This window comes from Butyrivibrio proteoclasticus P6B7 (assembly GCF_000622085.1).
Taxonomy (GTDB): Bacteria; Bacillota; Clostridia; order Lachnospirales; family Lachnospiraceae; genus Butyrivibrio; species Butyrivibrio proteoclasticus_A.
This window is the reverse complement of sequence record NZ_JHWL01000004.1, coordinates 173,015-230,685: the sequence shown is the minus strand read 5'-3', so window position 1 is coordinate 230,685 and position 57,671 is coordinate 173,015. Positions and strand designations below refer to the sequence as shown.

Here is a 57,671-nt window from a genome sequence, read left to right as displayed (position 1 = left end):
TATGGAATAAGCGGATCAATACCAATTACAGCCATCTCAGCATACATAGGAGCTGTCACAGCTGCCCTCAGGGTCCTTGTGATACAAGGAAATTCAAGGCCGCCGGGAATCGGGTCACACACAAGGCCCATGTTAGCCTGAAGAGCCATGGAAGCAGCTCTTTCTACTGCAACGCCAACTTCAACCAATGGATCCTCATCAGGAGTTACAAGGTAAGCCACTGCGCCGGATGCCATGGCATTACATACGCCGGACTCACCTATACAGCCTCGTTCACCTGAGGCATTGGTGTGGGTATAGGCAAGAGCTCCTAAGGTTGCCGCAATAACAAGGGCTTCCAGCTCCTTCTGCCTTGAATAGCCTCTTTCCTCCCTCACTGCATCAAGGGCTGAATACAGATATCCTCCGCCGGTTCCCATTGGTCCTGGAACGATGATGACGCCCGGAACCTTGGCATTAGTGGCATAGGCATGGGTCAGGATATGTCTCGTAAGCTTATCCGTAATATACTGCTCCTTATCAAGGAAGGCCTTCCACTTCTTGCCGTAGACTGGAAGCATAGGGGTATCCTCAACGTCATAGTTCCTGTCCTCAAGACTGTGGATTTGCTTATCAAAGATATCTCTTATCCTCTCAAAGTATGCCCAGATCTTGTCCTCGCACCAGCCAGAGGAAGCCTTTTCGTACTCGATAGCCGCATCCAGGAAGGATATGCCATGGTCCTTGGCATAGGCTCTCCACTCCTCAACAGTAGAAAAGAGCTGTTTCTTTTTCTTATTGGTGGTAACCACCGGAAGAACTGCCGGTAAAAAGACAGCTCTTTTGCCATCTCCAAAAATGCTGCTGCCAGATGAAATCTTGTCATCTCCTGCAATATCAATATCAAGCTCCGCAAACACAGCCTTCTCTATAGCTACTCCATTTACCTGACTATTCTCAGTTAACGCAGCATCAGAGCCTGCTTTCGCCACTTCCCTAATATCAATGACGTGGTCTTCGTAGGATTTATTGATATTATCTATTATATCGGCAGCCTTTCCTTCTTTAATCCCATAAATAAGCACTCCATAGGTATCCGCCTGCCAGTTGATATAGTAACCATTGACCTCGTAGATTCTGACCATTCCGCCGCCTACAGAAGCTCCGATAAGCTGGCCATATTCATCACCCTCTCCAAAGACCTCTATCTTGACGCCTCGCTCATAGCCGTAGTTCTTATCATCAAGCCTAAACTCATAGGAAAGACCGCTTTCCCTTGCAAGTCTGTGGGCATCGAAGAGCCTTTTATCGTCTGGAAGAAACCCCTGTACACCTCCAAGAAAGCCTCTGTCAGTCATGAAGTTACCAAGGGATTGAAGGCTCCCTTCGTTGTCCTTTTGGAAAGAAAAGACAACTTTTTTAACCTCTCCTCCGATAAGATCTTTTGCTATGTTCCCTATTCTTGTAGGTCCTGCAAAGCCGCCTGATGAACCTGGCTGCATGATAGGACCAAACACGTCGTTAAAAAAATCTGGGTAAAATATTTTTGCCATACCTTTCGTCTCCTGCTTGCTAGTCTTATAAATCCAGTAGTATTGCCGTATTCACTCTAATTCTCAGCTAAGTGCCTGCAAAATATCATCCTTAAGATCTTCCACATCCTCAATGCCAACAGATAGCCTAAAGAGCCCATCTGATACTCCGGTGTGAAGCCTTTGCTCTAAAGGAATCGGACACTGAAGGGATGAATTTGGAAGATTTATAAGGGACTGTACCCCTCCAAGGCTTCCTGCCTGATAGATGGTCTTAAACTTTCCAAAGAACTCCGGGGCCCTGTCTTTGTCTTTTACCACAAAGGAAATCATGGCGCCAAAGCCGGTCTGCTGCCTCTTGGCAAGCTCATGTTCCGGATGCTCAGGGTCTCCTGGATAGATAACAAATTCTACCGCCGGGTGATTTTTTAGGAATTTTAACAGCTCTTTTGCATTGTCCTGCTGCCTTTGAAGCCTTACTGACAGGGTCTCGATTCCCCTTATGGTAAGCCAGGCATCATCAGGGGACAGAGCATTTCCTATGGACATCACATAGAAATACAGCTTTTCTCTAAGCTCCTTGGTGGCAGTTACAATAATCCCAGCCAGTACATCGTTGTGACCAGCAAGGTACTTGGTGGCGCTGTGAATCACTATATCTGCACCAAGATCAATTGGCTTTTGGAATAAGGGCGAAAGAAATGTGTTGTCCACTATAAGAAGCGCCCCTTCTTCTTTGGCTATTTCGGAAATAGCTCTGATATCGCTTATCCTGAGCATAGGATTCGAAGGTGTCTCTACGATGATACCCTTGATGCCACCTTTAGCCTTAGCCTTCACATCCTCAAGATCCCAGGTGTCTGCATATTCAAACACGATACCATACTTAGAATAAACCTCATTAAAGAGTCTGTAGCTTCCCCCATAGAGATCGCTGGATATAAGAACCCTGTCACCCTGTGAAAAGAGCTTCATAACTATATCAAGGGCAGCCAGGCCGCTGGTTACTGCCAGGGCATCTTCGCCGTGCTCTAGAGCTGCCACCTGCTTTTCAAGGGCTCTCCTTGTGGGTGTATCACATCTTGAGTAGTAATATGCATTTGGATCGTAGTCCAAGGTGTTATGTGTATAGGTGGCACTTCTGTAAACTGGAACCGAGATGGATCCGGTGCTGTCAAATACGCCCCCTCCCCTTGCTATCAAAGTATTTTCTCTGTATCTACAGCAATCATCAGCCATATGCTATTCCTCTATAATTCCGTAATAGGATGTTATCTTTCCTTTTTTATCAAATTTAAGTGAATTGTGGTCTGCATGCATTCCATCTGCCATGAAATAAAAGGGCTTAACCCTTTTTCCGTCAATTTCTATAACGGTCTTAAAGGCAGGCTCAATGCTCTCAATCTCTCCGCTTCTGTAAAAGGACGCTCCAATGTTGGTCCTTATCTGCCCATAATGGGTATTTAGAGTAAGAGTGTCACAATTGTAGATTGTGACACTCCTAAGCTCTCCAGTTTCATAGAAGTATAGGTTATGAGCTCTTACTTTAAGAAGCTGCTTTCCTGCAAATATGGTGATCTCTTTGGTGATTCTTGCTTCGTCATTTTCTGACCAGTAGGCACTGACCTGACCATATCTTGGAAAGACTCTCTTAATGGCGCCGCTTTCATAGAAGGTTACAAGCTCAGCCTCTATAGGGCCAAGACTTGTCTCTATGACAGTGGGCTCATTAAGATATACACTTCTTAGATTCCCACTTTTGTATAACCTTAGGCGCTCTCTTTCCTTGCGCCTAAAGTCCATTGGTGGCTCTTTGGTCTTTTCATAACCACGGAAGTCCTCTGCGGTTGTTATGAAGTTTGCTTCAATGTAAGTAGCTCTTTTACCCATCTTCTTGTCTTCTTAAATTCAAATTATTAGTTTGACTGCTGTGCATCATTGATTGCCCATGTATCGTAGCCATAGAACTGAACAGCCAGTTCAGAAAGCTTACCCTCTTCACGAAGTTCTCCAAGGGCCTTGTTGATATCCTCAGCAAGCTCATCCTCACCCTTAGCCACTACAGCATATGTGCTGATAGGAATGTACTCGTTGTAGTAAAGCTGATCAGCGTACTCGTGATAAGCACCATCTTCTGATGTTACAAGTGCATCGTAGTAGATTCCAGGGAATACGATACAGTCGTATCTACCCTCTGCCACGTAGGCAAGACCATTAGTGAAGGCGTTAGGATCATCAGAAATGTCGAAATCAAGCTGGTTGTCTGGATGCTCCTTGTTGTACTTCTGATAAAGATATGTGTTTCCATCTCCTGCAAGGTGAGGCGCTGCCTTATATCCGGCTGTTGCTGCATCCTCAAGGGTATTGATAACGCCCTTATCCTCCACTCTTACTACAAGACCTCCTGGTGAAGCACCAAGTGGATTCTCAGGTAAGATAAAGTTCTGTGCACGTTCCTCTGTGTAGAAGGCATTGCTAAGTACTACCTGATACTTTCCTGTAGAAAGACCTGTATAATTGGCATCCTGTGCACCCTCTGTAAGAACAAAGGTGTACTTGTCAGAAAGCTTCTCCTCCACAAGTCTGATGGCTTCTACGTCGTAGCCTGTAAGAGCATCATTGTCATCATGGTAGAACACTGGGTAGCTGTTCTGACCAACTGCGATATTGATGACTCTCTTTCCATCTGCGTCTGCAGCCTGTGCAGTAGATGCATCAGCACTCTTTGTACTTCCACAACCTGTAAGAAGCCCCGCAACTACAAGTGCTGCCACTGCTCTTTTTAGAATCTCTCTTTTCATTTTTCATTCCTCCTCGTTTGTTTTTTATTTGATATCCGATTAGCTCTTTTGCAAATCGGATTATCCGCTCATATCAGATTACATAGTCGTAATCCGCAAGGAACCTTGATAAGAACTGTCTTGTTCTCTCCTGCTTTGGTCTTGAGAAGATCTCAAGGCTTGTTCCCTGCTCCACGATAACTCCTTCATCCATGTAGATGACCTTTGTAGCCACATCCCTGGCAAAAGAGATCTCGTGGGTAACAATAACCATTGTGATACCGTTTTCTGCAAGCTTTTTGATGGTTTCAAGAACTTCTCCCACAAGTTCAGGGTCAAGAGCTGATGTGGGCTCGTCCATGAAGATCACATCCGGTTCAAAGGCTACCGCCCTTGCTATTCCTATTCTCTGCTGCTGACCACCTGACAGTTCGCTTGGATAGTAATCAAGTCTGTCTGAAAGACCTACCTTATCAAGGGCCTTTCTTGCAAGCTCGTCTGCTTTCTTTTTATCTACGCCATGGCCTTTAATGAGGCCAAGCTTAACGTTATCCAGGGCTGTCTTATTATTGAAAAGGTTGTAGTTCTGGAATACGAAGCCGGTATGTTGTCTAAACTGGTTAGCCACTGACTTATGGGCTCCCTTAAGATCTGTCTTTAATTCCCCAAGCTCTATCCTTCCATCATCTGCTTTTTCAAAGAACTCAAGACACCTAAGGAGTGTTGTCTTTCCTGACCCTGAGGATCCAAGGATTGCCACCACATCTCCCTTTTCCACATCAAAGGAGACTCCTTTAAGGACCTGGTTTTTTCCAAATGATTTATGTACGTTTTCTACTTTTAGCATGTTTAAAGTCCCCTTTTCGATTTAGTTCTTTTACCTGTGAGCTGTACCAAGCTTATAGGTACTTATCCTGCTCTCTATAATGGAGTTGATTATCTCCACAGCCTTTATAAGGAAAATGTAGATGATAAATACACACAGATAGCTTTCAAAGTATCTAAGGACCTCTCCTCCAAGGATCTTGGCCTGGGCTGTTATCTCCACAACTGACATCATGAAGGCCAGGGAGGTTGACTTAATTAAATCAACTAAGACATTTCCAAGTACCGGGAAGGCGTTGGTAAAGGCCTGCGGGAAAACCACATCAAAGAGTACTTTCCTTTCGCTAAGGCCTACAGAAAGACCTGCCTCAAACTGTCCCTTGTCTATACTAAGAAGTCCTGCTCTTATGGCCTCTGATGCAGATACTGTAGCTGCCAGAGAAAGGGCAAAGAACGCATACCAGATAGGATCTATGTTGTAGATATTTACGCCAATTCCAAGTGCATCAAAAAGTCCCTCAAGTAGCTTAGGTGTCACATTGTAGATAACGTAGATCTGAAGGATTATGGGTGTTCCTCTTATGATGGACATGTACACCCTTATTGCCTTGGAAGCCACCTTGACCTTTTTGTAATTCACATATGCAAAGATGGTTCCAAATACCAGCGCGATCACGAAGGAAACCACTGTAAGTAAAAGAGTTATAGGAATCTTATGCACTATGATGGGCAAAGAGTTTTTTATAAAATCAAAGTCTATATACATTGTTCTCTCCTATGCTGCTTTAACTTCCTTTGCTAATTCTGTTTCTTTTACCGTTTCAACATGTACGTACTGCATCTTCTCGCTAATAGTCTTAAAGAGCTTTTCAAGAAGCAGTGATATTGGCCAATAGATCAAAGTCAGTGCCACATACATTGAAAGCGCATGTACATTCATGGTTCTTCCTGACATAAAGTAGGCTCTTCCAAGAACGTCGTGAAGACCTATTGTGTAGGCAAGAGCACCTTCCTTAAACAGGAATATTATGGTGTTACCTATATTTGGAATTGCTGCCTTTACCATCTGAGGCAGGATAATACTTGCAAAGGTCTGAAACTCGTTCATTCCAACTGCCAGGCCTGCTTCCCTTTGTCCCTTGCTCACAACCTGGAAGGCTCCCCTTATCACCTCTGATATGGAGGCTCCTATGAAAATGGAATAGGTCACGATAACAAAAATGATGGTGGGCAAAGTGTTAAGCCACGCTCCAAAGCTTGTATCCCGCAGTAGCGCCGGTACTCCAAAATAAACAAGAAACAAAAGCACAATTGATGGTGTACATCTGACAATAGTTATGTAGAAGGACGCCAGGAAATTGGCGATTTTGCTTTTGCTCATCTTGGCCTTTGCAATAACCGACCCGATCACTGTTCCAAAGATCAGAGAAAAGAAAACGTACTGGGCAGTAACTGACAGGTATGGAAGCGATTCTTTTATGAAGTAAAACACCCATTCAAGTTCTATTTTTTTCATTTGCTTTTCTCCAAATATGCCTGAAGGCGGCCAAGGACCTCTGCTACTTCTCCCTGCTGTTCAAGGACGTTTATGCCATATCTTAGAAGAACTCTTCCCGGCTGTCCTCCAGTCTCTCCCACAATCAGGAACTTGCAACCTGTTAAAAGAGCTGCCACCTCATTTAAGAAGGGCTCGTTCTTTCCAGGACATCCGTTTCCCTCTGTGGTCTTAAAAAGAGAAGCATCAGGGATATCCAGCAGCTCTTTTTCTATGATCTCGTCTGGTTCGATCTCGTAGACCCTTACGTGGTCCATCTTGCCGAATCTGACAAAGGGTTTATCAAAATTATCAAATGCTATTGCTGCCTTAACCGCTTCTGCCATATATGCCTCCTTTAGATTTTGTCGTCTTCTCCGTGGGTTGTGTTGGTGATAACACCCTTGTTGAACAGGCCTGAATAGATATCCTCGATAAGCCTTAGTCCACCGTTATAGCCCACATAGGTTCTGTTAACCACCACTGTGTCTACCACTGGGTTATTCTGGTAAATAAGAATACTGTCGGTCTCTGCCGCAATTCCTTTTTCCCAGCTTGATCCCAGGATCAGAGCTTTGTTGTGTCTTTCCTTTATCTCATCTTTAATCTTATTTTTGATGATTGCTCCATCTGCCTCGAATACAGTCTTTTCAGAAAGACCTTCCTTGATATTTTCAAGGGCTTCGTTAACAATCTTCTGAGAAAGCTTTCCTGGATCTGACGTGTCATAAAACTTAACCACATTTATTCCCAGCTCATTTTCAAGGAAGCTTATACTGCCAAGTCCGTAGATGTCATCTCCTGAAACGTAGGCATCGTATGGAAGGTAAGCGGCAAGATCTGAAAAAAGATCTCCAATTGATACGAAGTACTTCTTGTATCTATCCTCTTCCTTCTTGATGAAGGCATTCACTCTGTCACTATCAAGAGATAGCTCTTTTCCCACTCTTCTAAGGAATGCACTGGTTGCCTTAAGTCCTACTGGAAGTACCGGCTCGTGAAGGTATGGAGTTTCGTATTTCCTCTGGGCCAGCTTAGCTGCTCCAAGACCAACCCATGGAGAAAGAACTATGTTAAGTTCTGCATTAGGAATCTTCTTCCACTCAGAAGCTCCTCTTGAGCCATATCCAAAGAGGATATTGACCTTAAGGCCGATGCCTTCAAGGATTCTCTTTATTTCCTCCAGATCACCTCTCCAGTTAACGTTCTGGTAAGGTATTACTGAAAAGACATTTACAAGCCCCTTTTCTACTTCAGGCTCATCATCTACATCTCCAACGAACTGTTCGATGATGCCCTCCACCACAAGGTTGTGACCCTTGTAGTTGTTGCCCCTGAATCCTGCTGTATCAACACCGATAACCTTTTTATCCTTAGTTGAATGATCTGATGCAACCTGGGCCACGTCATCACCGACGATTCCAGCTGTACATCCAGCAAGTACCACGTAAAGGTCACCATCCATAATGTCCAGTGTGGAATCTATCAGGGTTGCAAGTTTCTTTTCACCTCCAAATACAACCTCGCTCTGGGATGAATTGGTGCTGGGGATCTGACCTCCGCCGCAGTAGCCCTCACCCTGATAAGCGGCTCCGCCTCCCAGGAACTGGAACTGTCTTGCGCTGCAGCCTGGGCCTGCATGTATGATCGGAACTACTCTTGGAATGCCAAGTATGCTCTGCTGAGCTCCAAGAGCACATGAAAATCTGGCTGACTGTATTATCTGACTCATATCTCTACCACCTTAGTTAAATGTATAGTCTTTCATCTTCTAACCACTTCTGGGTATAAGGGAACTGGTTGTACTCCTTAAGAGTTGAAAGAAGTCCCTTTGCCTTTACAATGTCTCTTATTCTTCTGCCCATGATAAGGATTCCATCGTAGCCTGCTGAGATGTTGATCTCACCTTCAAGAAGACTTGGGATTCCAAGCTTACCTGCAAGGATTGTCATATTCATATGACGGGCGATGATCACGTCTGGGTTGGTGTCCTTAAGGACCTTGATGATCTCGTAAGGCTGCTTGTTGCAGACTGTGAATTTATCTATATCGCCGGCTACATTGATCATCTCCTGAAGTGTTGAATGATCTATGGTTTCGCCGTCTGTCCTCATATCATGATGAAGTGTTGTGATACCTACTATCTCAACTCCAAGGTCTGCCATAATGCTGCCCATGTTGTGAGCGTAGGAATCTCCTGCGTAGATATAAACCTTTATGCCCTTAAGCTCTTCTCTTAACTTCTCAAGCTCTGGCTGTATTCTTTCGTGTTCTGATTTGATCACGTTCTCTACGATGTCTGATTTACCAGTGATCTTAGCCAGTTCTCTGTACCAGGCATCAGTCCACTTGATTCCGTATGGTGCAGGTGCGTGAACCTTAGGTACACCGTATTCCTTTTCAAGGACATCTGTGATATAGGTTCCAAGGGTTTCACATATATGTGTTGAGCAGGCTGCTTCGGTCATCCTTGAGATAGTATCAACATCTGCAAGAGGTACCAGATAGTTTGGTCTAAGACCGATTTTTTTAAGGATTGGTGTGAACGTATCTGTTCCAAGGAAGTTGAAAATGTTTACAAGGTCCTCTTGCTTCTTCTCTGGCTTTTTAACTATTCTCTTAAGAATGCCATGGTAGCCTGCATCAAAACCTGATGACCAGATCTTGGACTTAAAGCCCTCGCAGTATACAGGAACAATGGGGATTCCAAGTTCTTCCTGCTTTTCATCTGCTACTGACTCGATGTCATCACCTACGATTCCTGCTGCACAGGAGGACTGGATGAAGATAGCTGTTGGATGGAAGCGGTTCTGTGCTTCGTCGATGGCTTCTCGTAGCTTTTTAAGTCCGCCGTAAATTGTCTCTTTTTCTGATATATTGCTGCAAATAAGCTGTGTATTGAAGGGCTTAACCTTTCTAGACTTAGCTGAGTTGTTGATTGCTTCCTGTGTTGAAGGAGTTGTAGCAAAGCATCCCATTGGGGCATGTACCACAACTGCGGCTCCTCTTACGTGATAGCAGATGGTCGCTGCGCACATCTGAGCACAATCTCCGCACTGGGTAAAGGTTCTTGCCTTATCAGGGGCTTTTAATTGTCTTGAAAACTCCTGAAGCTCACTGGCCTTTCCGCTAAATGACAGTATGGATTTAAGTCTCCTGTCTCTTACTTCTACTTCTGTGTTAAGCTGCGTCATAATTATCTCCGCCTTTCTTAAATCTGATAGTCATCTGCCATGAGGCCAAACTCTGAAAGGATTTCCTCAAGTCTCTCCTGCTTCATAGGAGTTGGAATTACAAAGTTCTCATTATTGATAATGGCTTCTGCCAGGTTTCTGTACTCCTGTGCCTGATTGGAATCTGGCTTGTACTGGATAACTGTCTGCTTGTTGATCTCAGCTCTCTGAACCACGTTGTCACGAGGAACAAAGTAGATAAGCTGTGTTCCCAGCTCTTTTGCAAAGGCTCTAAGAAGATCAAGCTCTCTGTCTACATTTCTTGAGTTACAGATGATTCCTCCAAGTCTTACTCCTCCGCTCTTAGCATATTTCTGAATACCCTTTGAGATGTTGTTAGCTGCATAAAGAGCCATCATCTCACCGGAAGCTACGATATAAATTTCCTGAGCCTTGCCCTCACGGATAGGCATTGCAAAGCCTCCGCAAACAACGTCTCCAAGTACGTCATAGAATACAAAGTCAAGGTCATCAGTGTAAGCTCCAAGGTTCTCAAGAAGTCCGATTGATGTGATGATTCCTCGTCCTGCACATCCAACGCCAGGCTCTGGTCCGCCGGACTCAACACATCTTGTTCCGCCGTAGCCTTCCTTAAGGATGTAATCAAGCTCTACGTCTTCACCCTCTTCTCTGATAGTGTCAAGAACTGTCTTCTGTGCCAGTCCTCCAAGAAGAAGTCTTGTGGAATCTGCCTTTGGATCACAGCCTACAACCATTACTTTTTTGCCGTGCTCTACAAGACCTGCTGTAAGATTCTGTGTTGTTGTTGATTTGCCAATTCCGCCTTTGCCATAGATGGCGATCTGTCTAAGTTCTCCCATTTTTCCATTCTCCTCTTTTTTTATTTTTCTCCTGTATTTTGGTTTGGAGTTGTTCATATCAGAATTTAGATATGAAAAAAGAGGCTTACACACTTTCGCCCTGTGGGGTGAAAGTGTATAAACCTCTGGTTGTCCAGTCGGCAATGATTATTTAACTTATGTGAATTCTAGCATAACCTTCACTTTAGTAAAATAAAGTATTGCTTATTGCTGGGTATAAGTATTTCTTTACCCTTCAATTTATCTAGATAGCTCTTTGTCTGCGATGGCAAAGACTCTGTTAAACTCGCAGATAAGATCTGCAATGCCCTCAAGTCCCACTGATAAGCGAAGGAGCCTTCCTGTAATACCGTTTCTTTCAAGCTGCTCTTTAGGCACATCTGCGTGGGTCTGGGTTATAGGATATGTAATAAGAGTCTCTGTTCCTCCAAGGCTTTCTGCAAAGTAGATAAGTTGTACATTGTTAAGGATGCTCTTTGCAAATTCCTCTGAATCCACTTCAAATGTAAGCATTGCTCCAAAGCCCCTGGCCTGCTTTTTCATGATCTCATACCCTGGATGATCAGGAAGCCCCGGGTAAATAACCTTTGTGACATGCTTTTGTCTCTTAAGGTAGTTGGCCAGTTTAAGGGCATTTTCCTGAGCTCTGTCAAGCCTTACTGCCAGGGTTCTGATACCTCTAAGTATTAACCAGCTGTCAAAGGGTGAAAGACCTGCTCCTGTTGTCTTATAGATAAAGCGGAGCCTTTCATCAAGCACTTCGTCCTTAACCACCACAAAACCTCCTATGGTATCGTGGTGACCTCCCAGGAACTTGGTTCCTGAATGGATTACTACGTCTGCCCCAAGGTCCAGTGGATTCTGGAAATAAGGTGAAAGGAAGGTGTTATCTACTATAAGAAGAATTTCCTTTTCCTTAGTTACCTGTGAAAGCTTTTCTATGTCTGTGACATTCATCATAGGGTTTGTTGGTGTTTCCAGGTAAACTGCCTTAGTATTAGGCTTAATATATGGTGTTATATCCTCAGTACTAAGGCTTATTGCTGTATATTCGAGACCATTCTTTTTACTGATCTCGTTAAATAATCTAATGCTACCCCCGTAGAGATCCTCATCCACAATGAAGTGGTCTCCTGGTGAAAAGAGCTCCATCACTGTTGCTATTGCTGCCATTCCGCTTGAAAAAGCCAGCGCATCCTTACCATTTTCAAGGTATGCAACTATCGATTCAAGCTGCTGCCTCGTTGGATTCTGCATTCGTGTATAGTCATAACCCGTGCTTCCCCCAAAGCCATCGTGGGCAAAGGTGGCCGTCTGATAAATCGGAAAGCTGATGGCTCCCCACTTATCCATAAGACTTCTATCCAGCTGCTGACACTTGGTGTCTATGCTGCAGTTTACTTCTGTACACTTGTTACAACCGCTACAATCCATAATTATTCATCTCCTCCAAGAGTTTAAGGTATTTATCTAATCTCTCAAGCACATCTCCAACTTCCCCGGTAAATTCAAAGGGATTTAGGTTGTGTTCTAGAAGCTCGTTGCAGGCCCCAGGGCCAATCTTGGCTGCCACCACTATGTTGCAATCAAGAAGTGCCTCAACTCCTCTTTTGAGAGCACTCTGATCATGGTGGCCGCCGCCACAGATGGGCGTTACAAAACGTTGTTCGATTTCTTCATAATTTCCCTCATCATCCACATCAACAATAAGAAAGCTTTCAGCCCTTCCAAAATGCTGATCCACGTGCCTGTTGTCGGTGGATGCCATTGCGACTCTGTACATCCGGTTCTCCTCATTTAATAACAATGATCCATGTCGCAGATTGAATAATCCACACATTAGCCATGAGAAAAGGTATTTCTCACATTGAGCCTGTTCTGATACACCAGCTTGCTGTACTCAGATATTCCTGGAACTCCCACCGCATCCGCTCTGCAGTGTGCACAGTGTCTAAATACCTTGATATACTTCTCCGCCTCTTCCCTGGCATCCTCAATCTGCTCACAGGTGGGCTTTGGTATATCTTTTAACTTATGCTGTGGTATCAAAGGAATGATGTTGTAGATGATAGCTCCCAGCTCGCTTACAGTCTTAGCTATGGTTCCGATGTGGTGATCGTTGATACCAGGTACCAGAACTGTGTTGATCTTAAGGGTGATTCCTGTATCAGCAGCCTTCTTAATTCCCTTAAGCTGATTCTCAATAAGGATCTTAGCTCCCTCTACGCCCTCAATCTTCTTACCGTGGTAGATGATGTAGTCGTTAAGCCTAGCCTCAATCTCTGGATCCACCGCATTAACCGTGACTGTCAGGGTATCGATTCCAACCTCTATAAGTTCATCTACTCTCTCATTAAGAAGAAGTCCATTGGTGCTCATGCACTTAAGAAGGTCTGGATGGGTCTTTCCTATCTTATGAAAGGTGTCTATAGCATAGTCCGTTGCCAGCGTATCTCCAGGTCCTGCAATTCCCGCTACCTTTATGGATGGCACCAGCTCCACCGCTCTTGAGATAAAAGAACTAGCCTCATCAGGTGAGATTACTTTACTGGTAACACCAGGTCTTTGCTCCACGTCATTAACTGATCTGTCGCAGAACCTGCAGGCTATGTTACAACCAGGGCTTACCGGTAAATGTATTCTTCCGGCATTGAATTTGCATCCTCCAAAGCAGGGGTGATTCTTTTCAAGTTCTTCAAATGATCTAGCCATGTCTTTTCCCCCTTAAAACCTTAATTTAGAGTTTGTCTCAACCTGTGTGATTCTGCCATCATGAACTATGATGTTTACACTGCCATATTTAAGACCCTCAACCTGTTCTTTGATCTTTTCCCATATACGTAGTAATTCATCTCTATCTTCCTGTGTGTTTGCCATTTCTCCTACCCTCCTGCCTGCTTGTTTTTATTGATATTACTAGGGCTGGAGGCTACGCGCAATTAAGGAAAACTTATAGTCATCGATACGAATTATTTATGCTCTTATTTATGTAAAGCGCTATAGAGCTGGTCCAGGGCCTGCTTTATTATGCTCCTTGGAGCTGCAATGTTGATTCTTTCAAAGAGTGCAGACTCTCTGCCAAAGATAATGCCTGGGTCAAGCCAGAGCTTTGCCTGGTTTACAATAATATCCTCAAGCTCCTTGTGATTATCTGTGACAGCACTAAAATCAAGCCATATTAGATATGTTCCTTCAGGTTCTATGAGCTTTATTTCAGGAAGCTTTTCCTTTAGATAGTCTCTGACAAAGTTAAGGTTCCCCTCCAGGTACTCTTTTAACTCATCAAGCCATTCTCCTCCCTTAGTGTAGACGCTCCTTGCAGCCACAAGGCCAAGAGCATTAGGCTGACTGTAGCCTGAGGCATCATTCTGGAATCTGAATTTATCCCTGGTGTCCTTATTAGGAATAATGATATTGGCAAGCTGAAGGCCAGCCAGATTAAAGATCTTACTTGGAGCTGTGCCAAGGATCAGCTTCTCCTTGTACTTACCCCCAAGGGTGATGAAGGAGGTATGCTTAAAGCCCCTGTACACAAAGTCAGAGTGAATCTCATCTGCAAAGACATAGACGTTATGCTTAAGACAAATGTCCGCAATTTTCGTTAGCTCTTTTTCTGTCCAGACTCTTCCTACGGGATTATGGGGACTACAGAGCAAAAAGAGCTTAACCTGGTTATCCACGATCTTCTTCTCGAAATCATCGAAGTCAATCTCGTAGTGGCCGTCCCTGTAGACCAGGTCGTTGCTGACAACCTTCCTCTTGTTAAGACGGATGGTCTCTGCAAATGGGTAATATACAGGGTTCTGGATCAGAACGCTGTCCCCCTCTTCTGAAAAGGCCTTTACCGCAACGGCAATTGAATAGACAACGCCTGGCTCAACTGTGATCCAGTCGCTTTCAGGCTCAAAGCCATGTCTTTCCCTAAACCAGGTCTTAACTGCGTCAAAGTACTTCTCATCAGGATCTGTATAGCCAAAGATTCCGTGATCCACCCTTTCCTTAATATCATCAAGAACCGCGTCAGGGAGCCTAAAGTCCATGTCTGCAACCCAAAGTGGCAGAAGGTCGTCACGGCCCTTTCTCTTAAGTCCAAAGTCGTATTTAAGACATGAGGTATTTCTTCGCTCTACTATTTCATCAAAATTGTACTTTCCCATGGTGTCTCCTTATTCTTGAGTATTAGGCGTAATAACTGTTTATATGTGTGGCAGGGATGCAACACCTATCCTTTGAATATGAATATTGCTCCGCAGCAAATGAGCTACAGAGCAACAAAAATGTTTTGGCAAAATTTGTTTTGGAAACCATGTATATGACACGATCTCTTTTTGGCATTTTATTTATGGATATTGAGTAATAAGCTATGCGCAGCTGGTGGCAAGTCCAGAGCGCTTTGTCTCTATAAATTAGTTAGCAAAGAGTGGAGTTGAAAGGTATCTGTCTCCTGAATCTGGAAGAAGAACTACAATGTTCTTACCCTTGTTCTCTTCGCGCTCTGCAAGGATAGTAGCTGCCTTAAGGGCTGCACCTGATGAGATACCAACAAGGATACCCTCAGAGATAGCGAATCTCTTACCCTCTGCAAATGCATCGTCGTTATCGATTGCGATTACTTCATCATAAACCTTTGTATTAAGAGTATCTGGAACGAATCCAGCACCAATACCCTGAATCTTGTGCGGTCCTGCTTCACCCTTTGAAAGAACTGGGCTTGTAGCTGGCTCAACAGCAACAACCTTAACATTAGGATTCTGCTCTTTTAAGTACTCACCAACACCTGTGATTGTTCCGCCTGTACCAACACCTGCTACGAAGATGTCTACCTTACCATCTGTCTGCTCCCAGATCTCTGGACCTGTTGTAGCCTTGTGAACTGCTGGGTTAGCTGGGTTAACGAACTGTCCAAGAATGATTGCTCCATCGATTTCCTTCTCAAGCTCTTCAGCCTTAGCGATGGCTCCCCTCATTCCCTTAGCGCCTTCTGTAAGTACGATCTCTGCGCCATATGCCTTAAGAAGATTTCTTCTCTCAACACTCATTGTATCTGGAAGTGTAAGGATTGCTCTGTATCCCTTAGCTGCTGCAACTGCTGCAAGTCCGATACCTGTGTTACCTGATGTAGGCTCGATGATTGTTGCTCCTGGCTTAAGCTTTCCGCTCTTCTCTGCATCCTCGATCATGCTAAGAGCAACTCTATCCTTAACCGATCCCGCTGGATTAAGGTATTCAAGCTTTGCAAGAAGTGTTGCTCCAGTTACACCAGCTTTCTTGCTATAACCGTTTAATTTAAGAAGTGGTGTTCCTCCAATAAGTTCAAGTGCGCTTTCTTTGATGTTTGCCATGTTCATATCCTCCCATAAAATATATTCAATATTTTTTAACTGATTATTATCTGCAGCTCTTTGTATTTTGTGTGCTGCTTTATTTGATAATCTGATTCTAGCACCACGCTTTTGTCTTGGGAATTAAACAAACTTTATCGGCTGATATAAAGAGAGCTTATATGTATCTAAACACTAAAGCAATAGTACAATCATTGATGTGTAAACACCACATATGCATTTCCCCTCAATTCTTTACACAAAAAACCTCTCGCTTTCGCAAGAGGTTTTACTATCACCATTATCATACTAAATAAAGAGGCAGGCGTCTCCGAAGGAGAAGAACCTGTAGCGCTCTTTGATTGCTTCGTCGTAGGCGGAAAGCACGTGCTCTCTGCCTGCAAAAGCAGATACCAGCATAACAAGTGTTGACTCTGGAAGGTGAAAGTTAGTGATAAGTCCGTCCATGAGCTTGAACTTGTAGCCTGGATAGATGAAGATGGAGGTGTCTCCGCTACATGTAGCAAGGGTTCCATCATCTGATGCTGCACTTTCGATGGTACGGCAGCTTGTGGTTCCAACGCAGATTACTCTGTGACCTGAAGCCTTAGCCTTGTTGATCTTATCAGCAGCTTCCTGGGTTACCTGATACCACTCAGTGTGCATGTGATGCTCTTTAACGTTAGTAACCTTAACTGGTCTGAAGGTTCCAAGTCCAACGTGAAGAGTTACAAATGCAGTATCTATGCCCTTTTCTCTGATCTTATCAAGAAGCTCATCTGTAAAGTGAAGACCAGCTGTTGGAGCAGCCGCAGAACCTTCATACTTGGCATAAACGGTCTGATACATGTTCTTATCCTGGAGCTTGTGGGTAATGTATGGAGGAAGTGGCATCTCACCAAGTCTGTCCAATACTTCTTCCCATATTCCATCGTAAAAGAACTTAACCAGACGATTTCCGTCATCTAAGACCTCCACGATCTCAGCCTTTAATATGCCGTCTCCAAAGGATACTCTGGCTCCGACTCTTAGCTTTTTACCTGGCTTAACAAGGGTCTCCCAAACATCTGCTTCTTTTCTTTTTAAAAGAAGTATCTCTACAGCGGCCCCTGTCTCCTCCTTGACTCCAAGGAGTCTTGCAGGAATAACCTTGGTATTATTCAGAACCAGGCAATCACCTGGCTCTAAATAATTAATTACTTCGCTAAATATATGGTGCTCAACCTTGCCTGTCTCCTTGTCCATGACAAGCATTCTGCACTCGTCCCTTTTCTGCATAGGGTCCTGTGCAATAAGCTCCTGAGGCAGATCAAAATAATAATCTGCAGTTGATAATCCAATTTCACTCATTTTTATTACTCGTTTCTAAGATCAATTTCCTGAAGGAATGTTACATAACCACGTTTTGCTTCGAAAAGGTCAGCCTTTGAAATAGCTTCCCATGGAGCATGCATGTTAAGAACTGCAACACCTGCATCGATAACGTTCATTCCGTAAAGTGCAAGGATGTAAGCGATTGTTCCGCCGCCGCCAACGTCTACCTTACCAAGCTCAGCTGTCTGATAGATGATGCCATCCTTATCAAAAGCTCTTCTGATTTCTGCAAGGAACTCAGCGTTAGCATCGTTAGAACCTGACTTACCTCTTGAACCTGTGAACTTACTAAATACAAGTCCCTGTCCAAGGAAGGAAGCGTTCTTCTTCTCAAAGCATGAAGCATATGTAGGATCAAAGCCTGCGTTAACGTCAGAAGAAAGCATGCAGGAATTTGCAAGACATCTTCTAAGTGAAAGGTCGTTGTAGCCTTCCTTAGTAAGGTTCATAAGCTCTGCTACTGCGTTCTCAAAGAACTTAGATCTCATACCTGTAGCACCAACGCTACCGATCTCTTCCTTATCAACAAGGATACAGCAAGCTGTTCTCTTTATGTTCTTAGCTTCTAAGATAGCGCGCATTGAAGGATATGCACATACTCTATCATCATGGCCATAGCCAAGAATCATAGATCTGTCAAAGCCAGCGTCTCTACTCTTACCAGCAGGAACGATCTCAAGCTCAGCTGAGATGAAATCCTCCTCTTCAATACCGTAAAGGTCATGCATGATAGCAAGTACGCCTCTGCGAACTGCTCCAGAAACCTTTCCGCTCTCTGCCTTCTCAGCCTTCTCAGCTTCAAGGGCATACTTCTCACCAGCTGAAAGCTTAGAGTTTGTCTTCTCAGCCTTCTCTTTTTCCTTACTCTCAACTACGAAAGGTCTGTTACCAATGATAAGGTCAAGGGCTTCACCTTCGATTACGTTAGAAGCCTTCTTGCCCATCTGATCCTGTGCAAGGTGGATAAGAAGATCTGATACGAAGAATACTGGATCATCCTCATCCTCACCTACGTTAAGCTGAACTGTTGTGCCGTCCTTCTTAACAAGTACGCCGTGAATAGCAAGAGGCATAGCAACGTACTGATACTTCTTGATTCCGCCGTAGTAGTGTGTATCAAGATAAGCAAAACCGCCATCCTCGTAAAGTGGATTCTGCTTAACATCAAGTCTTGGAGAATCGATGTGTGCTCCAAGAATGTTCATACCTGCCTCAAGTGGCTCAGAACCAAGCTGGAACATAACGATTGACTTGTTCATCCATACTGAATAAACCTTGTCACCCTTCTTAAGCTTAGTCTTACCACCGATTAAAGTGTTGAGCTCTTTGTAGCCTGCAGCCTCGATCTCGTTAACGATTGTATCGATTGCCTCTCTCTCTGTCTTAGACTCGTCAAGGAACTTCTTGTAATCTTCTGCGAACTTCTCACAAGCCTTAAGCTGAGTCGCATTATATGTTGTCCATACGTTCTTCTTGTTCATATATACTCCTTTCATATAAATCAGTTGTACCTGATTAAATAAAATCAATAATCATACATTACAGTTTTAACATATTCATATTAATAATGCTAGCAATTATATTATTCATTTCACAGAACAGGAAAACATAAGGCACATATGCAAATCCGATGCGATTTTGGGGCTGCAAAGCACCACGAGCAGCGGATTTGTACAGTGCCTTTGGTTTCCGTACGGTTATATTATCTATCCGTTATCAGGATCTGATCTCAATACCCATTGTGAAGGAGAGCTTTCTGAGCATCTTGTCAACGTAGCCGTTAACTGCTTCGAAGGTAAGCTCCTCATCCTTAGGTGTGAAGGTAATTGTAAATGCCATACTCTTCTTGGTTGGAGGAATTGGAAGTCCTTCGTAAACATCAAAGAGCTTAACGTCAGTTACATACTTGCAGGAACCGTAGATAGCTTCCTCAACCTCACCGCAGGTAACTGTCTTATCCATGATAAGAGCAAGATCACGCTTAACGATAGGGAACTTGGAAAGTGGCTCAAATGAAGGTGTCTTGCCATACCACTTCTCAAGAACTGAAAGGTCAAGCTCGCAGATATAAGCTGGAATTCTCATATCTGTCTCATCCTGGATCTCGTAAAGAATCTGTCCAAGGTAACCAACCTCTTCACCCTCGCAGGTAATCTTAGCTGTTCTGTAAGGATGTAAGAAAGTCTTGGTAGCAGGCTCATACTTAAAGCTTACGTGAAGTGCCTCAGCTACGTTATCTGAAAGGCCCTTAAGTGTAAAGATATCCTCGTCATCACCAAAGATACCGATACAGATAGTAGCCTTCTCATCAGGATACTCTGTAAGTGGAAGTGACTTAGGAACAAATCTGTTACCTACTTCAAATAATCTTCCCTCTAATGTACCCTTCTTCTGGTTCCTTGCGATTGCATGAATCATCTGGGCTGCCAGAGTTGTTCTCATAAGAGAAAGATCCTCGTTGATAGGGTTAAGGATTCTGATAGCCTTTCTCTCCTCTGCATCCTCTGGGAATCTGAGTAAATCCAGATCGCTTGGTGAGAAGAATGAATAGTGCATGCACTCGTATGCTCCCTGGGCACAAAGAGCTCTTTTTATCTTAAGCTCAGTCTTCTGAGTAAGGTTTCTGCCACCTGTTGTTACACTGGCATTCTTAAGGAATGTAGGAATAACGTGGTCGTAACCATACATACGGATAAGCTCTTCAGCGATATCAGGATAATCCTCCATATCCTCACGATAAGCTGGGATCTTGATTGTAAGCTCATCGCCGTTAATAACTGGCTCAAAGTTAAGGTTTGTGAGAATTCTCTTTATCTCATCCTCTGGAACTTCAATACCAAGAACGCCGTTAACCTTCTTGATAGAAGCCTTCATCTCTCTCTTCTCAAGGCTGTTGCCTGTGTTGATGTCCACATGAGTCTTGGATACCATACCAGCGTGAAGCTCCTCAATAAGGTGAAGGGCTCTCTTCATGGCGATAACTGTTGTATATTCGTAAACACCCTTAGCAAATGCTGCAGATGAGTCAGATGACTGACCAAGGGCTCTTGAGCTCTTACGAATATTGTCACGCATGAACTTAGCTGCCTCAAAGGTAACTGTAGTTGTTGTATCACGAATCTCAGAGTTGAGGCCACCCATGATACCAGCAAGAGCTACAGGCTTCTTGCCATCGCAGATTACAAGGTTATCTGTTGTAAGTTCGAACTCGTTCTCATCAAGAGTCACTATTCTTTCACCCTGCTTAGCACGTCTAACTACGATCTTGTTATCCTCAAGGAAGCTTCCGTCAAAGGCGTGCATTGGCTGACCAAGCTCTCTCATAATATAGTTTGTGATATCAACGATATTGTTAATTGAGTTGTTGCCTACAAGAGAAAGCCTTCTCTTCATCCAAAGAGGGCTCTCGCCAAGCTTAACATCATATACATAGTGACCAATGTATCTAGGGCAAAGATCTGGATCCTCAACTGTTACGCTAAAGCCCTCATTCTCTACATCTGTCTCTGTGTAGCTAAGATCAATCTCTTTTAATGGCTTATCAAGAGCAGCTGCAACCTCTCTTGCAAGACCGTAAATGCTCTGGCAGTCTGGTCTGTTAGCTGTGATTGATACATCAAAGATCCACTCATCAAGGCCAAGGAGTGGCTTAACATCAGCGCCAACCTCTGTATCCGCAGGGAATACTAAAAGTCCGTTGTATCCAGCACCTGGGTACATATCCTCTGTTACACCAAGCTCAACGCCTGAGCAAAGCATACCCTCTGAATCGTAGCCGCGAAGCTTACCCTTCTTGATAGTAGCAACGCCAACAACTGTAACGTGGTCCTTAGCAGTCTCAATAACTGTTGCGCCCACAAGAGCAAGTGGATATTTACCACCAGCCTGTACATTATCTGCACCGCAGCAAACCTGGAAGGTTCCGTGCTCACCAGCATTAACTGTGCAAACATGAAGGTGTGTCTCTGGAATAGGCTCGCAGGTAAGGACTTCACCTACTACTACATTAGAGATGTCTTTTCCCACTTCCCAGCACTCTTCTACTTCAAAACCGCAGTCAAAGAGCTTCTTCTCAAGTTCCTTTGGTTCAATATCTATATCTACAAAATCTTTAAGCCAACTTAAAGGTACTAACATTTTTCTTATCCTCCTAAGTTTATGAAATATGCGAATTATTCGTAGTGATCGATCTGCTTAAGAACGTCGATATCTGACTCATACAAAAGCTTGATGTTATTGATACCGTACTTAAGCATAGTTGCACGCTCGATACCAATACCAAAAGCAAATCCACTGTACTCTTCTGAATCAATTCCGCAGTTCTCCAAAACCTTCTTGTTAACTACGCCGGCACCAAGAACCTCGATCCAGCCAGTACCCTTACAAAGGTTACAGCCCTTACCACCGCAGGCAAAACAGCTGCAGTCAACTTCTACAGAAGGCTCTGTGAATGGAAAGTATGAAGGACGAAGTCTTGTGGTAGTTCCCTCTCCGAAGATCTTCTGAGCAAAGGTCTCAAGAGCGCCCTTAAGGTCGCAAAGTGTGATGTTCTTATCAACTACAAGGCCTTCCATCTGTGAGAACATAGGTGAATGTGTTGCATCATCATCTGAACGGAAAACCTTACCAGGTGAAAGAATCTTGATCGGAGGCTTCTTGTTCTCCATTACATGGATCTGACCTGATGAAGTCTGGGTTCTAAGAAGGAACTCAGGACTCAGGTAGAAGGTATCCTGCATATCTCTTGCAGGGTGATCCTTAGGAGTATTAAGAGCTGTGAAGTTGTAATAATCGTTCTCAATCTCTGTGCCTTCGTAGATTTCAAAGCCCATTCCGGCAAAGATGTCGATAAGAGTCTCTCTCATCTGTGTTACAGGGTGAAGATTACCTGTGTAACGAATCTTGGCAGGCATAGTAACATCCTGCTTCTCACTCTCATATCGAAGCTGAAGCTCTTTTTCCTTCATCTTCTTATCAAGCTCCTCGAAATGGTCAAGGGCCCACTGCTTAAGTTCATTGACACACTTACCGTACTCAGCACGCTCCTCTGCAGGGATGTTCTTCATCTCCTTCATAAGGGCACTGATCTTACCAGTCTTGTTGTCTAAAAAGCTCTTTCTAAGCTCGTAAACAAGTTTAGAACTGTCAAGCTTCTCAGCATTTGCCTTGATCTCTTCACGGATCGCTTCAAGTTTCTCATGTAATGCGCTGTTTTCCAATTTTCCTTCCTCCTAGATATTAAATGAATCTTCCGCTGCACTAAATTCGATAATACCTCATTAAGTGCACGGAAGTGGTTCGCACTAAGCTCGAAACTACCTCGCTAAGTGCTCTGCACAAAAAAATCCCTTGTACAGCCTAAGCTATACAAGGGACGAATAATTTCCGCGGTACCACCCATGTTCCCTTTAGATCAACTAAAGGGCTCTTAAGTATCTGCATCTGTTTGTTATCAAAAGATGCTCCACCTTATCTGTAACGTAGATCTACGTTCAAGGCTACTACTATTTCACCAAGACTACTCCAGTGCGAAATTTCCGTAATTGATAGTTCTTGGAGCTCTCAGCCGCTGACTCCAATTCTCTCAGGAACCTGATCAAAAACATCTTGGGGATATGCCCCACACCTTCATGGTATTTGATATTTTAAATTCAACATTTACATTCTATTGGGCATATAGAAAAATGTCAACCATCAAGTGGTATTTTTATCCTGTTTCTTTAGCACCAATATTCTTTTTTCATAATATTCCTCGTAAAAGAATTACTCCTCGTCTTCGTAAACAAGACCATCAAAGATCTCATTTACATCTTCACCATCAACGAAGACCTTGTCCTCTTCGAAGGTGAATTCAAATCTTACTACTGTGCCATCCTCAAGGAGACAGTCAACATAGTGCTCTGGATCAACATAAACTGGCTGAACAACGCTATCCTCGAATACTGTTATGCTCTCGTTGATAACATTTCCGTCCTTATCAACTTCGCTGGCCTTAATGTCTTCCTTAGCTGTGATCTTGTCTGAGCACTCAAGGATTCTGCATCTTGCAGTAAGCTTAGTTGGCATACCATCAGCTGAAACTGTAGCTGGGAAGTAGTATGAAATAGTACCAAAAACATTTGTTTTATCTACTGAGATCATGCTATCTGGTCCCATGAAACAAGGCTCACCAGCGTAATCTCCACTACCCTCATCAAGCCAAAAGTCATTAAATGTCTGAGATCCTACAGCCTTAATATCCTTACCTGATACATCAAATACATAAAGTGTCTGCTTGTCAGTGTCGTCATCTGTAAATACATATAAGTATTCCTTAGACTCTGCTGTTACCATGTGATAAATCTTGGCTCTATTAATATCGAATTCGATGTTATCAAAGGTAGCTGACTTACTGCCGTTTGTAACAGTCATAGCAGTTCCAAGATATGGATGATACTTGGACTGTGTATAAGTAATGCTTAAAAGACCTGTTCCTGAGAAGGACTTATCATTGATAAATTCAAGTTCATCATCGACATATGCATAGCCTTCCTCTGGGTTATATACATAATCCTTGTTAACGATCTCATCGTTGTATTCAATTACTATTTCGTAGTATGCGTTGCATGAGAAGAAACAACCAGGATTAAATACGATATGAATTCCATCAACACCAAAGTACCAGTTGTATTCCTTGGAGCTATCTGTTACATACTCCTGAATATCAGACTCTGCATTATTCCAGTCACTGTTATTAGGATATGCATCTGTGAGTTCCTCATATACCTTAGCGGCAAATTCCTTAGGTGTACAAGTAACTACATCACTAAGCTTAACTACTTCTCCAGTATAGATATCATAGGTGTGACCATACTTAAAAGTTACTAAACCTGAAGACAATACATCGCTAGAGTAATTATCTTCAACAAACTCATAATAGCTAAGATACTGATCTGCAGTTCTCTGTGGACAAACCTTTACTGTATAATAAAGAGCTTCCTCAGGCTTATACTGTGCATTTCTTTCAGCATAATCTGTAAAATCTTCGATATACTTCTTGTATGTTTTACCGTTGTCTGAAGCAAGATCATACAATGTCTTATAAAGATCTGGATTACTTTCCTTACAATCATCAATAAGCATTAAAGACTCGAAGGAATATCTTGATGTGATATTCTTGTCATCATCGTAAGTGTAGTTCTCGTAGGTTACGATCTTATAGAGTCTTGATAAAGTGTACATCTCCTCATCAGAAGCCTCAGTTAAAGTTCCGCCGAACTTGTTATCTGAATCAGATGAAGCTGATGCTGCTGCATCAGAAGAAGCCTCTGCGCTGGCATCAGAACTTGCCTCTGAACTTGCCTCAGTGCTAGCCTCTGAGCTTGCCTCGTTGCTGGCTTCTGTGCTTCCTCCCGCAATACTTGCGTTTGACGCTGCATTCTGATCAGCGTTGTTACCAAATGGTAAAGAGCATCCTGTAAGAAGAATGCAAAATGAACAAATTGCTGCTAATACTCTTTTCTTCATAAACATTCATACCTCCTATTGATTAGCATGTTTTCAACCTGCGCAGTATCGTCGGTATGAATTACCATGATTGGGCAACCTGACTCTCTGTTAAAAGACAGGTAAGTATAATTTACGTTGATATTACACTCGAAGAGAGTTTTGAGAATCTTATCCAATGCTCCAACTTCATCTTTACATTCAACAGCAAGGACCTTTGTTGATTTGCAGAGATAGCCAGCATCAGTAAGAACCTTAAGACATTTCTCTGGATCTGAAACCACCATACGGATGATACCGTATTCAGCGGAATCGTTAGTTACTGAACCAAGGATGTTAATTCCGTTTTCGCACAGAATTCCTGTGATATCCTGAAAACACCCCTTTTTGTTCTCAGCATAGATAGAAATTTGATTTAGCATATGTCTCCCTTTGCCCCTAATACTAACGGGCCTACTTTTTTCACAAATCAAAATTCTATCATTATGCCAAGATATGTCAAGTTTTAAAGTTTCTTCATATTTATGTCAATATTTGAAAATACATCAGTCAATGTACGTATTTGACACTATTCTGTCACAGCTATAGCTGTCCTCAATGATACACATTCTTTCATAGTTTCCAGTACCTGCATTTACAAGCCTTGCATATACACGATTTCATTTATGTTAATGAATTCCTGTGATACAAATCCGTTGTACTCTTCGGAGTTTACCATATCCGCTATGGCATCAAGCTCTTTTTGATCATCAATCACGGTATATTCAGCGTCATAATCCAGATAGTAATCGAATCCAAAAATGTTGTTGGTGTATACCCAGTAGGTCTCACCATCTTCCTCAAAATACAGAATTCCGTAGTTAAGGATTCCGCCATCAAGCTCCCACTCTTCATCTTCTGTAGGATCAAAATATTCAAGCTTACCTAAAGCACTGTAAAATTCATCTTCTCCGTCTACAAAGCCTCTAAAGCAATAATCATCGCCGCCACAATTGTTGACATACCTAAGGTCCAGAACATCGTCATTAGTAATAATATACTCAGACCCTATTGAGTCATTACCATCAAATGCTTTATAGCAAAGAAAATTGTCAGCTGAAATATTCCCTGGAAGTTCTGTAACATTCTTTGCGTCGTAGTCTACCTCTTGAAGCTCATAGCCACTCTCGTCTGTGGTATTAAAATAGAATGAAAATCCAAAGTAGTCCTGGGAATAATCATAGTCAGAAGGATCAGTTGACTGGTGCCCAGCGCTATTCTTGTCGCTACTGCCGTTCTTGTCATCCCCACCATTTCCGTTTTTGTCCTTTTTATCATCATTGTTACTGGCATGAGAATTATCTTTTGACTGATCATTAGATGTATCCTCATCGTGAGGAGTTCTTGAATCCTCAGATGCACTTGAATCTCCAAGTGTGTAAGAAAAACCACATCCCGTAAGTGATGATGCAGTAATAGCTGTTGTAAGTGTAAGTGCTCCAAGCGTTAACAAGTTCTTTTTCATATAAAGCCTCCCTGTAGCTTATCTGCGTCTCTATCATATATACAAATGAAAATTGTTTTTTGTTGCAAATTCGATGTCTTATTGACACCTTGTCCATTTTATATATAATGATTAAAGATTTTTCTAAGTTTTTTCTTAGAACAATGCGACTCCATTTCGGAGGTTCAAATCGCATTTTTTCAATTATTTATTAGGGAGTATTCAATGATTGTAGAAAAAATTACTGCAGAATTGCAGGCATTGAATGAGATTCTCGCACTAGCTCAAAATGACTCTTCTAATGCACCAGAAGGAAGTTTAAGGATCACTCATTCAAGAAACAGAACCGCTATGTATCACAAAAAAGATAGCCACGATCAATTTGGGACGTATGGATGGCGAAGATTACCGTGATTCATTCTTTTGGAAGTTCAAACACTTTAGTAAGATGGGGCTCAAACAGGGCGACAATTTGATAATGTTATTTGAAGATAAAGATCACCAGTTTAATATCGGCGACCATGAGGAATGGTTAAAAGAACTATTGTTGAATTGATACAGGCTTAGGTCATTGTAACAGGATTAGATTGTGATGACAGGCTTGGATTGTGATAACAGGCTTTATTCTGGATATCTTGGATATAGGCCTGCAGTTTTCTTGATTATTTTGCTATATGGCAGGCTTGATTTCAGAAACACTTTAAATCAAGCCTGTTTTTTCCCGAATCTTCAAGCTCAATGACAGGCTTCAAATCAAGAAGTCCTCATTTTAAGCCTGCTTTTACCTAACAAGCTCATAAAAATAGCAGGCTTGAATTCAGATATTCTCAACTCAAGCCTGCTTAAAAATCTATTCTCAACAATGTTCACTTGCCAGCATTCTCACAATGCTCACAACGCCCTCGGCGCTTGCAAGGGACGTCACCATACGCTTCTTCCAGATCTTATCTAAAGAACGCCATCTCTCTATCCAGCTCTTTGGCGATATCGTTGAGGTCGCTTGCCTTCTGGGACAGCTCTTCCATGGTTGTTGAAAGGTTCTCCATAGAGGACTTGGTCTCCTGTGAGCTTGCAGCGTTCTCCTCAGAAATTGAGGAAAGACTGGTGATAACATCACTGATGGCATTGCTGGCCTTCTCTGACTTATCAACATTAACAACGATGTCTCTTGTAAGAGCAATTGACTTGTTGATGTCTTCGATAAGAGCATCAACCTGCTCGATAGTTCTGTGGATGGTGCTACGCTGGTTCTGCATGATTTCCTGAACACTACCGGCTTCTTCCATGGTCTTGTTGGAGTCAGCAGAAAGACCCTTCATAGCTTCCTGGATATTACTTGCAGCATCTGCGGACTGATCAGCAAGCTGTCTGATTTCATCAGCAACTACCGCAAATCCCTTACCAGCCTCACCTGCTCTTGCTGCCTCGATAGAAGCATTAAGAGAAAGAAGGTTGGTCTGTGCAGCAATGGCATCAATAATTGTGACAGCTTCACTGATGGTATTAACTGCTGTGTTGGTATTTCCAATAAGTTCAACAATGCCTTCAATGGCCTTGATTGTCTCTCTTGTGGAAGTTCTAAGTTCATTAAGCTTATCCTGGCTGGCAGTGGAATTGTTCTGCATAGAATCAGCAAGTCCCTGCATCTGATTGGTATTGTCAGTAATAAGCTCAATTGCTGTATTGATATCCTCTACTCTCTGAACCGCATCCTGAAGTGACTCAGCCTGGCTGGCAGCACCAGTAGCAACCTGAGAAACAGAAACAGTTACGTTCTCAGCAGTAGCAGAAATTGTCCTTACTGTATCATTAAGATATCCAGCAGAGTTGTCCACCTCATCAGAGGATACTCTCGCACTTCCAATAACACTTCTGACTTTCTCAGCCATGTTAAACAGGGCGCTGGACATTTCTCCAAGCTCATCCTTACGATTCTTAACCTTCTCAGAAAGATGAATCTGCAGATCACCGGTAGCCATCTGACGAACTGCCTTAACATTCTCATCGATAGCTTTAATAATATTCAGTACATAAATGACAGTCATAATAGTTAGCGAAATAATGATAAGACTTGCCAAAGTGATCATGGTCTTAATTCTGTCATTGATGTAAGTAGAAATCTGAACCTTAGGAAGTCCAACGAAAGCCATTCCATAAACGCTTCCATCTTCATCGCTGATAAGAGGCTCATAAGCAACGTAGTACTTAGCGCCATTAATAACAACGTTCTGCGCGCTGTAGGACTGTTTCTGTTTGATAACTGCTTGTATAACAGCATCTCCAGCCTTAGTACCTATTACTCCTTCAATACTAGAACGTTCTCTTGTATCCCCCAAAAAGTAAGTATAATCATAGCCAGTCTCTTTGTTCATGTTGGTTTCAAGCTTGCTTAAATCTTCATCTTCCCCAGCATATTTAAGCACCATAGCATAAGACTTACACGCTGCTATAACGCCCGTTTTAACTTCTTCTTCCATTCCTCTACGTAAATTGATAACACCAATAAGTGTGGCAACAGAGCCAACAAGAATAAGTGCCAGCATTACAAGGCCGGTCAATATGACTCTAAGAGAGGTTATTTTACTTTTTTGTTCCATAAGGTACCTCCAAAATAGGGGTGTAAAGTTAACGAAAAAGCCTCAATTAATATACTAACATAACGTCCCCTTAGAAGAATAATAAACATTTTATTAAAATCAGAGTTCAAAAGTGAAACATTGTTTCATGTTTTGGAACAAATTCATCAGAATCAAGATATTCATAAATACTTTTAAGTAATGCTCTAGCCTCTGGGTGTTCCATCAAATTCTGAAGTCCCATGGAGGAACACAAAATTTTACCGTTCAAAACCTTAGCCTCATAGAGCATAGCCATTGGCCTTAAGGAAACATAGCAGTCCATCTCAGTCACAATCGCTTTCACATATTCAGGCAATACAAAAGCCCTCTGTGACGCCATATAGAACCACTGCCACTCTCCAAACTCCCTTGTTGGGAAATTCCTAAATATGGGATGCTCAGTATCTATCAGAAGTCCCATAGCTCCCTCCTGAGAAGGAAAAGTCCCCACAGACCAAAAGTCCGTAGTAAACTGAGCCTTTATGCTATCAGGAATTGCCTCCTTGGTGGAATCCGGCGAATAGTACACAATTCCGCCATTTTGAAGCACATCCCTTGCCTTATCATCCAGCACCCTTGTTTCATGCACTCCCTCAGGGCATACAGGCTCAACCTTTGGATAAACCCAGACTGGATAGGAGGTCTCAATATCTCCCACCCGGATCTTCAGATCGTACCTGACAGGTTCCCCTATCTTATTAAAAGAAATCTCTATAAAACCAAGGCTTGTGACGGTGCCCACTGGGCAAGTTGTGTAAGCAGCACCTCCAACGCCCTGCGAGGAATTCTCAGCGGAAATGAGCTGGTACTCAAATCCCCCCGGCAGCTCCGTCTTCCCATAATTTGCCACCTTGACTTCCGCCCTAAGCACGTCCCCTTCTTCGTAAGTGTACCTATCCATCACACCCAGCACCACCTGGCTATTAAAGAACTGCTTAAACCTTTCTGGCTCAGAAAACGGATAAGGCTTACGCTTCAAGTGAGAATTGAGCATCCCCACAAGGGCCGTTCCCTGCCCAGTAAAGTCCTGAAGTCCAAGAAGTGAAATGCCAGAAAGCCCAGTAGTCCTAAGGACAGCCTCCACCTCTTCCCTGTATGCTAAAAGAGCTATCTCTCCTGTGGCAGAAACTCTTCTCTCCCACTCACTATCAGATATTCCAAGGGCCTTTCTTCTATTATCAACAATGACTAGATTATCAGGCCTTGTTACTCCTTTAAATAATTCCAGTTCCTTCATGTCAGGCAGAACCTCGTACTGCCCAACTTCAAAGGTAAATACAGGCTTTTTAAATTCCTTCCTGATCTCAGCCAGCTCTTTATCAAAGTTCTTGGTGGTATCAGGCATACAAGTGTTGATATAGCCATCGTTCCCACTAAGCCTTAGCTTCTTATCATGGAAAGCCATGGAAGTATAAAAGTCGCTTTCAGGATCCGTTCCCTTTTCTCCATAGAAATTATTGGAGCCCCAGGCATAAAGCCTTGTTTTATCAATACTTCTAGCCACCTCCATGAGGTGATGCATGGTTTCTACGCTTGCCTCGTCTCCATGAAGCTCGTTGCCAAGAGTCAGCATCACAAAGGATGGATGGTTAGCGTAGGTCTTAAGAATCTGGATCAGCTCATTCTCATAGAAGTCCCTGCTCTCCTCAGAAGAAAATGCATCCCTTGGATTCCAGTTTGGAAGTTCAGGCTGGATCATCATTCCCATCTCATCCGCCGCAGCAAAGGCAGCCTCCGGAGGACACCAGGAATGGAACCTTACGCAGTTAACACCGTAGGAAGCATAGGTCTTCATTGCCTCCTTCCAGAAATCAAGATCCATAGGTCCATAGCCAGTCTCTGGGAACAAGCCGCAGTTTGCCTCACTCCTTAGGAAAATCCTTCTTCCATTTATCGTAAGCCTTCCTTCTTCATCATAGGCAAACTCCCTGATTCCAAAGGTTACATTCTTTTTATGTAGCTCTTTTCCCTCTGATAAAAGAGCTATCTTAATAGAGGCAAGGTTCCCCTCACCCTCATCCCACCTGTTGTTCAGGGCATTATCGTTAAGTCGTACATTGCGAAGCTGCACAGATGTGGGGCCGTCGCCATGAAGAGTAACTGGAATAGCCTTCTCTTCCTCAAGGCAGTCTCCAGAAATTATGATTTGATAATTACACTCATCTGACTTTGAAAATTTATCATTTCCAGCATTGCTGTCACAGTTAGCATCAGCATTCTTCACACAGCCAGCATCAATCTCAATCATAAGAGAGACGCTGTCCGCACCATCCACAAAGGGATAGACGTATGCAGAGCTGATGAACACTGGCTCTTTTTCATCAATGAAGATATTGCCAAGTACGCCGTTCCAGTTGGTCTGGGTCTCATCAGTGGCAGCTGATGAAAAGGTAATGTCACGATAAGGCATGCCAGGATAGGTGTTATCCACCACAATCTCAATAAGACTCCCCTTTTTAAGGTAGTCTGTGACCTCAAAGCGAACTGGGGCGGACAGGCTAAAGCTACGAAGGGGAACGTTCTGCCCATCAATGATAAGCGCCGCAGCCCTGGTTCTTTCGGCGATAAAGAAATATCTTTTATCAGGACTTACCTCACCATCAAAGGTCCTGGAATATACGGCAGGGCCTTCGTAGGTGTAGTTACGGGTTAGTCTGGTGGCAATCCTGGGATCCTTGTCCGCCATCTTGCCTGCAGCCTTCTCCCTATCCTCCACGTCAGGGTGCCAGGCCTTAGCTACCTTATCAGGCTCTCCAAGTCCGTTCTCATCAAGGCTTCCGGGAAGAAAGCCCATTTTCTCCACGCCGTTATTAAGTTTGATCTTCCATTCACCACTTAGATTGAATCTCATTACGCAGTCCTCATGATCTTCTGAATATCACTGCAAAGTGATAAGTATATTCTCGCATTCTGATGGTTCATATCAAAGGAAAGTGCCTTCATGAAATTCTCGCTGGCTTCCTCTGTATTGCCAAGGCCAAGGTATCCAAGGCCCATAAGATAGTAACAATGGGTCTGGTTTTTCTTGTCCATATCCACATCAAACACGGTCATATCCGGCATGGACACTGCAAAGTAGTCCATCTTGAACTTGTCTCTTAAATGCTTTTCGCCGTAGTCAAGAAGCTTGTAGCACTTAGCCTTGGCCTCCTGGGTTCTGTGCATCCTGTAGTAGGCATAGCCCTGGAACAGAATCATATCTGCAGGCTGATCGTAGTAGTACATAACACCAGCCACCTCAGAAGCCCCAAGAACGGCCTTTTCATAGTATTCTCGTGACTTTTCCTCATCTCCAAGGTACTCAGTTACAAGGCCCAAATAGAAGTAAATGTTGTTATCCTTGGTGCCCTCAAGCCTTCCTTCACCCAGGTTCTCAGGATAGGATATAGCCTTTTCAAGATACTCCCTGGCCTTTACCAGATTTGCAGTTTCGCCGCTCTCAAACTCAGAGATGATCTGCCTTGCCATGCAGGTAAGAGCCACCTTGTACTGGCCTGTAATCTTGCCCTCAGCTCCCTCCCAGGTCTTGAACTCATGGCGCTCAATCATCTCAAGAGCCTTCTCGTAGCGACCCATATTGTTAAGAAGGGTCACATACTCAGTGTAGAGATCATCCCTCTTTTCGATGAGCTCTATATTCTCCTCAAAGGTCCTGAGCCTGTCCTCAAAGTCTGTACCCATGATCTGGCGCAGCTGATCAAGCTCAAGGAATACTCTGGCATCGCTCCTATCAAGCTCAAATGCCCTTGTTAAAAGAGCTAACGCCTTCTCCTTAAAGCTTCCGCCACGCTTGTTGTAGTATGCAATTGAAAGATTACGAAGAAGCGTAGGGAAGGTATCAACCATCTCCATGGACTTCTCCCAGTTCCCAATTGCCTCTTCATACTGAAGCTTATCGTAGTATAGGCAGCCCAGATAGTAGTACGCTCTGGCTCCCTTTGGATTTTCTTTTATAGCCTCCTTGAGAACATAGATGTCCTCAAGCTTATTAGGAAAGCACAGATATGGATCGCACTTCTCAGCCATCTTCACTTCGCGTTTTGCTTCCTCTGGCATCTCAAGGCGTCTGTAATAAACCGACTTGTAATAATGCACAAGGGGACTCATGCCGTCGTAGAAGGACAAGGACTCAATTGCGGACTGATAAAAGCCGCTCTCAGCCAGGTCCCTTGCCAAGTTAAGGTATGTCTCCTCGTTGTTTCTTAGTTCCTGCTTAAATCTTCCAATGCTGTCGTTTGTCATTTTCACGTCTAAATCTCTTTCTAGTAATGGTCCATCTGTCTTATTAGATGTGATGTCTGCAGTTACAAGTAGCTGTGCAAAGGTTGATACATTGTCGAACTGATCAAGAGAAAGGTTCTCTTCTATCTGCCTCTTGGCCCTTTCAAATCCTTCTCCTTGCCCTACTTCCAACATGATTAGCAAAAGAGCTTTGAGGCCCCGGCCCTTTACGTTATGAGTATTCTTAACAAGGCTCTTTTCCACAAATTCAAGACTGCTTTCATAGTCGCCTCTTCTTGCGCTTATTACAGCCAGGAAGTAGAAGCCCATTTCCTGCTGTTCGCTGGACCAGGTGGCCTTATAGAAGGCATCGAAGGCCTCGTCGTACCTTTCCTGGTAAAAGAGCGAAAGACCTAAATTGTAGATTGCTTCACTGTCGTAAGGATTAGGGTTAAAGGCTGTGAGTCTTTCTATAGCTGTCCTAAAGTACTCCTCTGCCCTTTCAAACTGACCTCTCCTAAGTAGAAGCAAGCCGTAGGCATTGTTGATCCTTGAATCCTTAGGATCTCGTTTTAAGCCCTCAAGATAATAAGGGTCTGGAAGGAAGGTGGCATGCCTGTACTGCTCGATGTGCTGGGCTGTTAAAAAGAGCTCTTCATTTGTCTGAATTTCCTCGGGAGCTTTTGCTGCCTTAGCAGGCTCTGCCAGCTCCGGAATCCCTGGATCTACTTCCTGATAGGAAACCAGCTCTTTTCCCTGATGATAGACGGTTACCTTGATTTTGTAGCGGTCAATTTGAGAATTACATGCCATCTCAGTATCATGAAACTTCTCATGACTCAAATCTATAGTCTTGGCATTCTCACAATTGATCAGCTTGGAAATGTCTATATTACCGTCATAAATCTCAGTTGGCGAAATATCAACACTTTCTGTATATATTTTCCTTTCCTCATATGTTACCACAATCTGGGCATTTTCAAACCTTGAAGTTGCATAGATGCAGATGTGAAGTCCATCTTCAGAAAGCTCACTTTTTAATGCCGCATTGATAGTGGCGTTCTTAACCTGTCCCACTTCCTTATAGGGCATGAAATACTGCTTGAAGGTCTTCTCCTCATAGGGCTTAAGCCAGGTAAAATCAGGCTGATTGTCACAGAACATTCCTGTCATCAGCTCAATATAAGGGCCATCCTCATCAGTAAGGTTCCTGTCCCAGGCCTTTCCGAATTCTCCGCAGCCCCAGGTCCACTGTTTCTTGCCTGGAGAGATATGATGATCTGCAACATGGAGAAGGCCTGCCTTCTTCTGGTAGTCATAGCCCCCAACAAAGTCATAGTCTGACTTCTCCGCCATGTATGATGTCGGAACCGGAATATTCTTGTATCTTGAAATGTCTACACCTTCGCTATAGTCGTGCTTGTAATATTCGCCTGTGGCAATTGGGAATCTGGAGACAGCTCTTTTGCCATGGTCGTAGACGTTGTGAACATCTGGAGGAAAGATGGACTGGGTGTAGTCGTTGACAGAAACCGCAGGGTTAGCCCACCAAAGGAAGGTCTGGGGCAGCGGAGTTCTGTTGTAGAGCTGGCCTGTGATCTCGATGTAGGCCTTTCCAGGGTACAGGGTGAATTTAGTAATCTCCTTGGTACCATACATTCTGTCCACGTCACCGGTTATCAGGGTTTTGGAGCCGTCTTCGTTCTCTTCAATCTTGTAATCCACAGGGCTGTAGGTGCTGGGTCTATGGTGCTGAGGCCAGTTAAATTCAATACCTCCAGAGATCCATGGACCTGTAAGTCCCACTAGAGCTGGCTTTATAACCTTGTTGTAATAGACAAAGTCGTAGTCGTTGGTCTTGTCGTAAGCCCTCTGAATCCTGCCACCAAGCTCAGGAAGGATCATGATCTTAATGTATTCATTCTCAAGAAACACAGCTTTCCAGCCGTGCATAGTCTTCGTGCTGCTGATGTCTGTTATATTTGGAAGGGGATAGATCTTGCCTGTGCTTCCCTGATAGACTCTCTTTTCAAGGAACATTGGGTTCTTGTCAGGCTTACCCACCTCATAGGTTGGGATGTTTACTACTTCTTCCCAGATCTTAACTGTATCCATATGCCGCTCCTATTCTTATTTCTTATTCCTTATTTCTCTTCCCTATCTCTTTTTCTCTCTTTATCCTGTGTATGTATTTGCTCAATCTCGCTTACTAAACACATAAAAATTGCTCTCAGATTATTTTTCCAGATTCTGACTATTACATGTGCTTATATCTCGATATTACAAATATTCTCAGGTTTGAACAATCAATAATCTTGCCCTATAATTAAGAAAAATTGCTCTGTTTAACAAAGGAGATTTTTATGTTTTCAACAGAAAATAATGTGGATCCTAAAAGCACATATTTCTTCAATACCCCATCAACGGGAGCCAGAGAATTATTCTTTTATCCAACGATTCTTGGTAACTACACCTATTCAAACGCCTACAATCTAAAGCGCTCCAGCTTTGACAGCTTTCTTGTGATGTTCATTGTTTCTGGGAATATGTCTATTAAGACTGAATACTTTGAAGGAGATGCCCTTCCTGGAAATGTGGTATTCCTTGACTGCTACAGGATGCATGAGTACAGCGCCAACGCAAGATCTCAGGTTCTGTGGATTCATTTTGACGGATCTCTTGCAAGGGCCTACTATGACAGATTCCTTTCTGCCAAGAATGGCAATATTTCTGTCCCGGTTAACCCTGTTAAGATACAGCGCTGCTTTGAAGACATAATTGGGACCTACGAAAAGAGCCTTAGCGTGGATGAAGCCGTTGTCTCCCTTAAGATTTCAGCTCTTTTGACAGAACTTCTCATCAAGGAAACCAAGGCAGAAAGTAACAAAGAGTCGCTACTAAGAGCCGCAGCCAGCTATATCACTGACAACTTTGCCTATGACATCTCCTTAGAGGAACTGGCTTCCAAGATCGGCCTTAGCCCCTATTACTTTTCCAGAGAATTTAAAAAAGAGATAGGAGTTCCGCCGCATCAGTATCTGCTTGAAACTCGTATCTCTTATGCTGAGTATTTATTGTCCTCCACTGAAAAGCCAGTGTCGGAGATTGCCTATTTATCTGGATTTAAGGATACACACCTGTTCACTCCCTGCTTTCGCAAGAGGACTGGCATGACCCCAAGTGCTTATCGCGATGTAAAAAGAGCTATCAACTAAAGAAGATCTCTATGCCGATGGCGATAAGGATAAGTCCGCCGATGATCTTGGCGTAGCTTGAAAGCTTTGTTCCAAACTTGATACCAAGCTTAAGTCCAACGTAGCAAACCACGTATGTAACTGCGCCGATGATGAAGGCGCTAAGTAATACCTCCCAGATTCCGTACTGGGAAATTGTAAATCCAACTGATAAGGCGTCGATTGATGTGGCAATGCCCTGAAGAACCAGGAGCTTGTTGGAGATGTGCTCTCCCACATCGTCGATGCCATATAATCTGCATTTCTCAATGTCGCATTTCTGACATACGCCACCACCTGTGCATTTGATCTGAGCTCTTTTATCAAGGATACCCTCGATGAGCATCTTGCCACCAATGATTGCAAGAAGGATCAATGCGATCCATGGGATAAACTTCTGGAAGCCCTCAAAGAACTCTGCAGCGTAATGAACAAGGAACCAGCCGATAACAGGCATCATGAACTGGAAGCCTGCATAGACTCCGGCCATCTGATGGCGTCTAACCTTACTCATCTTATTATCAGCAAAACCATTAGCCAGTGAAACTGAAAAAGCGTCCATGGCAAGGCCAAAGCCAAGCATAGCGCTGTTAAAGAAAAATAGAAATCCAAGTGCCATTGTTATTTCCTACCAAAATCTAGATTTACGTTGCCAAGGACTGTAATTATAGCACAATAAATGTCAAAGATGAAGCATGGTATCTGGAATGTCAGTTGTGGTCTTAAAAAGACATAACGAAAACGGGCATCCATTTTATAAATGAACACCCGTCTTCAGAACTGATTTTCCAATGGTCTTTACCATCCTTTATATATTTATCACATCCCTTTAGCAGCTCCTTGACATTCCCTGGCTACGATGAAGCATCGCCACCCTCGCTGTAAATGTCAGCTGCTCCGATAACCATTGCTCGTCTACGATGAAGCTTATGCCATCTCGACTGCGTAGGTTTTATCTACAATGTGATTGTAAATATAATATACCATCTCGGTTCAAAGTTGTCAACCATCTTTGCAAATTATTTTCAAATTGTCTGAATATTCTGACGATTTGAAATGAGGGGCTGGTGCCATGTCTTTACCACTGTTCGCGTTTACTCGTTGTGACTTCCATCGGCTCATATCAGAAAAATGTCTCATTTCACAGTCGTTCAGAACACTCGACATTTTTCTGATATTTCACCGTGGAACTCATCAACTCCTGCAAATGCCTCACATTGGTAAAGACATGGCACCAGCCCCTTCATTATCAAGTCCTCTACAAATCTCAAAAAATAGGAGTCAAGAAAACTCTTGACCCCTTTAGTTATTCACACCTCACGGTTTCCTTTTAGTACTTCCCTATAGTCCTCTAGATTCTTTCTTAGGAGAACTGGAATGTCCAGTTCGTATGGGCATTTGGTTTTACATGCGCCGCAGTTGACGCAAGATTCGATCTTCTCCATTTCCTGCTGCCAGTGCTCGGAAAGCCAGGATTTACTTGGAGCTCTTCTAAGCATCAGTGACATACGGTTACAGTTGTTGATCTCGATACCTACAGTACATGGCATGCAGTAGCCACAACCTCTGCAGAAGTCGCCCATAAGCTCTTTTCTCTCGAACTCAATGAAGCTCTTAAGCTCATCATCAAGAGCAACATCGGTATCCATGTAGGAAAGCCACTCATCCAGCTCTTTTTCCCTCTGAATGCCCCAGATAGGTACTGTGCCATCAAACTGGCTTACAAAGGCCATTGCAGCCCTGGAATTAGTGATAAGGCCGCCAGCAAGGCCCTTCATGCAGATGAAGCCAACATTATTCTCATTGCAAAGCTTGATAAGCTCAATTTCTTTATCAGTGGCAAGGTAGCTAAGAGGGTACTGAACAGTCTCATAGAGGCCGGAAGTAGCCAGCTCTTTGGCAACGCCGATCTTGTGGGCTGTTCCACCGATATGTCTTATCTTTCCCTGCTCCTTGGCCTTAAGCATGCACTCGTACATGCCTGTGCCATCGCCTTCTTTCCAGCACTGTCCCATGAGATGAAACTGATAAATATCTATATATGAGGTCTTGAGAAGCTCAAGAGAGGTCTCAAGATCCTTCCAGAAGTCTTCAGGAGTCTTGGCGTGGGTCTTGGTGGCTATGATGATATCTTCTCTCTTCACATAGCCATCGCCAAAGGCAAGACCAACCTTCTCCTCACTGTCAGAGTAAGCTCTTGCTGTGTCAAAGAATCTCATTCCACCGTCGTAGGCTTTTCTCAAAAGAGCTACTGCCTCGTCCTTAGTAACTCGCTGAACAGGAAGTGCGCCAAAGCCATTCTGTGGAACCGTAATGCCAGTACGTCCCAGGGTAACATTCTTCATAGCCAAATCTCCTTATAAAATATCAAAAATCACAGATCTGGGGCATCAACTTATCTTTGCCAATCTGGCCCCGTCACATCTCATACTTCAATAATAATTCTACCATTCCGAAGAACTCTCGCACAACATAGTGAATGCCTACTGGCATTAAAGTTGTTGCTGGAACAGATTCCGCGTTTTTATAGCCTGTATGTCTTGCAATTGTCAGGGCTCTGTACTCGTGGAAGGAATTGGTGACGATTCCCACAGAAGCCTCTGGATCTCCGATGATCACAAGGCTGTTGGCCAGATTCTCTTCAGTGTCTCTGGATTTATCCTCTAAGATAATCCTGCTCTCATCAATGTCGTAGTGGGCAAGGAGGTAGTTCTTTATACATTCTGCCTCACTTATCTGCTCGTCGATGCCCTTGCCACCTGATGCAATAAGGACAGTGTTCTCATTCTCCTCCATGTACCTGGCAGCTCTTTCTATCCTTACACGAAGTGGGTTGGTGGGCTGATCTCCTATCATGCCAGCGCCCAGAACCACCACGTAGTCAAGGTCCTTGGAAGGGTGGGCTGTCATGGCCTTTACGATTTTGAATTCTGTAAAAAGAAATATAGACAGACAGATAACAAATGCCACGCGGTAGATCCACCTAAGAACTCCGGGAATCTTGAATCTTTCGTTACCATCAATATGGCCCTTTATCATCCAGACTCTAAGTGCGCTAAAGGCTGCGATCAACGCCCAGAGCCAAACCCATGAAAGCCTTAAACCGCCGCCATAGGCAAGGCAGGTAACGAAATAACAAACTGACCAGATGAATAAGAGGAAATATCCATACATGATGACTTTAGAAAATGTCACTTTGCCATAGCCAGCATAGCGACTGGTCTTGTCGCGGTACTCAAGATATTCATTTCCATAGGTTGCCTTAAGATAGCTTTCCTCCTGAAGGATCTGAAGGTGAAGCATTGTGACTGCTATAAATGTAATTATGTACAAAACCGGGTTAGCGTACATAAGAAGGATTCCAATATACACAAGGTCAAAACCAAGAAAGGCAGGGTTTCTTGAATATCTGTAGATGCCTTCAGTTACGAGATTTCTCTTTTCATCGTCCTTGGCAACTCCCGCTCTCCAGCTATCTCTCATGGTCCAGACAGCAAGGAAGAATACGATGTCACCTACGACTCCAAAGTAAACGCCTATTACTCTCCAGATAAAGGCAAGGCTTGATCTGCCAATCACTATGGAGATTACCTCAACCAGAGGAATCAGGCATGTGGCGATCTTCATGATAACCTCGATGTAGAAGCCCTTGTCGTGGACCTTGCCCTTGGCTATCTGGTCTGTGACGATGCCCTTTTTCTTTTGGATCATCATTTTGGCAAAATATATTCCGTAGAAAACTGCCATTATTAGAAGTGCAAGTATTTTGTATTCCATCGTTCTCCCCAACTCAGTTCAATAATTATCTGTTTATGCACAAATGATCAGTGTATTATCATCTCCACTTATTGATGTCATCCTTCTCGATAATGGTCATAAGAAGGTGATCCTCGGAAAGCTTAACGTTTGGATTAACGTAGCCCCACTTGCCGCCCTCTTTCTTGATGGCAGCAACGTTCATGTTGTATTTCTTTCGAAGGTTAAGCTCAATAAGATCCTTGCCGATCCAGGAATCCTTAGGGCGAAGCTCGATCATGCACAGGTTCTCATCAAGCTCAAAGTAGTCATGGATATGCTGAGAAGTGAGAATCTTGGCACTTCTGATACCACCTTCTTTTTCAGGGTCAATGATCTTGTCTGCGCCAACTCTTGTAAGAATAGCCTTCATTCTATCAGATGAAGCCTTGGCGATAACTACAGGCACGCCCTTCTCCTTAGCAATGGCCACGCTCATGATGCTGGCTGAAATATTGCCGCCCATGCAGACAATTACGATGTCCATGTTCTGAAGGCCAAGAGCTGAGATTTCGTCCTCGTTATTAAGATCTGCGCAGACAGCAGCTGTAACCTTTGGAGAAATATCTCTTATGGCCTTTTCATCAAAGTCCGCTACCAGCACGTCCTCACCCATATTGTAAAGTTCCTGTGCCAGTGAGCATCCATATTTTCCTAATCCTAATATTGCAATTGATTTCTTCATCCTATTCTCCTTTATTTCAAAAGCATATCCGTCTTATGCCACATAATTACATTCATTTGACATAATAGTTTATTCCACGTTTTCTTTTATCCGACGTAAAATGTTCCTTCTGAATAGTTTAACTTATTGTTATCCACACTGTTTCCTGAAAAGAATGCCACCAATGAAATCGGTCCTATTCTTCCAAGATACATGGCGATTATTACAAGGCTCTTACCCCAAGCATTAAGAGATGGCGTAAGCCCCCTTGAAAGACCTACTGTTCCGCAGGCACTTACTATCTCAAATAGCGCATCCTCCAGCGGCACCGGATTAACCATGGATAGAAGGATTGTGAGAATAAACACCGCCACAACTCCCACGAAGGTCACAGCTGAAGCCTTTCTCATGGAATCCTCAGAAACCCTTCTGTTAAAGATAACCTTGGCATCCTGATGGCGCACATAGCTTCTTACGTTCATGATAAGAAGGAACATGGTCACAGTCTTAACACCGCCTGCAGTTCCTATTGGAGATCCTCCAATAAACATGAGAACATAGGCCACAAGGCAGGAGCCATTATTAAGGCCGCTTTGAGAAAATGTGGTAAATCCCGCAGTTCTAAGGGTAATGGACTCAAAGAGACTGTTTACAAGCTTGCCTCCAATGCCCATGTTACCTATTGTCTCAGGGTTATTGTACTCAGCTATCAGGATTATAAGCATTCCGCCAAAGATAAGCGCAAAGGAAAAGCTTACAACCAGCTTGGTGTGCTCAGAAAGCCTTGTCCAGATCTTAATAGGATTAAAGCCTTTCTTCGTACCCTCTTTTACCCTGTCCATAACATCAAACCAAACTACGAAACCGATACCTCCCATAACAATAAGGAGCATGGTAACAGTCATCACAAGAGGATCACTTCTGTAGTCACCCATACTATTTGGTCCTATAACGTCCATTCCCGCGTTACAAAAGGCCGAGATGGAATTAAATATAGAAATCCATATTCCTCTGTCAGAACCGAATTCTGGCACGAATTTAATGGCATACAGAAGGGTTCCAACACCCTCCACCAGGAAGGTTCCCTTAAGAACCTTAACAAGGAAGGTCAAAAGCTTGGAATTGGAATTGAGATTAAAGGAGTCCTGAAGCAGCATTCTGTCAGTGAGCGAGAACTTGCGCTTAGTGACCACCATCAGCATAGATGCCACTGTGATCATGCCAAGACCGCCGATCTGCACCAGGATAATGATAAAGAGCTGTCCCACAAAGCTCCAGTGGGCATAGGTATCCACCACCACAAGCCCCGTAACGCACACACTTGTAGTAGCTGTAAAAAGAGCTGTCAATGGATCCGTCCAGGTTCCGGCAGCACTAGAAACAGGCAGCATCAAAAGAATGGTGCCTATAAGAATAGTCAATAAAAAACTCCCCGGTATAATTTGTACCGGGGATAGCTTTAGTTTTTTCATAAATCCCTCAAACAAATACTTATTATGCTCAAAAAACACGAGCAATCTGTATAATAAGTTACTTCTTATCAGGACAAAAGTCAAACCACATAGTTTCTTGATTAAGGCCTACAGAACCTGCTGATGGATCTTGTTCTTGGTCATGTCAAAGTAGTTACCTATCTGCTCAAGGAGCTTTCTCTTTTTAACAGTCTTAAGGATATAGCCCTGTGGCCTTAGAGAAAGAACCTTGGTAACAGTTTCCTTGTCGTCTTTGCCGGTAAGGAAAAATACTGGGATTGAAGCAGTTGCACTTTCACTTCGTATCATTTCAAGGACCTGGGCGCCGCTGGTTACAGGCATCTCATAGTCAAGAAGGATAAGGTCAGGAGTGTTCTTGGCAAGGTAGGTAATGGCCTGCATTCCGGAGTTAACGATTATCACCTTGTACTTTTCTGAAAGCCAGCTCTTAACCACCTTAAGGTAGGCAGGATCGTCATCTGCAAGAAGGATGGTCTTTCTAAGGTTCTCTTCGTTGTTCTTGGAGCTTACGTTAAGCATGACCTCGATCATCATCTTGATGTCCAGTGGCCTTGGGAACATATTCTCAATAAGTGAGCCTGGCATATAGCGCTTAAATTCTTCAATTTCCAGGTTATCCCCAATGACATTCACGTATTTATCCTGCTCGATGAACTTGTCTTTAAGGAACACCAGCCCCTCTTCGCAGCTGGCGATATAGTCTCCAAGGTAGATTAAAAAGACCTCACAATCGTCCACGTACTTAGATAGCTCTTTTACGTTAAGAGCACTCTTGTACACTTCGAAGTGCGCTTCCTTAAGATTATTCTCTATGGCGTCCACCATGAATGTGGAGCCCTGGTTAATGAGTAATAGCTTAGTATTCATAGAATTACCCTTCCACTATTGTTAATATCTCTTCCCAGTCGGCGTTGTTTACTGCGTTTTTGAGTTTCTCGTACCTCTCCTTTTCTGCCTCCGGAATGGAATAATAGTCTTTTAGGTTATCCATTACCGTTACCAGGCTGTCGTAGTCAAAGGCCATGGCTATTTCTTTTATGGTCATATAGGCTTCCGCCAGCTTCTCTTTAGAAATTTCCTCTTTCTGAGTAGTATATTCTTCTTTCTTAAGATAGCGATTAAGCATTGTTGCAAAGGCCTTGTGATAGATTAAAAGCTCGTCTGTAAGCTGATCTATCATCTCCACGTTCTCTTCATCTCCGGCCTTTTCAAGAGTTTCCGCCAGAGCTCCAATCTCCATGGCTCCCACCACGCGGGATGAGCTCTTAAGAGCATGGACCTTGATGGAATAATCCTTGATCCTTTCTTCTTTCCAGGCTTTATAAATTGCCTCATCCATATTGTCAGCAGACTCTGCATACACTATCAGAGCGTTTGTATAGGACTCAAGATCACCGCAGTTCTTAAGGCCTATTTTTTCATTCATAAGGGGCGCCTTAGTCATCCATACAGGAATCTGCTCAAATTCAGCCTCAAGCTTGGCTACGTCCACCCTTGTCACCAGATCCTCAGGCAAGTACTCCATAAGTCCCTGCTCAAGGATCTCACCGTGGATCGGCTTAGTAAGGTAATTGTCAAAGCCTGCATTCAGGTACATCTCTCTGGATCCGGATACAGCGTTGGCTGTAAGGGCAATTACAGGAGTATCGTAGTTAAGTCCCTCTCTATCCTCCTTGATGTGCTGGAGGCATTCGATTCCGTCCATCTTAGGCATTCTGTGATCCATGAAGATGATGTCGTACTTTTCTCTCTTTATCATCTCAAGACACTCTTGTCCGGATGTGGCTGTATGAATCTGAATTCGAGTCTTTTTAAGAAGGTTCTTAAATACCGTAAGATTCATTTCGGTGTCATCCACCACCAGAATCTTGGCGTTTGGAGCAATAAAGCTCTCGTGGTATTCCTCTTTGGCGGACAGGGACCTTCTGATGGCATCCTCAAAGTCTCCAATTGGCGTCTCGTCCACCACCTTCTGCTTAACATCGAAGTAGAATCTGGAGCCTACGTTATACTCACTTTCTACCTTAAGCTCACTTCCCATGAGCTTAAGAAGGTTCTGGGTGATGTTAATTCCAAGTCCCGTACCCTCTATAGTTCTATTTCTCTTTTCATCAACTCTTTCAAAGGATGAAAAGAGCTTATCCATATCTTCAGGTTTAATGCCGATTCCAGTGTCCTCTACAGAGATTTCCAGGGTAATGACCTCATTATCTGCAAACCTTTCGTTGCCTTCAAGGTTCCTTGCCACATTGTCATCAAGCTCTGCCATCTCTTCAAGGGAGCAGGCTTTCCAGCGCACGCTAAGGACAACGCCGCCTTTATGAGTGTATTTAACAGCGTTGGTAAGTATATTAGTCACAACCTGTTTAAGTCTGATCTCGTCGCCGTACAACAGGTGTGGGATCATTGGGTCTAAACTAAGCCTAAACTCAAGGCCTTTATCTTCAGCTCTTTTACGGACCATATTAACCAGGTCGTTAAGGACAGAAGCCACCTCGTATTCCACAGGAACGATCTCCATCTTGCCGGCTTCTATCTTGGAGAAATCCAGGATATCGTTGACGATTCTAAGAAGGTTAAGGCTGGCAGTCTTGCTGTTCTGGGCATACTCGATTATCTGCTCATCCCTGCATTCTCTAAGGATCATCTCATTCATTCCCATGACAGCAGTTATAGGGGTTCTGATCTCATGGGACATATTTGAAAGAAATGATGACTTGGAGGAGCTGGCCTGATTAGCAGCATCGTAGGCGTCTTCAAGCTCTTTGGTGGATACATCCACAAAGGATATGAGTCTGTCCAGCAAAGGTTTTACCGCCTTTTTCTCTTCTTCAACACTTACTATGACATCCCCAGAACCCTTGGTGCATTCGCCCTCTCTAAGCCCCAGCACTGCAAGGGCCGAATTAAGAACTCCGCCCTTTCCCTGGCTCTTAAGGATTTCTGGACCACCAAAGCCATATAAGAGTTCTTTATGATTCTTCTCAAAGCCTTGTATTTCCTGTGTTGCCCGCTCATGGAGGAAATGATATCTGTTATAGCAAACGCTTATGATCAGGGCCTGGGAACCGAACTTTGCAACTTCTTCTGCTGCCTTCTGGGCAGCCCTGATTACTTCAAAGGGCACTCCAAAGGAAAGCTTTATTTTTTCATTGGACTCAATATCCCCGGCTACGAAAACCACGCCGTTCTCGTTAGTGTAAATAGGGACCCTTGCTATCATTGCACCATTTCTTTGTACCGTGATAGGGAACTCACACACGTTGTCTGAGAAGTACTCATCCACATCTATGTCCAGATACTTTTTGTAGATCTCTACAGCTGGCATTCCGTCTATCTCTGTGATTCCAGTATTGCCGAATCTGTCGTATTCAGCATTTGCTGTTATCTGCATAGCCTTTCCAAGACTGTTCCAGCCAAGGACATACTTAACCACATGTCTGAGCTTTTCGCCAGAAAGAACTACAAATACGCAGCCCCAGTTTATAATGCCATCTCCAATTGAAAAGATTGAAGAAATCCTTGTATCTGCTACATAGTAATTATTTGAACAGGCCATTTCTCCAAAGAAAGAAATGTGCTCATCAACGTTTGCTGCCACAGCGTCCAGCACTCTATAGAAGTATCCAATTGAATTAACGGGATATGTAAGAACCGCCCTTACATCAGGCGTATTATTTATTGCTTTGGTAAAAAGATCTATGATCTCCTCCTCAGAATATCTGGAGGCCTCATAGGTATAAAGATCTACTTTTGAAGATTCAAAGAAAATAAATGAGATAGAAATGCCATTCTCATCCCATTTGTCACTACTATTCATAACAGCAAGACCGGAAACAACAGCCTTAGGCATAGATCTTTTCAGACCATCTACGTAAGGCCTTGCTTCCTCGCTGTTAAAACCATTTACATACATAAGGGCAAGCACACTCATAGCTTCCTTAAATGCAGGAAGCTCCTTGATTTCAGCGATGCAATTATTCAGTTCGTCTAAATCCCTAACAAAATAAGTGCGCTGCTCCATACAAAACCTCACAATAAGACTATGATATCACTCTAATTATACATTATTGACGGTTTTGCGTGTATTAAATTAGCATAAATTAGTCGGTTTGGTAGAAAACTTGCTGTTAAACTTTTTCCACTTTATCAGCAACTATATACATTGGGGCCTGAATATTCGTATTGGATAAGCGGAATATCTTTTTCCCAATGGTGATCCAATAATCCATATTAATCTGCTTAGCTTCTTCACCATCGATTATTTCAAGGAATGGTCCGTTTCCTTCGAAGGTAAAAGTAGTTCTGCACTGTATATACTCTACATTTTCAAATTGTAAGCACAGTGTATCCTCTTCTGCCTCGTCCAAGAATCCATGAAGAAGAATTTTATCCATTCCGCCATTTGATATTTCGAAATCCATCCAGTTGTAGTTGCTTAGTTCTTGGTTGATTTTTTCATCATCTGATGAAAGCTGCGAATTCGTTGCAAATCTTTCCTCGCAAGCTCCGAATTTTTTATAGTTTTCCCTAGCTTCATTTAAGGAAATACTATTTGGTCCTACAACCCTCTCCGGATTTCTATTTGCCATTTCATCATACTGCCAATAGCAAACCTCACATATTTCATCAATAGGGATAAAACTATCGTCAATAGTACGGTATCCACAACAAGGACAATTAGTCATTTTTCATTCACTTTCCTCAATGCTATGACTAATTCATAGCTATATTCCTTTATGATTACACCTTTCACTTAGTTAATAGATAAGTCTCGTTTTTCTTGAAGCGTAAGTAAATCTCTATAATCTGACGAAAAAACAATGACCTTATCCATTTCATAAGATTTAAATACATACTCTAACGGACATGTTATTCTTTGAATTACACTTGTATCCCTTCTTTTTGCAAAGAATTTACAAGCTTCTTTGCTCCATTCCATATACGAATCAGGCAACTCAGAAATAACTTTGCCATATTCAGCTGCTATTTCATACAAAAAATTAATCAGCGCTTCACCATCTAACTCACTAGTCTCTTTAGCAAATTTATCAAGAAGTTCTAGAGATGTTAATAAATCATCGCCTTTTCCCATATCGTGATTAGTTTCAAACTTCTTCCATAATAGTTCAAAACTATCCCTAAAGTACTCATGGTCGCTTATCTTTAACCGATATGGCGAGTTAAGGATATCATCCAATTCTGCATATCCACCATTTTCCAACCGTTCTTTCATATCTTCAACAGCTTTTTCAAATTCTTCTTCAGATGAACAGTTATACTTGATTCCTTTATTCAATCCTTTATAACAAAACACTATCTCATCTTGCTTTATTAAGTTTTGGTATATATATATCATCTGTGTATAACCATCAACAGTACGTTTATACATAGCCAATGGTTTTGTCATGATCATGGCCCCAGAGCATGAGTACGTATACCCATGCTCCTTTGCTCCTGGCCCTATTACTTCTTTAATTATTTTTTGATATGTATTCTTCATTATTACGTGTATCGATTAATTATTTAACAACCTCTTTTTTTCCTGAAGCGTTAGTAAATTCTTATAATTTGATGAAAAAATAATAGGCTTGTTCATTTCAACTTTTTTAAAAACATATCCCAATGGACTTGTTATTCTTTGAATTACACTTGTATCTTTTCTTTTGGCGAAAAAGATTTCTGCTTGTTCACTCCATTCCATATATGAATCAGGTAATTCAGAGATTATTTTGCCATATTCAGCTGCTATTTCATATAAAAAATCTATTAAAGCTTCCCCCTCAAGCATACTAGCCTCTTTCGCATAATTATCAAGAAGTTCTAGCGATGTAAATAACTCATTGTCATTTCCCATATAGTGATTAGCCTCAAATCTCTTCCATAATAATTCAAAGTTATCCCTAAAGTACTCATATTGCTTCGTTTTCAAACGATAAGGCGATTTTAGAAAATCATCCAACTCAGCATATCCACCATTTCGCAGAAGCTCTTCCATGTTTAACACTGCCTGTCTGAATTCATTTTCAGATGAACAATTATATTTGATTCCTTTATTTAATCCTTTATAACAAAACACTATTTCGTCCATATCTATCAAGCTCTGATATATGTATATCATCTGATTAACCCCTTCGATATTTCGCGTATACATAGCTAATGGTTTTGTTATATTCATAGCTCCAGAGCATGAGTATGTAAACCCGTGTTCCTTTGCTCCTGGTCCTATTATTTCTTTAATTATTTTTTGATATGTATTCTTCATACTTACGCCTCACAACTATTTGCTGCTTTCATTATCGCTGAAACAAGTAAAAAGATTGCAAAAGCAGCAGCTAATTCAACTCCAAAAAACGCCATAATAGCATATACAGCAGCGGCTCCTGACAATACCAGCAAAATTGTCCCCACTATATTCCAATCAATATTAAGGTTTAGATAAAAATTAAAAGAAGAATTGGAATTTACTTGCTTTAAGTATTCGAGTTCCATTTCTAATCCATATTAATCTGCTTAGCCTCTTCACCATCGATTATTTCAAGAAATGGACCATTTCCTTCGAAGGTGAATTTAGTCCTGCACTGTATAAACTCTACATTTTCAAATTGTAAGAACAATGTATCCTCTTCTGCCTCGTCCAAAAATCCATGAAGAAGAATTTTATCCATTCCGCCATTTGATATTTCGAAATCCATCCAGTTGTAGTTACGTAGTTCTTTGTTGATTGTCTCTAACATATTAGCTCCGGTTTTCCAATCCACCGATGTCTCATTTAGGATATGCATTCCTCATCGTAAGGTTTTCTGACAAGTTTTATAAATCTTTCCTCACAAGCTCTATAATTTTTATAGTTTTCCCTAGCTTCATTTAAGGAGACACTATTGGGCCCTACTACCCTCTCCGGATTTCTATTTGCCATTTCATCATACTGCCAATAGCAAACCTCACATATTTCATTAATAGGGATAATACTATCGTCAATAGTACGGTATCCACAACAAGGACAATTAATCATTTTTTCATACACTCCTTCATTTACAGAAGTCTCTTTTTTTCATCCAGTGATAACAATCCTTTATACTTCGCTGCAAACTTGGGCATAGCTTTTATCTCATAGCTCTTAAATACAAGAAAAAGAACATCATTTCTTCTTTTAGCGACAGTACTATCTGATCGATTGACAAAAAATTTCCCATACTCTTCGTTCCATTCAGTATAGGAATTAGGTAACTCCAATATAACCTTTCCATATTCCGCTGCTATCTGGAATAAATAATCCAATAAGTCTTCTCCTGATATCAAATTCGCCTCTTTATAATATTCATCAAGAAGAATAAGCGCATTTTTTATATCTTTGGTATCACCCATATCATGATTAGCTTCAAACTTTTTCCACAAAGCTTCAAAATTATCTCTAAAGTATTCTTTCTGCTCTCTTTTTAGTCTAAATGGAGAATTAAGTAGCTCATCTAATTCATCATAACCGCCTTCTTGTAGTTGCTTTTCCATATCCAAAACAGCATTTCTAAAATCCTCATCAGATTTGCAAATATATGAAACGCTAGTTTCTAAACCTTTATAACAAAACTTTATTTCCTTTGGATCTATCAGATTTTGATATATATATATCATCTGATTATATCCATCACCTTTACGCGTGTACATGGCCAATGGTTTTGTCATAATCATGGCTCCAGAGCATGAGTACGTAAACCCATGCTCCTTTGCTCCTGGCCCTATTATTTCTTTAATTATTTTTTGATATGTATTCTTCATATTTACGCCTCACAACTATTTGCTGCTTCCATTATCGCTGATACAAGTAAAAAGATTGCAAAAGCAGCAGCAAATTCAACTCCAAAAAGCGCCATAATAGCACATACAGCAGCGGCTCCTGACAATACCAGCAAAATTGTCCCCACTATATTCCAATCAATATTAAGGTTTAGATTAAAATTAAAAGAAGAATTGGAATTTACTTGCTTTAAATATTCGAGTTCCATTTCCAATTCATATTCTAGCTCTATTAAAGCATCTGGGTTAAATTTTTTTCTAGCTTTCTCAATATATTCTTCCTCAGGAACCTTTACTAAAGCTTCCTGGCCATCAGGAATTTCTCCCACATATTCGTAATATATTACTCCTGGATTTTCTTCGAGAGTAAAATAAACTATATATTGCCCTTTATTTTCCAAAGAAGGAACAATATACAGAGGCTTAAATGTTGTTCCATATTCAACATCTGTTATATGTCCAAATCCAGGACTATCTGGCAACAAACCAATATATCGATCAATCTGTTGCTGAACCAATTCTGGATAAGTAATTTTGCTACCACCAGGATCAGCAGGATTATTAACACGTATATACTCATTAGCTGCATTAGCAGATTTAATCTCATACACTTCTGCAGTATCCCCAATGACCAACACCATGTCAGCATATCCTTTATTTCCATTTCCCTTCGATGATGCTCCAGGTATTGGAACTTCAACAAATCCCTGGACAATTTCACCATTTATTTCTTGTGGTATTCCATATTGCATCAGAAACAAAGCTTGAAGCATTAAATGCGCTTCTTTTCCTTCTTCCTTCGTGTAATGTCCATTTGGATCAGTATATTTCAATGGATTATTAGCACAATAAATATATAGATTATGAGTCTCTGGTTCAGCTTTTGAGATGTAGATTTCATCATCTTTTGATATAAATCGTCCTGATTGATTATCATAGTATCTCGCCTGAGCATACATATTTCTGTGCCCTGCATCAATTTGATAACCAGCAAATGCAAATGGCTGTATTATATTTCCATCAACATAATAATTCTTCCTAGATTTTGCCCAAGAAAAGCCATTATCAGAACATCCCAAAAGATCATTACCAAATTCGTCAAAAGCATAATCAAGCGCAGAACTTCCATCGGTTCCTGTTAATCGCATTACGCTTCCCACCTCATCATGGAGATAGTAATAATCAACCCCTGCTTTATTCATTGATACTACATTTTTAGCATCATAGAAAAAGCTCTCTTTATTCTCTCCAGAAGATAATTCTAGCAAATCACCATATTCTTTTGTTAGATCTGTAAAATACTTCTCTTCTTTACCATTTGTTGTTTTACCAACTCGCTTATTAAGGCCATTATATCTATACAGTGTTTTTACTTCTTTTTCTTTTTGGAAAACAAGATGGTTTGCTGCATCAAATCCACATTCCAACAAAGTTGCATGGTTTTCTTTCTCTTTGATAAGGTTTCCTCTTCTGTCATATTCATATTCTCTAATAACGGAAACTGAATCCTTTTCACTCTTGGTATTTATTCTTTGAAGACATAGTCTATCAAGCTCATCATAGAAATACTCGCAAGTTTTATCTTTATCCTCATACAATGCCCTGTTGCCAAAGCCATCGTATTGGTATTTCCTTATACTGATTCCATTTTGGAACACTTCTGTGACTCTACCGTTATTATCATATTTGAAATCAAACACTCCTGAATAGTCACCTAGTTCATCCCTGCTACGAACAATCTTTATAGTGTTCCCAACTAGATCATATTCATACTCATAGCTATCCAAGGTTTTCTTTTCATTGTAATGCCTAATTGATTTAAGCTTTCCGCCTTGATAGTATTTATACTCGGTCTGAACACCATTTGGCATTACTTTCTTTGAAATCAAGCCATCATTGTAATCATAAACTATCTTATTCTCTTTTGTAGCCTCAGCATCTCCTGCAAAAGAAATCATTTCAGATAGATTGCCATCATTATCATACCTGTATTCTATATAAGTTCCACTCGGATAGTTTACCCTCTCTTTCTTACCATTAGCTGAATATAGATATGACGCCTCTTCGCCTTCAGGATAAATCACTTTTGTTGTTCTACCAATATCGTCACTCTCTATTTGAGTTAATCCTAATGAATCTCTTACTTCTTTTAGGACATTCAGAGCGTTGTATGCGTATGATACTTTATTACCATCCGCATATTCAATTTGTTTAAGATTGTCATTAAGATCCCATACATATTTTGTTAAATTGCCATCTCGATCTACACGTTCAGAAATGTTCCCAAGATAATCATAACGATACTCCTCTTTATTACCATCTGCATCTATAATTCCAGTAACATTACCAGCTGCATCATATTCATATAAAGTTATATGTCTACGGGGATCATCAGCTATAATTCTGTCAGCAATTTTAGCATTACCAACTTTTTCTATACTTGTCATGAGACCAAGCTCATTATATTCATATCTGATGCCAGATCCCATAGGATCACTGACAGTCTTTAGTTTTCCTGTTTTGGTATAACTATAGTTCGTTACCAAACCACAGTCATTGACTCGTGTTATTCTTCCTCGTCTATCATAACTATACTCTATAGTTCTGCCACTACTAAAAGAAACTTTATCAACTCTGCCGCATTTATCATGGCTATACTCAGTATAGAAGCCATCATTTTCTACAATTTTTGATACCCTACCACAGATATCATATTCAAACGATTTTAGTAACTGTTCGCTATCAGAACAACTATTTCTTTTTGTGACTTTAACAAGTCTACCACTCTTATAATGGTTTTCTTTTATTACACCTCCAGGGTATTCTGCAGTCTTTATTTTTCCTATCTTGTTATATGAATAGCTTGTTCTATTTCCTACTGGGTCAATACGCTCTACAAGTCTACCCGTCTTATCGTAGGCAAATTTAGTTTCACCACCATTGGCATCTATAATAGACAGCAGATTACCATTTTTATCATAATCGTATTTTTTGATTCCACCATTTCCATCAGTTTCCTCTTTAACACGTCCAAGCCCATCATATTTGCGTGACATCACAGTGACCTGACAATCCATTTCGTCTCCAGAAGATGGATATTTCATCATACTTATGATTTTTCCCGTTTTATCATAGCCATATCCCGTTTTTCGCCCTTCTGCATTTGTAATAGATACAAGATTACCTAAAAGGTCATATTCATATTTGACTTCTCCCCCATTTGGAAGAATCATTTTTTCTTTTCTCCAAGAGGTATCATATATAAGTCTTGTCCTATTATTCTCTTCATCAGTAAAACTACATGGTTTTCCGATGGAATTGTACGCCCACTCTCTTCTGGTTTCATCTGGATAAGTTACTTTTTGAACTTTTCCAGATTTAGTATACTCAATACTTGTTTCATTACAGAGTGGATCTTTTATAGCAACTATGCGATTCATAGAATCGTAGCCGTATTCTGTTCTACTACCTTTTGCGTCTATAGTAGCCTTCACACGATTCAGTTCATCATATTCATAATTCAAACACACGCCTGAAGGATCAACTATCTTAACAATATTTCCATTCCTATCCTGTTCAAATAAAGTTTTGTTGTTTTCAGCGTCTCTGATAGCAACAATCATTCCATCCCTATAATCATATTTTGTTTTATTGCCCTCTGGATCAATAACGCAACAAAGATTATCCTCGAGATCATATTTATACTTGTACTTGTTACCTTCAGAATCCTTTCTTGAAGACAACTTTCCTTCAGCATTATATGTATATGTTTCATGAAGTCCCTCAGGCCCTATTATCCCTGTAATATGTCCCTTACTATCATATGTAAATCTTGTTGTAAATCCATTTCTATCAGTGACAGATGTTTTTTGGTTTTTATCATTATATGTGTATTTTTCTTCTACGCCCTGCTCAGGATATCTTGTTCCAATATGTCTTCCAAACTCATCAGAAAGATACTGAACTTTACATCCATTCTGCTCTGTCGCAATAGTGATATGCTTCTCATCGTCATACTCATAAGACATCTCACCACCATCAGGAAATATCTGGTGAATGACACGTTTCTTAGAATCATATTCATTTTTGAGCGCCACTATTTCATCCTGACTTATAGATTCTACAATCATTCCTTGATCATCGTACTTATATCTTCTACAAGTTTCGTCAGGATAAATTATCTGTACAAGTCTATGTGCAATTGAGGATGTTTTATCATCTTTTATCTCTTCATATTCATATCTGCAACTCCTACCAGTATGGTCCTCAATCTTTGTTAATAATCCGTTTTTATTATATATGAATTTAACTATAGCCCCGCTCTTTGTTGACACTCTTTCCGGAAGCGCAATCAGTTCTGCATTTCCTTCAATGTTTCCGTTTCTATATATCGTTGTATAAACTATAGTTGTATTCTCACCATTATGGTCTCCCTTAGCCACAAGGAATCCATCGGCATCATATTCTTCGTAATAGCCATTATCATGAGTAACTTTAAAGCCATTCTGAATTTCTCTAAGAATTCCCTCTTCTCCATGAATTTCAAGATAAAGCTCCTCTTTGCCAAGCGTTGTCTTTCTATAAACAAGCTCTCTACCATCAAATGTGTTTAAACGATAATCGTCATCCTTATCTTTTACAAGACGACTGTCAAACACACAGCTCCATCCATTTCCAAGAAGTCCCACACGATCTGACTGGGCATTATAAAAACGCCTGAAAGAAATAGGAAATCTTCCAGGAACTGTAAGATCAGTTCTGTCATTTATGTAATTACCATTACACATATTTACAGGGTCATATTTATAGACCTGGCATCTTGGAACAAGGCCCTTTAAGTACAGACTAAAAGTTTCCAAGAACTTAAGGAATTTCTGCCTGTCTTCCTCACTAAGAAGATCTTTTACGTCTGTCCACTTAACGTTCTGGAAAGTCTCATAGTACCTTGTAAGGTCAAAAGAACCATCGCCAAGAGCAGCATTTACATTTCGAAGATTCTCAAGAAGCGCTGGACAGATAGCCATAAATTCGCTGTTACTGAAATCATCACTATGCTCTTCCATGAAATCAAGATATGTCTTTTTAAATTTCTGAACAAAGCCCTCTTCACCTTCTACAGATACGAAAGCTTCAAAGGCTTCCTTTGAAGGCTCAGGATCAGGCTCTGTAAATTTGGAGTATGTAAGGAAAGAACAACCTGCTATTGCTTCCTGACAGGCGTCCCTCGCCGTCTTGATGGTGTCTGATGTTGTTCTAAAGTCATTATTATAGTCTGTGTAATCTGAGATAATCTTATCAAGCTGCTGACTCTTAACTATGGCATTTTCACTGGCATCAACCTTATCGTTGAAATCGTCGACCAGTGAAATTTCATCAGATAGTTTTCCTCCTATCATCATTCCATGGAGGTGCTCGATTGAGTAGATAGCCTCCTGAACAGCTTCAAGCTGTCTTTCATTGACAAATGCCTTAGATGACTCTGCTTCAGGTCCCCTGTGCTCTGAATCATTTACAAAGTCATTTAACGCTAATGCTACTTCATCTATATATTCCTCAAATGTATCATAGATCTTGCCACACTCAGTAAAATACTCTGTGATTTTTTGGTGGTGCCACTCTCTGTTATCTCCCTCTGCGTATCCGCCGTTTGTATCTGACAAGAATGTATCCTCCTTTATACCTAATCTATCTTATACAGCGCTATAGGTTTCATTACCTTTAGCAATTTCTTTTTCTTTTTCTGTATCAACAGAAACGTAGTTCTCTTTAATATTCCTCATTAGTTTGACCAAGGTCTTCGTCTCATCCTTCATAGCATGGAACATATCCAGCGCTATATGATCAGCCTCCTGATAATCGGGAACAACTTCATTTATAAGACACTTCGCGTCAGGCTCAACATATGCCTGATTGTCATCAACAATGAGCTCATTGTTATCTGAAATACGATCTACTATCTCTGTATATACTTCTTCATTAATGCTGACATCGCCCTGATCTGCTGTGCTTCCAGATGGCGCTCCACCTCCAACATCAGCGTTTGCATCATATGTATATTTCTTTTGATATATCATTTATTCTCTCCGCAATTTTTTTCATTACATAACATCCATGTACGATGTTCCACCACCGCCACCTCCACCAGATGTTTCTGGTTCCTCGTCCGGTGCTGTAAGCAGAGCTTCTTGAAGCTCAGATATCTGCTCCTGCAATTCTTCTATCTTTTCTGAAAGATCAGAAATATCCTGAGATATTTCTCCCATCAGAGTTTCTACATCTCCATCATATGTTCCAACTGCTGATGTTGTGTCATTGTTCATTCCATCTGCAGTGACTTCATTCTCACCTGCCCAGTCATCATCAGCTTCACCACCAAGTGGATATGGCGCTGATATAGAAGCATATGTTCCTTCATCAAAAGCTGATTTCGTATTTGTTATTGTTTCCAAATTCGTCTGCAACGTCTCCATTATGGCAATGTAGCCATTCATTTCTTCCGTCAAAGCTGCAATCTTTGCCTCTATTTGTTTTTTAGTCATAAATACTCCTGATTCATCTAGTATTCAGCAAGGGGGATGCCTGCGCAAGCAAAGCATCCCCCTGCTAATTCATTACTTTTTTGTATCACACTTCCGACATCGCCAGACATTTAATTCAAGCGTAGTCTACAGCCAACGTTAGCAGCTACCTGCATATCCGTATCTGTTCTGGGCATTGCCTGCTGCCTGCTGACCTGCAACAGTTGTAGGTACTGTAGATGCAGCGCCGCCTGCTGCCATGCTACCACCTTTTCCTGACTTGTTGCCCCACTTCTCTGATGGATCCTCAGGAAGACTTCTTAAGTACTTAAGTCTCTCATCAAGAGCTGTAGTTCTGTCCTTAGCAAGACCTCTGTTTCTTCTCCAGCCATCTGCTGTCTTGGAGTAGAGACCATCGATTCCTCTTCTGGATCTTCCAAGTCCTGATCTGATATCAGAATTGCCACTGCCGTTGCCGCTCATAAGTGGAATTCTATCTCTTGAAGCACCTGTAGAGGTAGATCCAAACATGTGGCCAAGGCCTCTCTTAGCATTTCCGCTTACAATGTCGCTACTACCCTTGAAGGAATTTCCAGAAGCAGCGCTGCTCATTCCAGAACCGCCCGCAGATGATCCTCCAAATATAGGTCTGCCTGCAAGAGCTGCTCCGCCAGCAAGACCTCCAGCCAAGCCACCTGTAGATCCTGTAGCGCCAGTTCCGCCGCCTGCACTGTTACTTACAAGCATTGTACTTCCGTTTGCTGCCTTGTAAGGAGCAAGTACAGATGTAGCGCTTAAGTTAAATCCACCGCTTGGGAAGTTACCATCAACGTCCACAAGGCTGATAGGATTGTTAAAGCAGTAATTGTAATGGTTGATTGTCTCAGGCTCATCAATAAAGCCTCTTACTCTATCCTCTGCATTGAATCTTCCTGACATCGGATCGTAGTAACGAGCCTGTGCATAGG

The 57,671-nt window shown here is 42.0% G+C and carries 46 protein-coding genes (2 of these 46 running past the window's edge); 1 reads left to right on the top strand and 45 read right to left on the bottom strand.

The annotated features are described in order from the left end of the window. The 27 genes from T541_RS0105710 to T541_RS0105575 form a co-directional block, all read right to left on the bottom strand. Window positions 1–1,532, bottom strand: the 5' portion of a protein-coding gene (locus T541_RS0105710) for an L-serine ammonia-lyase, iron-sulfur-dependent, subunit alpha (RefSeq protein ID WP_026651785.1). It extends 157 nt beyond the left edge of the window; only the first 1,532 of its 1,689 coding nucleotides appear in the window; the start codon lies at window positions 1,530–1,532; its stop codon lies off the left edge, out of view. Between the two features lie 63 nt (window positions 1,533–1,595). Next, window positions 1,596–2,750: a trans-sulfuration enzyme family protein gene (locus tag T541_RS0105705; RefSeq protein ID WP_026651784.1), complete on the bottom strand. Its 1,155-nt coding sequence runs from the start codon at window positions 2,748–2,750 to the stop codon at window positions 1,596–1,598. 3 nt (window positions 2,751–2,753) lie between these two features. Next, complete coding sequence (locus T541_RS0105700) at window positions 2,754–3,401, bottom strand: hypothetical protein (RefSeq protein ID WP_026651783.1); 648 nt, start codon at window positions 3,399–3,401, stop codon at window positions 2,754–2,756. A gap of 26 nt (window positions 3,402–3,427) precedes the next feature. Continuing rightward, window positions 3,428–4,312: a transporter substrate-binding domain-containing protein gene (locus T541_RS0105695; RefSeq protein WP_026651782.1), complete on the bottom strand. Its 885-nt coding sequence runs from the start codon at window positions 4,310–4,312 to the stop codon at window positions 3,428–3,430. Between the two features lie 73 nt (window positions 4,313–4,385). Further along, window positions 4,386–5,138, bottom strand: coding sequence for an amino acid ABC transporter ATP-binding protein (locus T541_RS0105690; protein ID WP_026651781.1), 753 nt, complete (start codon window positions 5,136–5,138; stop codon window positions 4,386–4,388). Window positions 5,139–5,168: 30 nt separating this feature from the next. Further along, complete coding sequence (locus T541_RS0105685; protein ID WP_026651780.1) at window positions 5,169–5,882, bottom strand: amino acid ABC transporter permease; 714 nt, start codon at window positions 5,880–5,882, stop codon at window positions 5,169–5,171. Window positions 5,883–5,891: 9 nt separating this feature from the next. After that, on the bottom strand, window positions 5,892–6,632 hold the full coding sequence (locus T541_RS18930; protein WP_034466176.1) for an amino acid ABC transporter permease: 741 nt from the start codon (window positions 6,630–6,632) through the stop codon (window positions 5,892–5,894). Next, the gene (locus T541_RS0105675) at window positions 6,629–6,997 is read right to left on the bottom strand and encodes a NifB/NifX family molybdenum-iron cluster-binding protein (RefSeq protein WP_026651779.1); all 369 of its coding nucleotides are present in this window, start codon (window positions 6,995–6,997) and stop codon (window positions 6,629–6,631) included. The genes T541_RS18930 and T541_RS0105675 overlap by 4 nt, the downstream gene beginning before the upstream one ends. Window positions 6,998–7,008: 11 nt before the next feature. Beyond that, a complete protein-coding gene (locus tag T541_RS18925) occupies window positions 7,009–8,382 on the bottom strand; it encodes a nitrogenase component 1 (protein WP_051538111.1) in 1,374 nt (457 codons plus the stop codon). Window positions 8,383–8,398: 16 nt separating this feature from the next. Continuing rightward, the gene (locus T541_RS0105665; protein ID WP_026651777.1) at window positions 8,399–9,844 is read right to left on the bottom strand and encodes a nitrogenase component 1; all 1,446 of its coding nucleotides are present in this window, start codon (window positions 9,842–9,844) and stop codon (window positions 8,399–8,401) included. Between the two features lie 17 nt (window positions 9,845–9,861). Next, window positions 9,862–10,761, bottom strand: coding sequence for a nitrogenase iron protein (gene nifH / locus T541_RS0105660; RefSeq protein ID WP_155839468.1), 900 nt, complete (start codon window positions 10,759–10,761; stop codon window positions 9,862–9,864). A gap of 183 nt (window positions 10,762–10,944) precedes the next feature. Then, window positions 10,945–12,138, bottom strand: a complete 1,194-nt coding sequence (locus tag T541_RS0105655) for a PLP-dependent aspartate aminotransferase family protein (protein WP_081779868.1) — start codon at window positions 12,136–12,138, stop codon at window positions 10,945–10,947. Next, window positions 12,128–12,487 (bottom strand): NifB/NifX family molybdenum-iron cluster-binding protein, encoded by a 360-nt coding sequence (locus T541_RS18920; protein WP_051538110.1) that lies wholly within the window; start codon window positions 12,485–12,487, stop codon window positions 12,128–12,130. Before T541_RS18920 ends, T541_RS0105655 begins: the two co-directional genes overlap by 11 nt. A 56-nt stretch (window positions 12,488–12,543) precedes the next feature. Next, on the bottom strand, window positions 12,544–13,416 hold the full coding sequence (locus T541_RS0105645) for a radical SAM protein (protein WP_026651774.1): 873 nt from the start codon (window positions 13,414–13,416) through the stop codon (window positions 12,544–12,546). A 12-nt stretch (window positions 13,417–13,428) separates the two neighbouring features. Further along, window positions 13,429–13,581, bottom strand: a complete 153-nt coding sequence (locus T541_RS21080) for a YezD family protein (RefSeq protein WP_081779866.1) — start codon at window positions 13,579–13,581, stop codon at window positions 13,429–13,431. 104 nt (window positions 13,582–13,685) lie between these two features. Continuing rightward, window positions 13,686–14,861: a MalY/PatB family protein gene (locus tag T541_RS0105635; RefSeq protein ID WP_026651773.1), complete on the bottom strand. Its 1,176-nt coding sequence runs from the start codon at window positions 14,859–14,861 to the stop codon at window positions 13,686–13,688. Window positions 14,862–15,110: 249 nt separating this feature from the next. Continuing rightward, window positions 15,111–16,046 (bottom strand): cysteine synthase A, encoded by a 936-nt coding sequence (gene cysK / locus T541_RS0105630; RefSeq protein ID WP_026651772.1) that lies wholly within the window; start codon window positions 16,044–16,046, stop codon window positions 15,111–15,113. 288 nt (window positions 16,047–16,334) lie between these two features. After that, window positions 16,335–17,375 carry a tRNA preQ1(34) S-adenosylmethionine ribosyltransferase-isomerase QueA gene (gene queA / locus T541_RS0105625; protein ID WP_026651771.1) on the bottom strand — a complete coding sequence of 347 codons (1,041 nt, stop codon included), beginning with the start codon at window positions 17,373–17,375 and terminating at the stop codon, window positions 16,335–16,337. Between the two features lie 5 nt (window positions 17,376–17,380). After that, entirely contained in the window at window positions 17,381–18,880 is a 1,500-nt protein-coding gene (locus T541_RS0105620) for an aminopeptidase (RefSeq protein ID WP_026651770.1), read from the bottom strand. A 235-nt stretch (window positions 18,881–19,115) separates the two neighbouring features. Continuing rightward, complete coding sequence (pheT, locus tag T541_RS0105615; RefSeq protein WP_026651769.1) at window positions 19,116–21,536, bottom strand: phenylalanine--tRNA ligase subunit beta; 2,421 nt, start codon at window positions 21,534–21,536, stop codon at window positions 19,116–19,118. 35 nt (window positions 21,537–21,571) lie between these two features. Continuing rightward, a complete protein-coding gene (gene pheS / locus T541_RS0105610; protein ID WP_026651768.1) occupies window positions 21,572–22,618 on the bottom strand; it encodes a phenylalanine--tRNA ligase subunit alpha in 1,047 nt (348 codons plus the stop codon). A 544-nt stretch (window positions 22,619–23,162) separates the two neighbouring features. Further along, complete coding sequence (locus T541_RS0105605; RefSeq protein ID WP_155839467.1) at window positions 23,163–24,905, bottom strand: hypothetical protein; 1,743 nt, start codon at window positions 24,903–24,905, stop codon at window positions 23,163–23,165. Then, the gene (locus tag T541_RS0105600) at window positions 24,902–25,306 is read right to left on the bottom strand and encodes an amino acid-binding protein (protein ID WP_034466173.1); all 405 of its coding nucleotides are present in this window, start codon (window positions 25,304–25,306) and stop codon (window positions 24,902–24,904) included. The genes T541_RS0105605 and T541_RS0105600 overlap by 4 nt, the downstream gene beginning before the upstream one ends. A 212-nt stretch (window positions 25,307–25,518) precedes the next feature. Beyond that, window positions 25,519–26,388: a hypothetical protein gene (locus tag T541_RS0105595; RefSeq protein ID WP_026651764.1), complete on the bottom strand. Its 870-nt coding sequence runs from the start codon at window positions 26,386–26,388 to the stop codon at window positions 25,519–25,521. Window positions 26,389–27,311: 923 nt separating this feature from the next. Further along, on the bottom strand, window positions 27,312–28,964 hold the full coding sequence (locus T541_RS0105585) for a methyl-accepting chemotaxis protein (RefSeq protein WP_026651763.1): 1,653 nt from the start codon (window positions 28,962–28,964) through the stop codon (window positions 27,312–27,314). 106 nt (window positions 28,965–29,070) lie between these two features. Continuing rightward, entirely contained in the window at window positions 29,071–31,836 is a 2,766-nt protein-coding gene (locus T541_RS0105580; RefSeq protein WP_026651762.1) for a glycoside hydrolase family 2 TIM barrel-domain containing protein, read from the bottom strand. Beyond that, window positions 31,836–35,321 (bottom strand): DUF5107 domain-containing protein, encoded by a 3,486-nt coding sequence (locus T541_RS0105575; protein ID WP_026651761.1) that lies wholly within the window; start codon window positions 35,319–35,321, stop codon window positions 31,836–31,838. The genes T541_RS0105580 and T541_RS0105575 overlap by 1 nt, the downstream gene beginning before the upstream one ends. 248 nt (window positions 35,322–35,569) lie before the next feature. Between T541_RS0105575 and T541_RS0105570 the strand changes: the two genes are divergently transcribed. After that, on the top strand, window positions 35,570–36,421 hold the full coding sequence (locus T541_RS0105570) for a helix-turn-helix domain-containing protein (protein WP_026651760.1): 852 nt from the start codon (window positions 35,570–35,572) through the stop codon (window positions 36,419–36,421). Here T541_RS0105570 and T541_RS0105565 read toward each other — a convergent pair. The 18 genes from T541_RS0105565 to T541_RS0105480 all read right to left on the bottom strand — a co-directional run. Further along, window positions 36,414–37,058 (bottom strand): manganese efflux pump MntP family protein, encoded by a 645-nt coding sequence (locus T541_RS0105565; RefSeq protein ID WP_026651759.1) that lies wholly within the window; start codon window positions 37,056–37,058, stop codon window positions 36,414–36,416. The genes T541_RS0105570 and T541_RS0105565 overlap by 8 nt on opposite strands. A gap of 691 nt (window positions 37,059–37,749) precedes the next feature. After that, complete coding sequence (locus T541_RS0105560) at window positions 37,750–38,784, bottom strand: aldo/keto reductase (protein WP_026651758.1); 1,035 nt, start codon at window positions 38,782–38,784, stop codon at window positions 37,750–37,752. Window positions 38,785–38,857: 73 nt separating this feature from the next. After that, window positions 38,858–40,216 carry an ElyC/SanA/YdcF family protein gene (locus T541_RS22055; protein ID WP_197025142.1) on the bottom strand — a complete coding sequence of 453 codons (1,359 nt, stop codon included), beginning with the start codon at window positions 40,214–40,216 and terminating at the stop codon, window positions 38,858–38,860. A 58-nt stretch (window positions 40,217–40,274) separates the two neighbouring features. Then, window positions 40,275–40,919, bottom strand: coding sequence for a potassium channel family protein (locus T541_RS0105550; protein WP_026651757.1), 645 nt, complete (start codon window positions 40,917–40,919; stop codon window positions 40,275–40,277). An 86-nt stretch (window positions 40,920–41,005) separates the two neighbouring features. Then, window positions 41,006–42,370 carry a TrkH family potassium uptake protein gene (locus tag T541_RS0105545; RefSeq protein WP_034466168.1) on the bottom strand — a complete coding sequence of 455 codons (1,365 nt, stop codon included), beginning with the start codon at window positions 42,368–42,370 and terminating at the stop codon, window positions 41,006–41,008. A 108-nt stretch (window positions 42,371–42,478) separates the two neighbouring features. Next, a complete protein-coding gene (locus T541_RS0105540; protein WP_026651755.1) occupies window positions 42,479–43,258 on the bottom strand; it encodes a response regulator in 780 nt (259 codons plus the stop codon). Between the two features lie 4 nt (window positions 43,259–43,262). Continuing rightward, window positions 43,263–46,415 (bottom strand): response regulator, encoded by a 3,153-nt coding sequence (locus T541_RS20575; RefSeq protein ID WP_051538109.1) that lies wholly within the window; start codon window positions 46,413–46,415, stop codon window positions 43,263–43,265. 106 nt (window positions 46,416–46,521) lie between these two features. Further along, window positions 46,522–47,079 carry a CPCC family cysteine-rich protein gene (locus T541_RS21075; protein WP_081779865.1) on the bottom strand — a complete coding sequence of 186 codons (558 nt, stop codon included), beginning with the start codon at window positions 47,077–47,079 and terminating at the stop codon, window positions 46,522–46,524. Between the two features lie 68 nt (window positions 47,080–47,147). Then, window positions 47,148–47,894: a hypothetical protein gene (locus T541_RS0105525; RefSeq protein ID WP_026651754.1), complete on the bottom strand. Its 747-nt coding sequence runs from the start codon at window positions 47,892–47,894 to the stop codon at window positions 47,148–47,150. 15 nt (window positions 47,895–47,909) lie between these two features. Continuing rightward, on the bottom strand, window positions 47,910–48,656 hold the full coding sequence (locus T541_RS0105520) for a hypothetical protein (protein ID WP_026651752.1): 747 nt from the start codon (window positions 48,654–48,656) through the stop codon (window positions 47,910–47,912). A gap of 2 nt (window positions 48,657–48,658) precedes the next feature. Beyond that, complete coding sequence (locus T541_RS0105515; protein WP_026651751.1) at window positions 48,659–48,883, bottom strand: hypothetical protein; 225 nt, start codon at window positions 48,881–48,883, stop codon at window positions 48,659–48,661. Between the two features lie 2 nt (window positions 48,884–48,885). Continuing rightward, the gene (locus T541_RS0105510; RefSeq protein ID WP_155839466.1) at window positions 48,886–49,128 is read right to left on the bottom strand and encodes a hypothetical protein; all 243 of its coding nucleotides are present in this window, start codon (window positions 49,126–49,128) and stop codon (window positions 48,886–48,888) included. A gap of 35 nt (window positions 49,129–49,163) precedes the next feature. Beyond that, window positions 49,164–49,406, bottom strand: coding sequence for a CPCC family cysteine-rich protein (locus tag T541_RS0105505; protein ID WP_034466165.1), 243 nt, complete (start codon window positions 49,404–49,406; stop codon window positions 49,164–49,166). Window positions 49,407–49,426: 20 nt separating this feature from the next. Beyond that, window positions 49,427–50,167, bottom strand: coding sequence for a hypothetical protein (locus T541_RS0105500; protein ID WP_026651748.1), 741 nt, complete (start codon window positions 50,165–50,167; stop codon window positions 49,427–49,429). Window positions 50,168–50,169: 2 nt separating this feature from the next. Further along, a complete protein-coding gene (locus tag T541_RS0105495; RefSeq protein ID WP_026651747.1) occupies window positions 50,170–55,845 on the bottom strand; it encodes a DUF6531 domain-containing protein in 5,676 nt (1,891 codons plus the stop codon). Between the two features lie 30 nt (window positions 55,846–55,875). Further along, a complete protein-coding gene (locus T541_RS0105490) occupies window positions 55,876–56,259 on the bottom strand; it encodes a hypothetical protein (protein ID WP_026651746.1) in 384 nt (127 codons plus the stop codon). Window positions 56,260–56,283: 24 nt separating this feature from the next. Beyond that, window positions 56,284–56,724: a DUF5082 family protein gene (locus T541_RS0105485; RefSeq protein ID WP_026651745.1), complete on the bottom strand. Its 441-nt coding sequence runs from the start codon at window positions 56,722–56,724 to the stop codon at window positions 56,284–56,286. A gap of 138 nt (window positions 56,725–56,862) precedes the next feature. Then, window positions 56,863–57,671 carry the 3' end of an RHS repeat-associated core domain-containing protein gene (locus tag T541_RS0105480; RefSeq protein ID WP_026651744.1) on the bottom strand. Its footprint extends 4,585 nt past the window's final position, so 809 of the gene's 5,394 nt are visible here — the last part of the coding sequence; its start codon lies beyond the right edge, outside the window; the stop codon is at window positions 56,863–56,865.

What these genes read in the sequence shown, in the direction of transcription:
- T541_RS0105705 (WP_026651784.1), bottom strand. Translation starts at nt 2,750, where the DNA reads ATGGCTGATGATTGCTGTAGATACAGAGAAAATACTTTGATAGCAAGG.
- T541_RS0105700 (WP_026651783.1), bottom strand. Translation starts at nt 3,401, where the DNA reads ATGGGTAAAAGAGCTACTTACATTGAAGCAAACTTCATAACAACCGCA.
- T541_RS0105695 (WP_026651782.1), bottom strand. Translation starts at nt 4,312, where the DNA reads ATGAAAAGAGAGATTCTAAAAAGAGCAGTGGCAGCACTTGTAGTTGCG.
- T541_RS0105690 (WP_026651781.1), bottom strand. Translation starts at nt 5,138, where the DNA reads ATGCTAAAAGTAGAAAACGTACATAAATCATTTGGAAAAAACCAGGTC.
- T541_RS0105685 (WP_026651780.1), bottom strand. Translation starts at nt 5,882, where the DNA reads ATGTATATAGACTTTGATTTTATAAAAAACTCTTTGCCCATCATAGTG.
- T541_RS18930 (WP_034466176.1), bottom strand. Translation starts at nt 6,632, where the DNA reads ATGAAAAAAATAGAACTTGAATGGGTGTTTTACTTCATAAAAGAATCG.
- T541_RS0105675 (WP_026651779.1), bottom strand. Translation starts at nt 6,997, where the DNA reads ATGGCAGAAGCGGTTAAGGCAGCAATAGCATTTGATAATTTTGATAAA.
- T541_RS18925 (WP_051538111.1), bottom strand. Translation starts at nt 8,382, where the DNA reads ATGAGTCAGATAATACAGTCAGCCAGATTTTCATGTGCTCTTGGAGCT.
- T541_RS0105665 (WP_026651777.1), bottom strand. Translation starts at nt 9,844, where the DNA reads ATGACGCAGCTTAACACAGAAGTAGAAGTAAGAGACAGGAGACTTAAA.
- nifH (WP_155839468.1), bottom strand. Translation starts at nt 10,761, where the DNA reads ATGAACAACTCCAAACCAAAATACAGGAGAAAAATAAAAAAAGAGGAG.
- T541_RS0105655 (WP_081779868.1), bottom strand. Translation starts at nt 12,138, where the DNA reads ATGGATTGTAGCGGTTGTAACAAGTGTACAGAAGTAAACTGCAGCATA.
- T541_RS18920 (WP_051538110.1), bottom strand. Translation starts at nt 12,487, where the DNA reads ATGTACAGAGTCGCAATGGCATCCACCGACAACAGGCACGTGGATCAG.
- T541_RS0105645 (WP_026651774.1), bottom strand. Translation starts at nt 13,416, where the DNA reads ATGGCTAGATCATTTGAAGAACTTGAAAAGAATCACCCCTGCTTTGGA.
- T541_RS21080 (WP_081779866.1), bottom strand. Translation starts at nt 13,581, where the DNA reads ATGGCAAACACACAGGAAGATAGAGATGAATTACTACGTATATGGGAA.
- T541_RS0105635 (WP_026651773.1), bottom strand. Translation starts at nt 14,861, where the DNA reads ATGGGAAAGTACAATTTTGATGAAATAGTAGAGCGAAGAAATACCTCA.
- cysK (WP_026651772.1), bottom strand. Translation starts at nt 16,046, where the DNA reads ATGGCAAACATCAAAGAAAGCGCACTTGAACTTATTGGAGGAACACCA.
- queA (WP_026651771.1), bottom strand. Translation starts at nt 17,375, where the DNA reads ATGAGTGAAATTGGATTATCAACTGCAGATTATTATTTTGATCTGCCT.
- T541_RS0105620 (WP_026651770.1), bottom strand. Translation starts at nt 18,880, where the DNA reads ATGAACAAGAAGAACGTATGGACAACATATAATGCGACTCAGCTTAAG.
- pheT (WP_026651769.1), bottom strand. Translation starts at nt 21,536, where the DNA reads ATGTTAGTACCTTTAAGTTGGCTTAAAGATTTTGTAGATATAGATATT.
- T541_RS0105605 (WP_155839467.1), bottom strand. Translation starts at nt 24,905, where the DNA reads ATGAAGAAAAGAGTATTAGCAGCAATTTGTTCATTTTGCATTCTTCTT.
- T541_RS0105600 (WP_034466173.1), bottom strand. Translation starts at nt 25,306, where the DNA reads ATGCTAAATCAAATTTCTATCTATGCTGAGAACAAAAAGGGGTGTTTT.
- T541_RS0105595 (WP_026651764.1), bottom strand. Translation starts at nt 26,388, where the DNA reads ATGAAAAAGAACTTGTTAACGCTTGGAGCACTTACACTTACAACAGCT.
- T541_RS0105585 (WP_026651763.1), bottom strand. Translation starts at nt 28,964, where the DNA reads ATGGAACAAAAAAGTAAAATAACCTCTCTTAGAGTCATATTGACCGGC.
- T541_RS0105580 (WP_026651762.1), bottom strand. Translation starts at nt 31,836, where the DNA reads ATGAGATTCAATCTAAGTGGTGAATGGAAGATCAAACTTAATAACGGC.
- T541_RS0105575 (WP_026651761.1), bottom strand. Translation starts at nt 35,321, where the DNA reads ATGGATACAGTTAAGATCTGGGAAGAAGTAGTAAACATCCCAACCTAT.
- T541_RS0105570 (WP_026651760.1), top strand. Translation starts at nt 35,570, where the DNA reads ATGTTTTCAACAGAAAATAATGTGGATCCTAAAAGCACATATTTCTTC.
- T541_RS0105565 (WP_026651759.1), bottom strand. Translation starts at nt 37,058, where the DNA reads ATGGCACTTGGATTTCTATTTTTCTTTAACAGCGCTATGCTTGGCTTT.
- T541_RS0105560 (WP_026651758.1), bottom strand. Translation starts at nt 38,784, where the DNA reads ATGAAGAATGTTACCCTGGGACGTACTGGCATTACGGTTCCACAGAAT.
- T541_RS22055 (WP_197025142.1), bottom strand. Translation starts at nt 40,216, where the DNA reads ATGGAATACAAAATACTTGCACTTCTAATAATGGCAGTTTTCTACGGA.
- T541_RS0105550 (WP_026651757.1), bottom strand. Translation starts at nt 40,919, where the DNA reads ATGAAGAAATCAATTGCAATATTAGGATTAGGAAAATATGGATGCTCA.
- T541_RS0105545 (WP_034466168.1), bottom strand. Translation starts at nt 42,370, where the DNA reads ATGAAAAAACTAAAGCTATCCCCGGTACAAATTATACCGGGGAGTTTT.
- T541_RS0105540 (WP_026651755.1), bottom strand. Translation starts at nt 43,258, where the DNA reads ATGAATACTAAGCTATTACTCATTAACCAGGGCTCCACATTCATGGTG.
- T541_RS20575 (WP_051538109.1), bottom strand. Translation starts at nt 46,415, where the DNA reads ATGGAGCAGCGCACTTATTTTGTTAGGGATTTAGACGAACTGAATAAT.
- T541_RS21075 (WP_081779865.1), bottom strand. Translation starts at nt 47,079, where the DNA reads ATGACTAATTGTCCTTGTTGTGGATACCGTACTATTGACGATAGTTTT.
- T541_RS0105525 (WP_026651754.1), bottom strand. Translation starts at nt 47,894, where the DNA reads ATGAAGAATACATATCAAAAAATAATTAAAGAAGTAATAGGGCCAGGA.
- T541_RS0105520 (WP_026651752.1), bottom strand. Translation starts at nt 48,656, where the DNA reads ATGAAGAATACATATCAAAAAATAATTAAAGAAATAATAGGACCAGGA.
- T541_RS0105515 (WP_026651751.1), bottom strand. Translation starts at nt 48,883, where the DNA reads ATGGAACTCGAATACTTAAAGCAAGTAAATTCCAATTCTTCTTTTAAT.
- T541_RS0105510 (WP_155839466.1), bottom strand. Translation starts at nt 49,128, where the DNA reads ATGTTAGAGACAATCAACAAAGAACTACGTAACTACAACTGGATGGAT.
- T541_RS0105505 (WP_034466165.1), bottom strand. Translation starts at nt 49,406, where the DNA reads ATGATTAATTGTCCTTGTTGTGGATACCGTACTATTGACGATAGTATT.
- T541_RS0105500 (WP_026651748.1), bottom strand. Translation starts at nt 50,167, where the DNA reads ATGAAGAATACATATCAAAAAATAATTAAAGAAATAATAGGGCCAGGA.
- T541_RS0105490 (WP_026651746.1), bottom strand. Translation starts at nt 56,259, where the DNA reads ATGATATATCAAAAGAAATATACATATGATGCAAACGCTGATGTTGGA.
- T541_RS0105485 (WP_026651745.1), bottom strand. Translation starts at nt 56,724, where the DNA reads ATGACTAAAAAACAAATAGAGGCAAAGATTGCAGCTTTGACGGAAGAA.